The organism is Corallococcus sp. bb12-1 (genome assembly GCF_026626765.1).
In the GTDB taxonomy this organism is placed as follows: domain Bacteria; phylum Myxococcota; class Myxococcia; order Myxococcales; family Myxococcaceae; genus Corallococcus; species Corallococcus terminator.
Genome location: NZ_JAPNJZ010000006.1, coordinates 1 through 46963 on the forward strand (window position 1 = coordinate 1; position 46963 = coordinate 46963).

General features: G+C 71.0%; 4 protein-coding genes and 3 pseudogenes. All 7 read left to right on the forward strand.

Annotated features, from left to right (window positions below; all coding sequences use genetic code 11):
• Positions 1-37755: non-ribosomal peptide synthase/polyketide synthase (locus OV208_RS10660; protein WP_267573729.1), on the forward strand; the 37755-nt coding region annotated here is incomplete at its 5' end.
• Between the two features lie 428 nt (positions 37756-38183).
• Positions 38184-41966: pseudogene (locus OV208_RS10665) on the forward strand (AMP-binding protein); the annotation flags it as partial.
• 19 nt (positions 41967-41985) lie between these two features.
• A pseudogene (locus OV208_RS41340) lies at positions 41986-42204 on the forward strand (AMP-binding protein); the annotation flags it as partial.
• 112 nt (positions 42205-42316) lie between these two features.
• Positions 42317-42940: an AMP-binding protein gene (locus OV208_RS41345; RefSeq protein ID WP_420715006.1), complete on the forward strand. Its 624-nt coding sequence runs from the start codon at positions 42317-42319 to the stop codon at positions 42938-42940.
• Positions 42941-43023: 83 nt separating this feature from the next.
• A pseudogene (locus OV208_RS41350) lies at positions 43024-44529 on the forward strand (condensation domain-containing protein); the annotation flags it as partial.
• Between the two features lie 145 nt (positions 44530-44674).
• Complete coding sequence (locus OV208_RS10675) at positions 44675-45445, forward strand: AMP-binding protein (protein WP_267573731.1); 771 nt, start codon at positions 44675-44677, stop codon at positions 45443-45445.
• A gap of 23 nt (positions 45446-45468) precedes the next feature.
• Positions 45469-46872: a non-ribosomal peptide synthetase gene (locus OV208_RS10680; protein WP_267573732.1), complete on the forward strand. Its 1404-nt coding sequence runs from the start codon at positions 45469-45471 to the stop codon at positions 46870-46872.
• Positions 46873-46963 lie beyond the last annotated feature (91 nt).

Consider the following 46963-nt stretch of genomic DNA (forward strand, 5'->3'; position numbering starts at 1 on the left):
GGCACCCTGCCTCCCGAGGACCACGAGGCGGCGGTGCACCGGCTGGCGCTGGAGGAGACGCGCCGGCCCTTCGATCTGGGCAACGGCCCCCTGCTGCGCTCCCGCTTGTTGCGGCTGGCCCCGGAGCACCACGTGCTGGTGCTGGGCATGCACCACATCGTGTCCGACGGCTGGTCCGTGGGCGTGATGGTGCGCGAGGTGGCGGAGGCCTATGCGGCGTTCGCCTCCGGGACGACGCCCCAGCTCCCGGCCCTGCCCGTGCAGTACGCCGACTTCGCCTCCTGGCAGCGCGGTTGGCTCCAGGGCGACGTGCTGGCGCAGCAGGTCGCGTGGTGGAAGGAACAGCTCGCCGGGGCGCCGCAGGTCCTGGATCTGCCCATCGACAAGCCGCGTCCCTCGCCGCGCTCCCCTCATGGCGCGCTGCTCCCCCTGCACCTGCCCCGCGTCCTCAGCGATCGCCTGGGGGCGCTCGCGCGACAGGAGGGCGCCACGTCGTTCATGGCGCTGCTGTCCGTGTGGCAGCTGCTGCTGTCGCGCTACAGCCGGCAGGAGGATCTGCTGGTGGGCTCGCCCATCGCGGGTCGCAACCACGGTGAGCTGGAGGGACTGGTCGGCTTCTTCGTCAACACGCTGGTGCTGCGCGCCCGCGTGCGTCCGGAGGACTCGTTCCGCGCGCTGCTGACGCAGGTGCGCGACACGACGCTCGCGGCCTACGAGCATCAGGACCTCCCGTTCGAGAAGCTGGTGGAAGAGCTTCAGGTCCAGCGCGACCTGGGCCGCACGCCGCTGGTACAGGCCCTCTTCGCGCTGCAGAACACGCCCGGTGGAACGCTCGAGGTGCCGGGCCTCACGCTGCGGATGCTGGACGTGGACACGGCCGCGGCGCGCTTCGATCTGGGCCTCGTGCTCGCGGAAGCCCCGGACGGTCTTCGCGGCTTCATCGAATACGGCACCGCCCTCTTCGACCGCGACACCATGGTCCGGCTCGCCGGCCACCTGCGTGTGTTGATGGAGGCCGCGGTCGCGAGCCCGGACGTGCCGCTGTCCTCGCTGCCCTGGCTCACGCCGGCCGAGCGCCAGCAGGTGCTCGTCGACTGGAACGACACCGCCCACCCCTACCCCTCCGACAGCAACGTCTCGGCGATGTTCGCGGCGCAGGTCGCGCGGTATCCGGACGCCATCGCGGTGGAGTCCGAGGACGAACGGCTGACGTTCGCGCAGCTCGACGCTCGGGCCAACCAGCTTGCCCATGAGCTGCGGGGCCGGGGCGTGGGGCCGGACGTGCTGGTGGCGCTGTGCCTGGAGCGCTCGGTGGTCTTCGTCGTCGCCGCGCTCGGCGTCATCAAGGCCGGCGGCTGCTACGCGCCGATGGACGCTTCGTATCCCGCGCAGCGGTTGACCTTCATGTTGGAGGATTCGCGGCCGAAGCTCGTCCTCTCCACGCGAGCCCTGCGGGGGCGGCTGCCCCTTGCCGACGATGCCTCCCTGACGTGCCTCTTCGTGGAGGAGCTGCCCCTGGCCTCCCATCCGGTCACCGCGCCGGAGGTGGACGTGGGCCCGCGCAACCTGGCCTACGTCATCTTCACGTCCGGCAGCAGCGGGCGGCCCAAGGGCGTGGCCAACGAACATCGGGGCCTGCTGCGCCTGATGCACGCGATGCCCTACGCGCGCTTCGGCCCCGCCGACACGACGCTGCTCTTCGCGCCCATCTCCTTCGACGGCTCCGTGCTGGAGCTGTGGCTCCCGCTGCTGCATGGCAGCCGGCTGATCATCTTCCCGGCCCAGGCCGTCGCGGGCGACATGGACGCGCTCGCCCGGGTGGTGGAGCGCCACGGCGTCACCTTCGGCCACCTGCCGTCCGGACTCTTCGCGCAGCTCGCCGAACACCGGATGGACATCCTGCGGCGCATGCGCGAGCTGAACGTGGCTGGGGAGATCGTCTCCGCGCCCCACGTGCGCAAGGCCCTGGAGTCGCTGAACATCCAGATCACCAACGGCTATGGGCCCTCCGAGTGCTCCGTCGTCGCGTCCACCTACACGGTGGAGCGGCCGGATCAGTTGGTGCCGGGGCTGTCGGTGCCCATCGGTGCGCCGCTCTACAACACGCATGCCTACGTGCTGGATGCGCGGCTGCGCCCGGTACCGGTCGGCGTGCCGGGGGAGCTGTTCCTCGGCGGTGAGGGTCTGGCGCGGGGCTATGTGTCACGCCCCGACCTGACAGCAGAGCGATTCATCCCGGATGCGCAGGGCACCACGCCCGGCGCCCGGCTGTACCGCACGGGCGACATGGTCCGCTGGCTTCCCACCGGGGTGCTGGAGTTCCTGGGCCGCGCCGACCACCAGGTGAAGGTGCGCGGCTTCCGCATCGAGTTGATGGAGGTGGAGGCCGCCCTGCGCCACCTGCCCGCCGTGCAGGAGGCGGTCGTGGTGGTGCGCGAGGACGTGCCCGGCGACAAGCGGCTCGTGGCCTACCTGCTGCCCCGGGAAGGCCACCCGCTGGACTCCGCGTCGCTGCGCGCGGGCCTGCGGCAGCGGCTGCCGGAGTTCATGGTGCCGTCGGTGTTCGTGATGCTCGCCACCCTGCCCCTGAATCCCAGCGGCAAGGTGGACCGCAAGGCCCTGCCCGCGCCGGACGCCGCGACCACTGGCCGTCAGGGACGCTTCGTCGAACCCACCGATCCGCTGGAGCAGCGGATGGCCGCCGTCTTCGCCCGGGAGCTGGGTGCCGACCGCGTGGGCGTGCACGATCAGCTCTTCGAGGATCTGGGCGGCACGTCGCTGTCCGTGGTGCGCATCGCCGCGCGCCTGCGCGAGGAACTCCAGCGCGAGGTGCCCGTGGTGTGGCTCTTCGAGCACCCCACCGTGCATGACCTGGCCCGACGCCTGGAGCGCGAGTCGGCAGGCCTCTCGGCCTCCTCCGAACCCGTGACGCCGGCGCCCGCGCACCGTCCGAGCGAGGCGCGGAAGTCCGCCACCTCCGGCTCCATCGCGATCATCGGGCTCGCGGGTCGCTTCCCGGGCGCCATGTCGGTGCAGGAGTTCTGGAGCAACCTGCGCGGCGGCGTGGAGTCCATCCGCCGCTTCACGCCGGAGGAACTGGAGCACCTGCCCGGGCTGCCGGAGGGGCTGGAGCTGTGGCACCACCCGGCCTTCGTCGCGGCGGGCGGTGTCATCGAAGGCGTGGAGAAGTTCGACCACGCCTTCTTCGACATGCCCCTGCGCGAGGCCCAGTTCACCGACCCGCAGCAGCGGCTGTTCCTCCAGACGGCCTGGGCGGCGCTGGAGGACGCGGGCGTGGATCCGGACCGCTTCCCGGGTGCCATCTCGCTGTACGCGGGCGCCACGAGCTCCGGCTACGCGGACGCCGTGCGCCAGTCGATGCCGCTGGACGCCGCCTCCTACATGGAGCTGCACGGCACCGCCACGCACGAAAGCCTGGCGACGAAGACGTCCTTCAAGCTGGGGCTCACGGGTGAGAGCACGCTGCTCTACACCGCATGCTCCACCGGCCTCGTCGCGGTGCACCTGGCCTGCCAGAGCCTCCAGGTGGGCCAGTCCGACGTGGCGCTCGCGGGCGCGACGCGCCTGTCGGTGCCGCAGCGCACGGGCTACGTGTACCAGGATGGACTCATCTTCTCGCCGGATGGCCATTGCCGCGCCTTCGACGAGAAGGCGCAGGGCACGCTGGCGGGCAACGGCGTGGGCGCGGTGGTGCTCAAGCGCCTGGAGGACGCGGTGCGGGATGGCGACGCCATCTACGCCGTCATCCGGGGGTCGGCCATCAACAACGACGGCCGGCATAAGTCCGGCTTCACCGCGCCCAGCGTGCTGGGGCAGGCGGCGGTCGTCACGCAAGCACTGACGAAGGCCGGCGTGTCACCGGAAGCCATCGGCTACGTGGAGGCCCATGGCACCGCGACGCCGCTGGGCGACCCGATTGAAGTGGCGGCCCTGACGCGCGCGTACGGCCTGGGAGCGGAGCACCAGGGCACCATCGCGCTGGCGTCGTTGAAGACGAACATCGGCCACCTGGACACGGTGGCGGGCCTCGCGGGCCTCATCAAGGTCGCGCTGTCGCTGCACCACGGCGAGATCCCGCCCAGCCTCCACTTCGAACGGCCCAACCCGCAGATCGACTTCGCGGCGAGCCCGTTCTTCGTCAACACCCAGCTGCGCTCGTGGCCCCGGGGGGAGACGCCCCGCCTCGCCGCGGTCAGCTCGTTCGGCATTGGTGGCACCAACGCCCACGCCATTCTTGAGGAAGCACCCATGCGGCAGAGTGGCTCCACCACGCGTTCCCACCAGCTCGTCGTGCTGTCCGCGCGCACGCCCGAGGCGTTGGAGGCGGCGTCCCGTCAGCTCGACGCGCACGCGCAGGCAAGTGGGGCCGAGCTGTCCCTGGCGGACCTGGCCTTCACGCACGCGGTGGGCCGCAAGGTCTTCGAATTCCGCCGCGCGCTGGTGGTGAAGGACGCGGAGGACCTGGCGAAGCAGCTGCAGAAGCCGGCGACGGCCGCGAAGGGCACGAACCGCGCGCCGCGCGTGGCGTTCGTGTTCTCCGGCCAGGGTGCGCAGCAGGTGGGCATGGGACGCGAGCTGGCGGAAGCCTCGCCGCTGTTCCGCGCGCACCTGGACGCGTGCCTCGCGCTGATGGATGCGCCACTGCGGGAGCGCGTGTCGGCGCTGCTGCGTCCGGCGGAGGGCGCGGACGTCACGGCGAGCCTCGCGGACACGCGCGTGGCGCTGCCTGCGTTGTTCAGCGTGCAGGTGTCGCTGGCGCGGCTGTGGAAGGACCTGGGCGTGGCGCCGCACGCGGTGCTGGGGCACAGCTTCGGGGAGTACGCGGCGGCGTGCGTGGCGGGCGTGCTGTCCCTGGAGGACGGGATGCGCCTCGCGGTGGCGCGCGGGGAGTTGATGCACCGCATGCCGCCGGGGGCGATGCTCGCGGTGGCGCTGCCGGAGACGCAGGTGGTGCCACTGCTGACGGGCCGGCTGACGCTCGCGGCGGTGAACGCGCCGGACCGGTGCGTGGTGTCCGGGCCTGTCGACGAGGTGGAGCGGCTGAAGCAGGAGTTGGAGCGCCGCAAGGCAGGCGCGGTGCGCATGCCCGCGCCGCATGCGTTCCACTCGGCGGACGTGGAGCCGCTGATGCCGGAGCTGGCGCGGGTGGTGGGTTCGCTCCACCGCTCGGAGCCGACGGTGCGCTACGCGTCCAGCCTCACGGGGACGTTCGTACGGCCGGGGCAGCTGACGGAGCCGGGGTACTGGACGGAGCAGATGCGCCAGCCGGTGCGCTTCACCGATGCGGTGGGCGCGCTGCTGGAAGAGGGCTGCGGGGTGTTGCTGGAGGTGGGGCCCGGTCAGGACCTTACGCCGCTGGTGCGCGCGAGCCTGGGGCAGGACCGCGACCGCGTCCGCGCGCTGGCCACGCTGCGGCGGGGTGGGACGACGACGGAGCCGCAGGGCTGGCTCCAGGGCGTGGGCGAGCTGTGGACCGCGGGTGTCGCCGTGGACTGGAGCGCTTTCTACGCGCACGAGCAGCGCCTGCGGTTGCACCTGCCGACGTACGCGTTCCAGGAGAAGGACGTCTGGGTCCAGGCGCGAGCCCGCGCCCTGCCCTCTTCGTTCATGCCGCCGGGCGCGCCCTTGCGTGCGCCGCAGCCCGTGTCCGGGGCGACCGTCACGGCTCCGGCCCAGGGCTTCGCGGCTCCGCCTGCCGCCACGTCCGGGACGCATGGCACTTCGTCGCCGTCCACGGAGGTCGCATCCACGGGTGAAACCTCGTCCTTCGCGTCGGCGCCCTTCGCCGGCCGCGCGCCCACCACCGGATCGGGCCCCGCCGCGCTGGCGCCCACGGGTCGCGTGGCCACGGTGACACTGTCACCCACCGAAGCCCCGGAGCACGCGGGCCCGCCGTCTGCGCACCTCCATGCCCCGACGGCCAGCGCCATGCCGCCGCCAGTGTCCGTGCCCGGCATCGCGCAGTCGCTCCACGAGGGGGCGTTCCAGCCCACGGGCTCGGGTTCCCCTGCGGCGCATGACATCGCGCGTCCCCTGCTGCCGGGACTCTCCGCTCACACCGCCTCCGAACCCCTGGCCGTCGTTGCCGTCCCCGCGGGCCGCGAGGGCGCACCGCGCGGTGACGTGGAGGAACGCGTGGCCGCGCTGTGGCGCGATCGCCTGGGCCTGGACTTCGTCGGCCGGGAGGAGAACTTCCTCGAAATCGGCGGCAACTCACTGACGGCCGCCCAGCTGCTCAACCAGGTGCGTGACACCTTCGGCGTGCAGCTTCCGCTCGCCGCGCTCTTCGAAGCCCCCACCGTCGCGGGCATCGCCCAGCGCCTGGAGCCGCTGCTGCTCCAGGCCCCCCAGGCCCAGGTGTCCGTGGAGCTGCCCCTGGTGCCACTGGAGCGCACCGGGGAGCTGGCCCTGTCCTATGTGCAGGAGCGCGTCTGGCGACTGGAGCAGCACCTGCCCGGCCTGTCCGCGTACAACATCCCGTTCGTGCTGCGGCTCGAAGGCGTCGTGAACGCCGACGTGTTGGAGCGTGGCATCCAGGAGATCGTCCACCGGCACGAAGCCCTGCGCACCACCTACGACACGGTGGACGGCCGGCCCGTACAGCGCTTCCACGACCACGTTCACATCCCGCTCACGCGCGTGGAGCTGCGGGGACCGCTGGAGACGCGCGAAGCCGAAGCCCTGCGCATCGCCCGCGAGGACGCCGCGGCGCCGTTCGACCTCGTCCAGGGTCCCGTGATGCGCTCGACGCTCGTGCGCCTGGAAACGCACGTGCACATGCTGGTGGTCGGCATCCACCACATCGTCTGCGACACGCTGTCCGTGACGCTCTTCGTCCACGAACTGGGCCAGTTCTACGACGCCTTCATCGAAGGCCGTCCGTCCCCCCTGCCCCCGCTGCCCCTCCAGTACGCGGACTTCGGCCAGTGGCAGCGCCAGAGCATCGCCGAAGCGCGCCTGCCGGAGCAGGAGCAGTGGTGGCGTCAGCGGCTGGCCGGCATGCCCCGGCAGATCGACCTGCCCACGGACCGGCCCCGCACCGCGCACAGCACGCTGAACTCCGCGCGCATGACCATGGAGATGCCGTCCGCGCTCGCCCGGGAGCTGTCGGCCTTCTCCCGGCGCGAGGGCTTCACCCCGTACATGACCGTGCTCACGGCATGGCAGACGCTGCTGCACCGCTACAGCGGCCAGACGGACCTCATCGTCGGCACGCCCATCGCCAATCGCACCCGGCCAGAGCTCTTCCCGCTCATCGGCTACGTGGCGCATTCGGCCGCGTTCCGCACCCGCTTCGTGGGCGACCCGACCTTCCGTGACCTGCTGGCCCAGGTGCGCGAGGAGGTGGCGGACGCCCAGGCGCGGCCGGACGTGCCCTACGAATACCTGGTGGAAGCGCTCGTGCCCGGCAAGGACATCGGTAAGGGCCGCATGGCCGACTCCGTGTTCGTCTTCCACTCTGGCGCCAGCGCGGGCGGGATGACGCTGGAACTCAACGGGATGCGCGGCTCGCTGGTGGAGGTGCCCGGCACGCCCGTGCAATGGGGCGGCACGCTGGCCGACCTCACGCTGGTGCTCTCCGAGTCCCCCGGCCGCCTCCACGGCGTGCTGGAGTACGCGACGGAGCTGTTCGACGCCGCGTTCGCCGAGCGCTTCATGGCGCACTTCCAGGTGCTGCTGTCCGCCGCGCTCACCAGGCCCGACACGCAGGTCTCCCACCTGCCGCTGTCCACCGAGTCCGAACGCCGCGCGTGGCCGAATCTCCGCACCGTGTCCGGCTTCACCTCCGTGCCCGCCCTCCTGGCGGACCGGCGCGCCCGTCAGTCGGACGCCGTCGCCGTGTCACGCGGTGACGTGCACTGGACCTGGAGCCAACTGGGCACCCAGGTGCGGACGCTGGCGGAGCGGCTGCGGTCGCTCGGGGTGCAGGACGGCGCGCCCGTGGTCGTGAGCCTGCTGCCCTCTCCGGAGAAGCTCATCGCGCTGTGGGCGGTGCTGGAGGCCGGCGGCGCGGTGGTCGCGCTGAGCCCCACGGACCTGGGCGGCGTGTCCCTCTACGCCCCCGACGGCGCGCGCGTGCCGGCGCTCGTCACCACTCGCGAGCTTGTCGCCTCCATGCGCGTGGAGGCCTCACGCACGCTGTACGTGGAAGACGTCGCCGCGCCCACCGATGCCGGAACCCCGGCGGTGTCGGGTCGAGGGAGTGCTGACACCCTGGCGTGGCTGCTGCCCATGGGCGCGGGTCAGCCCGCATGGGCGCTGGGCCACCTGGAGCTGGCGGAGTTCTTCCTCGCGCTGGACGCGCGGCTGTCCCCCACCGACGGCGGCGCGTGGCTGGCCGCGGGCGAGGCCGCGGCGGACCGTCCGGACCTGGAAGCGCTCTGGGCCCTCTCGCGCGGGATGCGCGTGGTGTTCCCGTCGGAGCAGGTGACGGCGCGGCTGGTGAACGTGGGAGGCGCGGGGCGCCGGGCGAAGGCCATGGACCTGAGCCTCATCTACTTCGCCAACGACGAGGACACCCTCACCGGCCCGAAGTACGAGCTGCTCATCGAAGGCTCGAAGTTCGCGGACGTCAACGGCTTCTCCGCCGTGTGGACGCCGGAGCGGCACTTCGCCTCCTTCGGCGGCCTCTACCCGCAGCCGGCCGTGGTGGCCGCGGGCATCGCCACCGTCACGAAGAACCTGCGCCTGCGCTCCGGCAGCGTGGTGCTGCCGCTGCATGACCCGCTGCTCATCGCGGAGCAGTGGTCCGTGGTGGACAACCTGTCGCAGGGCCGCGTGGGCATGTCGGTGGCGACGGGCTGGCACGTGCACGACTTCACCTTCGCGCCGGGCAACTACGAGGACCGGCGCAACATCCTGCTCAAGAACCTGAAGACGCTGCGAGCGCTGTGGCGCGGCGAGAAGGTGACGCGGCCGGCGGGAGCGGGCACGACGGTGGAGCTGGCGCTGCGCCCGAAGCCCGTCCAGAAGGAACTGCCGGTGTGGCTCACCGCCACGGCGAACCCGGAGACGTTCCGGCTGGCGGGCGAGCTGGGCGCGGGCGTGCTGACGGGCCTGATGTCGCACTCGCTGGAAGAGCTGAAGCCGAAGGTCGCCCTCTACCGCGAGGCGTGGCGGCGCAACGGCCACCCGGGCCGGGGCCACATCACGGTGATGCTGCACACGTACCTGGGCGACGACGAGGCGGAGGTGTGGCGCGTCGTGCGCCAGCCGCTGCTCGGCTACTTCCGGGGCTCCACGGACATCGTCACGTCGCTGCTGGTGGCCCAGGGCTACCAGGGGGAAATCAACAAGCTGTCGCCCGACGACATCAACGCGCTCTTGGAGCACACCTTCGAGCACCACGCGCGGATGACGGGTCTGGTCGGCTCCATGGAGAGCGGCCTGAAGCGCCTGCGCGAGGTGCAGGGCGCGGACGTGGACGAGGTGGCGGCCCTCATCGACTTCGGCCTGAGCACCCCGGTGGTACTGGAGGGCCTGCGCCGGCTGGCCCGCGTGCGCGAGCTGCTGGAGAACGAAGGCGTCGCGCGGCAGGAGCAGGTGCTGGTGGAGAGCGGCCAGGGCGTGGAGAGCCTCCTTTCGCTGGCGAAGCTGTCCGGCGCGGTGCTGGTGCACACGTCGGCCCGCCTCGCGCGTTCACTGACGGAGCTGCCCGGAGCGCGTGACTCCCTGGGCTCCGTGGGTGCGCTGGTGCTGGAGGACGCGTCCGCGGAGCTGGCCTCCGCGCTGCAACGGAGCGCGGGCGTGGACGTGTGGCTGTCCGGTGGCGCCGTGGAGGGCGCGCTGTTGCCCCGTGCGCCGGGCGAGCGCATCCCGAAGAGCCTCCAGACGTGGGTGCTGGATCCCTCCGGACAGCCGGTGCCCGAAGGCGTGGTGGGAGAGCTGGCCCTGTCGGGCGCGGGTCTGCCCCGGGGCCTGTGGAAGGCCGAGGCAGAAGAACACCGTCGGCTGGTGCCCCACCCGACGGAGGTCTCCGCGCGGCTGTACCGCACCGGTCGCCATGCCCGCCTGCGCGAGGATGGCCGCGTGGAGCCGGTGACGCTGCCCTCGCGCCTGCCCGCGCCCACGGCGCGTCCCAAGGTGGAAGCGCCCCGCCCCGCCGTGGCCCCGGCCGTGCCTGGCGCGCCGCCGCCCATCCCCCGGGTGCCCCGGAACCAGCCGCTGCCGCTGTCCTTCGCGCAGCAGCGGCTCTGGTACATCCAGCAGCTCAACCCCCAGAGTGGCGCCTACAACAACGCGACCACGTTCCGCCTGACAGGCGACCTGGACGTCGCCGCGCTCCAGGCGGCGCTGGACGAACTGGTGGCCCGGCACGAAGTGCTGCGCACCACGTACTCGTTGGAGGGTGAGAGCGCGGCGCAGATCATCCACCCGGCGCGCGGCCTGCCCCTGGCGCGGCTGGACGTGGCCGGGGAGACGCCCGAGGCCCGCGAGGTGGAGCTGGCGCGCCTGTGCCTGGCCCACGCGGTGATCCCCTTCGATCTGGAGAAGCTCGTGATCCGCGCGCAGTTGCTGCGCCTGGAGCCGAGGATGCACGTGCTGGCGCTGGTGCTCCACCACGCGGTGTCCGACGCGTGGTGCACCATGGTGCTCGCGGGCGAACTGACGGTGCTCTACGCGTCGTTCACCGCGGGGAAGCCGTCGCCGCTTCCGCCGCTGCCGGTGCAGTACGCGGACTACGCGGTGTGGCAGCGCCAGTGGTTGGAAGCCGGCGTGATGGAGGAGCAGCTCTCCTGGTGGAAGCAGCGCCTGCTGGGAGCGCCCGTGCTGGAGCTGCCCACGGACCGGCCGCGTCCGGCGGCGCAGTCCTTCGCGGGCTCGCGCTACAGCTTCCAGTTCCCGGCCGACGTGGCGGAGCCCCTGCTGGCCCTGGGTCGCAAGCAGGGCGCCACGTCGTTCATGGTGATGATGGCCCTCTTCCAGACGCTGCTGTCGCGCCACTCGGGGCAGGACGACTTCGTCATGGGCACGCCCATCGCGGGTCGCACGCGCCCCGAGGTGGAAGGGTTGCTGGGCTGCTTCGTCAACACGCTGGCCTTCCGCACGCAGCTGGAGGGGACGCCGTCGTTCGGTGCGTTGCTGGGCCGCGTGCGCACCCAGGCGCTGGAGGCCTACGCGCGCCAGGACGCGCCGTTCGAGAAGGTCCTGGACACGCTCCAGTTGCCGCGCGACCTCAGCCGCACACCGCTGTTCCAGGCCGTCCTCAACGTGCTCAACACGCCGGAGGCCAAGGCCCAGCTGCCGTCGCTGGAGCTGACCCCGGTGGACGTCTCCACGGACACGGCCAAGTTCGACCTGGGTCTGGATGTCTGGGAAAGCCGTACGGGGCTCTCCTGCCGCTTCGAGTACCCCACCGCCCTCTTCGACGAGGCGACCGTGGCCCGGATGGCGAGGCACCTCGTGGCGCTCGCGCGGCAGGTCGCCGCCCACCCGGAGGCGCCGCTCGCGCACCTGCCGTTGATGGACGCGGTGGAGCGCGCGCAGGTGCTGGTGGAGTGGAACGCGACGGGCGGCGAATACCCGCGCGACGCGTGCATCCAGGATCTGTTCATGGAGCAGGCCGCGCTCCGGCCGGACGCGGTGGCGCTGGAGTTCGGGGATGCGCGGCTCACGTATGGGGAGCTGGATGCGCGCACGAACCAGTGGGCGCACCTGCTGCGCGAGAAGGGCGTGGGGCCGGATGTGCTGGTGGCCGTGTGCCTGGAGCGCTCGGTGGAGCTCATCGTCGCGCTGCTCGCCATCCTCAAGGCCGGTGGCGCGTACCTGCCGCTGGACGCGGCGTACCCGGCGCCCCGGCTGGCCGCGATGCTGGAGGACGCGCCGCCGAAGCTGCTGCTGACGACGCAGGAGGTGCGCGCGAAGCTGGACGTGGATGACTACCTGCCCTGCCTCTTCGTGGAGAAGCTGGGACTGGACGGGCGGCCCACGTCGCCTGTGAAGGCGGGGACGCACGCGCGCCACCTGGCCTACGTGGACTTCACGTCCGGCAGCACGGGCCGTCCGAAGGGCGTGGCGGTGGAGCACCGCAACGTGCTGCGCCTCCTGCACAACGCGTCCTACGTGGACCTGGGGCCGGACACGGTGTTCCTGCACATGGCGCCCATCTCGTTCGACGCCTCCACGCTGGAGATCTGGGCCCCGTTGCTCTTCGGCGGGCGTCTCGTCGTCTTCCCGCCCAGCTCCCCGTCGGACCTGGAGTTGCTGGAGAGCATCCTCCAGCGGCACGGCGTCACCACGATGTGGCTGACCGCGGGCCTCTTCGCGCAGGTGGTTGAGTTGAAGCCCGAAGCCCTGCGGGGGCTGCGGCAGATCCTCACCGGCGGCGACGTCGTCCCGCCGCACCACGTGCGCCGCGTGTTGGAGGGCCTGGGCATCCCCGTCAGCAACGGCTACGGCCCGACGGAGACGACGGTCTTCGCCTCCACGCACCGCATGACGGACGCGGCCCAGGTGGGCACGTCCATTCCCCTGGGCCGGCCCATCAACGCGACGCAGCTCTACGTGCTGGATGCGCACGGGCAGCCGGTGCCCCCGGGCGTTCCCGGTGAGCTCTTCATCGGCGGTGATGGCCTGGCGCGCGGCTACGCGTCGCGTCCGGATCTGACCGCCGAGCGCTTCGTCCCAAACCCCTTCTCCTCGACGCAGGGCGAGCGCCTGTACCGCACCGGCGACCTGGCGCGCTGGCGTCCGGACGGGGTGGTGGAGTTCCTGGGCCGCGTGGACCACCAGGTGAAGGTGCGCGGCTTCCGCATCGAGCTGGCGGAAGTGGAAGCCGCGCTGCGGACCCACGCGTACGTTCGGGAGGCCGTTGTGGTGGTGCGCGAGGACGTGCCCGGCGACAAGCGGCTGGTCGCCTACTTCGTCGCGAACCAGGACCTGGAGCTGGACCCGGCCGTGCTGCGCACGTTCCTTGAGCAGCGGCTGCCGGAGTACATGCTGCCGTCGGCGTTCGTGCCCCTCACGGCCCTGCCGCTGACGGCGAACGCGAAGCTGGACCGCAAGGCCCTGCCGGCCCCCGAGGGCCTGCGCGCCTCGCGGCGTGAGTACGTCGCGCCCCGTACGCAGATGGAGCAGCGGCTGGCGGGGATCTGGACCCAGGTGCTGCGCGTCGAACGCGTGAGCGTCGACGACAACTTCTTCGATCTGGGCGGCGACTCCATCATCAGCATCCAGGTCGTCGCGCGCGCGCGTCAGGCCGGCGTGCGGATCTCCGTGCGCGACCTCTTCCAGCACCCCACCCTGGGCGCGCTGGCGAACGTGGCGAAGGTCAGCGCGGGCAGCCTGGCGGAACAGGGCCCCGTGGTGGGCTCGGTGCCCCTCACGCCCATCCAGCTCGAACTGCTGGAGGGCGATCCTGAACACGCCCACCACTTCAACATGCCGCTGCTGCTGCGGGCCCGTCAGCCGCTCCAGGCGGCACTCCTGGAGCAGGCGCTCCAACTGCTCATCTCCCACCACGATGCCCTGCGCCTGCGCTTCAGCCGTGAGGGTGACTCCTGGCGTCAGCACAACGCCTCGCTCGAGGAGGCTCCGTTCCGGTTGCTCCAGGTGGATCTCTCCGAAATCCCGACGGAGGCCCGTCCTCGTGTCATGGAGGAGCAGGCGGACCGGCTCCAGGCGAGCTTCGATCTGGCCCAGCCTCCCCTGGTGCGCGCCGCCCTCTTCCACTTCGGCCCCGGGCGGGAGCAACGGCTGCTGCTCATCATCCACCACCTCGTGGTGGATGCCGTCTCCTGGCGCGTGCTCATCGAGGACCTGGAGGCCGCGTACCTGCAACTGAGTGAGCGGCGCCCCGCAGTGCTTCCTGGCAAGACGACGTCCTTCCTGTCCTGGACGCGCCGGCTGGAAACCCACGCCCTCTCCGATGCGCTGCACGCCCAGACGGCGCTGTGGCTGGACGAAGCGCGCCACGACGTCGTCCCGCTCCCCGTCGACGCTTCGGGTGCCAACACCCATGGGTCGCAGCGGGCAATCTCCGTCCAACTGGACGCGGAGGAGACCCGGCTGCTGCTTCAGGAGACCCCCGCGGGCTGGCGGGCCCGGATCAACGACGTGCTGTTGACGGCGCTCGCGCTCGCGCTGCGCGAATGGACCGGCCAGTCGAGCGCGCTCATCGACCTGGAGGGCCATGGCCGCCAGGAGCTGTTCGCGGACGCGGACGTGTCGCGCACGGTGGGCTGGTTCACGTCGCTGACGCCCGCGCTGCTGCGGCTGCCCCCCGGGGGCACCCCAGGCGACAGCCTGCGCGCGGTGCGCGATACGCTGAGCCAGTGGCCCGACCAGGGCATCGGCTTCGGATTGCTGCGCTTCATGGGGCCCGCGGAAGTCCGTCAGCGGATGGCGGCCTTCCCCCGGGCGCAGGTGGCGTTCAACTACCTGGGCCAGCTCGACGGCGCATCCGACGCCAGCACGCTCTTCACGCTGGGGGATGAGGCGGCCGGCACGACGGTGGCCCCCCAGGCCCTCCGGACGCACCTGCTGATCGTCAACGGCTCGGTGCGGGATGGCCAGTTGGGCATGTTCTTCGGTTACAGCCAGCACCTGCACCACGCCTCCACCGTCGAGGCCCTGGCGCAGCGCTTCGTTTCGTCGCTGCGCACGCTCATCGCGCAGCGGCACTCCGAGGACTCGCGCCGGATGACGCCGGGCGACTTCCCCCTGGCGCGCATCTCCCAGCCCGCGCTCGACACGCTGTTGGCCTCGCAGGGGCCCACCGTGGAGGACCTCTACCCGCTCTCCGCGCTCCAGCAGGGCATGTTGTTCCATGTCCTCGCGACGCCGGAATCCGCCTTCTATTTCGAGCAGCGCACCTGGTCGATCCACTCGGCGGTGGACATCGCGTTGTTCCAGAAGACGTGGCAGGCGGCGGTGGACCGCAACCCCATCCTGCGCACGGGCTTCGCGTGGCGGGACCTGGAGGCTCCCCTCCAGGTGGTGCACTCGCATGCCGTGCTGCCATTCGACGTTCACGACTTGCGGCACCTGTCCCCGGAAGCGCAGCAGGACGGGCTCGCGCGGTTGGTGGAGGTGGAGGCCGAACGCAATCGCGGCTTTGACGTGTCGCGGCCCCCACTGATGCGGTTGGTGGGCGTGCGCCTGGCGGATCAGCACTGGCACTTCATCTGGAACCACCACCACCTGCTGTTGGACGGCTGGAGCTCCGGCCTGTTCTTCCAGGAGGTCTTCGCGCTCTACGACACCTTCCGTTCAGGAGCGACGCCCACGCCCCCGGCGAGGCCTCCGTTCCGGGACTACATCGCGTGGTTGCAGCGGACCGACGCCGCCGAGGACGAGCGCTTCTGGCGCGCCCGGCTCTCCGGCCTGTCCGTCCCCACGCCCGTGCCCGCCGAGCAGCCCTCGACCGCGCGGCCCGGCGAGCCCTCGAAGCAGGACAGCATCCGGCTGTACCTGTCGACGGAGGACACCACGGCCCTCCAGGCGTTCGCGCGTCAGCACCAGTTGACGCTCAACACGCTGGCGCAGGCGGCGTGGGCCCTGGTGCTCGCGCGCTACGCAGGCACGCAGGACGTCCTCTTCGGCACTACGCTCGCGGGCCGTCCTCCGGAGCTTCCGGGCGCGGAGGCCATGCTGGGCATGCTCATCACCACGCTGCCGGTGCGCATCCAGCTTCCCGACGAGCACGCGCCCCTGCTGCCCTGGCTCCAGTTGCTCCAGGAGCAGCAGTTGGCCCTCGAGCAGCACCAGCACACGCCGCTGGTCACCGCGGCGGGCTGGAGCGACATGCCGCGAGGCATCGCGCTCTTCAACACCCTGATGGTCTTCGAGAACTTCCCCATCGATGAGTCGCTGCTGAAGCGCTCCACGGAGCTCGACATCCGCGACCTGCAGGCAGGGGAAAGCACCCACTATCCCCTCACGGCCTCGGTGCTGCCCGGCAGCGATCTCCAGCTCCACCTGGGCTACGACACGCACCGCCTCACGCGGGACGCGGTGGAGCGCGTGCTGGGTCACTGGCGCCTGGCGCTGTTGTCGCTGGCCCAGGCCGACGCGCGCCTGTCCGACGTGTCACTGCTCGCGCCCGACGAGCAGGTGCGGCTGCTGGGTGGGCTGTCCGGCGAAGCCCTGGACTTCGAGCGCGACGCCACGCTGCACGGGCTCATCGAAGAACAGGTGGCCCGCACGCCGGAGGCGGACGCGGTGGTGTTCGAGGACACGACGCTGTCCTTCCGCCAGCTCGACGCGCGCGCCAACCAACTGGCCCGGCACCTGCGTTCGTTGGGCGTGGGCCCCGAGGTGACGGTGGGCCTGTGCCTGGAGCGGTCGGCGGAGGCCATCGTCGCGTTGCTCGCCGTGCTCAAGGCCGGAGGCGCCTTCGTGCCCCTGGATCCGACGGCCCCCGCCGCGCGCAAGTCGTTCCTGCTGAGGGACTGCGGTGCGTCCGTGCTGCTCACTTCGCGCGCCCTGGCGGACGCGTGGAAGCCCGACGTGGCGCACGTGGTGCGCCTGGACTCCGAGCAGGCTCAGGCGTTGCTGGCATCGCTTTCCGGGGAGGCCCTGCCCGCGTCGGCCCGTCCGGAAGGCCTCGCGTACGTCATCTACACGTCTGGCTCCACCGGCACGCCCAAGGGCGTGATGGTGCAGCACCGCTCGGTGCTCAACCTGCATCGCTCGCTGACGCGGACCATCTACGCGGGTCTGCCGCGCGCTCAGCGCATCACGGTCAACGCGCCGCTGTACTTCGATGCCTCCATCGAACAGGTCATCCAACTGCTCGACGGCCATTGCCTGGTCGTCGTCCCCGAGGACGTGCGCCTGGATCCGGAGCGGATGCTCCCGTGGCTGGAGCAGCGGCGCATCGACGCGCTGGACTGCACGCCCTCGCAGCTCAAGCTCCTGCTGGCGGCGGGGCTGTTGGAGCGCGCGCATCTACCGGCCCTGTTGTCGGTGGGCGGTGAGGCGCTGGACGAGGTGATGTGGCGGCAGCTCGCCGCGACGACGCGCACGCGGGTCTTCAACGGCTACGGCCCCACCGAGTGCACCGTCAACGCCACGACGTTCCCCCTTCAGGATGCCCCCCAGACGGTCCCCGTCATCGGCAGGCCCGTCCATAACCTGCGCGCCTACGTCCTCGACGCGCGGCAGCAACTGGTGCCCTTCGGCCTGCCGGGCGAGCTGTGCTTCTCCGGCGAAGGCGTCGCGCGCGGCTACCTGGGCCGGCCGGAGCTCACGGCGGAGCGCTTCCTGTCCGATCCGTTCAGCACCGAGCCTGGAGCGCGCCTGTACCGCACGGGCGACAAGGCCCGTTGGCGGGAGGACGGGACGTTGGAGTTCATGGGCCGCCTGGACTTCCAGGTGAAGGTCCGTGGCTTCCGCATCGAGCTGGGGGAAATTGAAGCCACCCTGCGCTCGCACCCGGGTATCCGAGACGCGGTCGCGCTGGTGCGCGAGGACGTGCCGGGCGATGCGCGCCTCGTCGCGTACGTCGCGCCGGAGGTGGACACCGCTCCCCTTCGTGAACACCTGCGCAAGCACCTGCCCGAGTACATGGTGCCCGCCGCGCTGGTCACCCTGCCCGTCCTGCCGCTGACGCCCAATGGCAAGGTGGACCGCAAGGCGCTGCCCGCGCCGGAAGCCTCGCAGCTCGTGGCGCGGACCTACGTGGCGCCCCAGACGCCCACCGAGGTCGCCCTGGCCACGTTGTGGGGCGAGCTTTTGCGCGTGCCCGCGGTGGGCCGGCACGACAACTTCTTCGAGCTGGGGGGCCACTCCCTGCTGGCCACGCAGGTGGTGTCACGCATCCGCTCCACCCTGGGCGTGGAGCTCCCGTTGGGAGACCTCTTCCGCGCGCCCACCGTGGCGGAGCTGGCCGAGATGATGGCCCATGCCGCCCGCTCCAAGACGCCGCCGCTCACCCGGGCGGATCGGACGGTGGCGCCGCCGCTGTCGTTCGCGCAGCAGCGCCTGTGGTTCATCGACCAGTTGGAGCCGGGAAGCTCCCTCTACAACATGCCGCTGCCGCTTCGGTTCACCGGCGCGGTGGATGAAAGCGCGTTGCGCCAGAGCCTGGACGCGCTGATGGCCCGACACGAGGTCCTGCGCACCACGTTCCGCGTGGAAGCGGGCCAGCCCGTGCAGCACATCCATGCCGGGGCCACCGCGCCCTTCGAGTCCGTGGACCTGACTGGCATCGAGGACGCGTTGGAGCGCCAGGCCGAAGCGAAGCGGCTCGGCATCGCGGAGTCCCGCCGTCCATTCAACCTGGAGCAGGGCCCGGTGATGCGCGCCCTGCTGCTGAAGCTGGATGCGGAAGAGCACGTGCTGGTGCTCCACCTGCACCACATCGTGTCCGACGGCTGGTCGCTGGGCGTGCTCGTGCGCGAGATGACGGCCCTCTACGAAGCCTTCCGCCACGGTCAGACGCCGGCCCTGCCGGAGCTGCCGGTGCAATACGCGGACTACGCCGTGTGGCAGCGCGGCTGGCTCCAGGCCGACGTGCTGGAGGCGCAGCTCGGCTGGTGGAAGCAGCAGCTCGCGGGGGCTTCCCACGTGCTGGACCTGCCCACCGACAAGCCGCGTCCGGCCGTCGCCACCCGGCGCGGCGACGCGGTGCCCGTGCACCTGCCGCGCGTCCTCGCCGAGAAGGTGGAGGCCCTGGCGCAGAAGGAAGGCGCCACGCCGTTCATGGTGCTGCTGGCGGCGTTCCAGACCGTGCTGCACCGCTACTCCGGCCAGGACGACGTGCTGGTGGGCTCCCCCATCGCGAACCGCCGTCACGCGGAGACGGAGGGCCTGATTGGCTTCTTCGTCAACACGCTGGTGCTGCGTGGAAGCTTCGGCGCCCGGACGACGTTCCGGGAGCTGCTGGCGCAGGTGCGCACCACGACGCTGGGCGCGTACGAACACCAGGATCTCCCGTTCGAGCGGCTGGTGGAGTCACTGCAAACGACGCGCGACCTGTCCCGCACGCCGCTCTTCCAGGTGCTGTTCGCGCTCCAGAACGCGCCCCTCCCGGAGCTGGTGCTGCCCGGCTTGTCCGTGAAGGCCGCCGACATCGGGGGACGCGGCATGTCCCAGTTCGAGCTGAGCCTGGACCTCGACCGTGCGGCGGATGGCTTCGTCGGCATCCTCGGCTACGCGACGGACCTGTTCGAGCGCTCCACCGTCGAACGCCTCATGGCGCACCTGCGGTTGCTGCTGGAGGCCGCGCTGGAACGGCCCGACGCGCCGCTCGCAGCCCTGTCCTTCGTGGGCACCGAGGAGCGTCAGCGACTGCTGGGCGACCTGGGTGGCACCGTCGCGGACTTCGACCGCGAGTCCACGCTCCACGGGCGCATCGAAGCGCAGGTGGCCCGCACGCCGGACGCGGAGGCCGTGGCCTTCAAGGACACGACGCTGTCCTTCCGCCAGCTCGACGCGCGCGCCAACCAGCTCGCGTGGCACCTGCGCTCGTTGGGCGTGGGCCCCGAGGTGACGGTGGGCCTGTGCCTGGAGCGGTCGGCCGAATCCATCGTCGCGCTGCTCGCCGTGCTCAAGGCCGGCGGGGCCTTCGTGCCCCTGGATCCAACAGCGCCCGCCGCGCGTCGCTCCTTCATCCTGCGGGACAGCGGTGCCTCCGTGCTGCTGACTCGCCAGGCGCTGGCGGACGCGTGGCGGCCCGAGGTGCGCGAGGTCGTGTGCCTCGACACCGACCGGAAGGCATGGACGGAGTTGTCGTCGGAAGCGCCGTCGTCCAACGCGGGGCCGGAGAGCCTGGCCTACGTGCTCTACACGTCGGGCTCCACCGGCAAGCCCAAGGGCGTGGCGGTGCAGCACCGCTCCGTGATGCACCTGCACCAGGCCATGACCGACGCGGTCTACGCCCAGGCGCCGCGGGGCCTGCGCGCGAGCCTCAATGCACCGCTCTACTTCGACGTGTCCGTCGGACAGCTCGTGCAGCTGGTGGATGGACACTGCGTGTGCGTGGTCCCGGAGGACGTGCGTCTGGATCCGGACCGGATGCTCGCGTGGTTGGAGCAGCAGCGCATCGACGTGCTGGATTGCACGCCGTCGCAGCTCAAGCCGCTGCTGGAGGCGGGCTTGCTGGAGCGCCCCCACGTGCCGGCGTTCGTCGTCGTCGCCGGTGAGGCGGTGGACGAAGTCACCTGGCGCATCCTCGCCGGGTCGACGCGCACGCGCGCCTTCAACGCCTACGGCCCCACCGAGGGCACCGTGTACGCCACCTCGTGGTGCATCACGGGGGCGTCGCAGCCGGTGCCCGTCATTGGCCGGCCGCTCGTCAACATGGGCGCGTTCGTGCTCGACGCGAACCTGAACCCCGTGCCCATGGGCGTGCCCGGGGAGCTGTTCATCTCCGGCGAGGGACTCGCGCGCGGCTATCGCGGGCGGACGGACCTGACGGCGGAACGCTTCATCCCCCACCCCTTCAGCACGCAGCCCGGTGCCCGCATGTACCGCACGGGCGACAAGGCGCGCTGGCGGCAGGACGGGACGCTGGACTTCATGGGCCGCCTGGACTTCCAGGTGAAGCTGCGCGGCTACCGCATCGAGCTGGGTGAGATTGAAGCCACGTTGCGCGCGCACCCGGGCATCCGGGACGCGGTGGCGCTGGTCCGCGAGGACGTCCCGGGCGATGCACGCCTCGTGGCCTACGTCGTGCCGGAGGTGGAGACCGCCCCGTTGCGCGAACACCTGCGCAAGCACCTGCCTGAGTACATGGTGCCGTCCGCGTTCATCGCCCTGCCCTCCCTGCCCCTGAATCCCAACGGCAAGGTGGATCGCAAGGCCCTGCCCGAGCCGAAAGCCACGCGGCACGACACACGCACCTTCGAGGCGCCGGAGACGCCGACGGAGATCGCCCTGGCCGTGCTGTGGAGTGAGGTGCTGCGCATCCCCACCGTGGGACGGCACGACAACTTCTTCGAGCTGGGTGGCCACTCGCTGCTGGCCACGCAGCTGGTCGCCCGCGTGCGAGCCCACTTCGGGGTGGAGCTGCCCCTGCGCGCGTTCTTCGAGCGGCCCACCGTGGCCGCGCTGGCCGCGCTGATTGATTCGTTCCAGGGTCCCGATGGTACGGGCGCGTCCCTGCCTCCGCTGGTGCGTGGGGAGCGGCCGGACGTGCTCCCGCTGTCATTCGCCCAGCAGCGGCTGTGGTTCATCGAGCAGCTCGGCACGGCGGGCACCGCGTACAGCCTGACGAACGCGCTGAAGCTCGAAGGCACGCTGGACACCATCGTGCTCCTGGCGGCGTTCGACGAGTTGGTGCGCCGTCACGAATCCCTGCGCACCACCTTCCATTCGGATGAGGGCGCGCCGTCGCAGGTCATCCACCCGCCCTTCCCCATGCCTCTGCGGAACGTGGACCTCACGGTCCTGGCGTCGAAGGAGGAGCGTGAGGCCGAGGCCCAGCGGCTCGCCCTCGAGGAGTCGCGGACGCTGTTCGATCTGGAGCAGGGCCCGCTGTTCCGCGCGCTCCTGTTGAAGCTGGACCCCCACGAGCACGTGCTGGTGCTCAACACGCACCACATCATCTCCGACGGTTGGTCCGTGGGCGTCCTGGTGCGGGAGGTGGGCGCGCTCTACGCGGCCTACTCCACGGGCCAGCCCTCACCTCTGCCGGAGCTGGCGGTGCAGTACGCCGACCACTCGCTCTGGCAGCGCGGCTGGCTCCAGGGTGACGTGCTGGAGCAGCAGCTTGGCTACTGGCGCGGGCAGCTCGACGGCGCCGCGCCGTACCTGGACCTGCCCACGGACCTCCCGCGTCCGGCGCATCAGTCCTTCCTGGCGGCGGATGAGCGCGTGGAGCTGTCGCGCGAGCTGGCCGACGCGTTGGAGACCCTGGCGAAGCAGGTGTCCGCCACGCCGTACATGGTGCTGCTGGCGGCCTTCAAACTGCTGCTGCACCGGTACTCGGGCCAGGAGGACGTGCTCATCGGTTCGCCCATCGCGGGCCGCCGCCACGCCGAGTCCGAAGTCCTCATCGGCTTCTTCGCCAACACCGTCGTCATCCGCACGCAGGTGGAGGACACGCTGACCTTCCGCGAGCTGATCGCGCAGGTGCGCACCACGACGCTGGGCGCCTACGAACACCAGGATCTCCCGTTCGAGAAGCTGGTGGAGGTCCTGAAGCCCGCGCGGGATCTGCGCCGCACGCCGTTCTTCCAGGTGACGTTTACCCTGCAGAACGCACCGATGCCGGAGCTGGTGCTTCCGGAGCTGAAGCTCCGGGGATTGGACCATGATCCGGGCACCATCCTCTTCGACCTGCAGCTCGTGCTGACCCAAGTGCCTGACGGGTTCACGGGCTGGCTGCTCTACAACTCGAGTCTGTTCCTCCCCGAGACGGCGGCTGGCCTGGTTCAGCGCCTGCGGTTGCTGCTGGAGGCCGCCGTCCGCGCACCGGACACGCGGCTGTCCGATCTGCCCCTGCTCACCCATGAGGAGCGCCGACAGGTCCTCGTCGAATGGAACCGCACGTCCCGTGAGTACCCGCGTGACGCCTCCGTGGCCGGGCTCTTCACCGCGCAGGCCGCAAGGACGCCGAATGCGCCCGCGCTGAAGTCCGGGGAGAAGACGCTGACGTACGCGGCGCTGGACCGCGCTTCCAACCAGCTGGCGCACCACCTGCGCCGGTCGGGCGTGAGGCCCGGAGACCGGGTGGGCCTGTGCCTGGAGCGCTCGTTCGAGCTCATCGTGGGCATGCTCGGGATCCTCAAGGCCGGCGCGGCCTACGTGCCGGTGGAGGCGAAGTACCCGGCGGACCGCATCAGCTGGATGTTGCAGGAGGCGGGCGTCAGCGTGCTGGTGACGCAGGAGTCGCTGGCGGATGAGTTGCCGGCGGTGGCGGACCTCCAGGTGCTGCTGGACGCGGACGCGGCGGTGATTGCGAAGCAGCCGGAGACGGCGCTGGGGCTGGAAGTGCCGGCCGAAGCGCTGGCGTACGTGATGTTCACGTCGGGCAGCACGGGGCGTCCGAAGGGCGTCAGCGTGCCCCAGCGCGGCATCGTGCGGCTGGTGCGCGGCAACGACTTCATCCACTTCGGGCCGGAGGAAGTCTTCCTCCAGTTGGCGCCCGTGGCGTTTGACGCGTCCACGCTGGAAGTGTGGGGAGCGCTGCTCAACGGCGCGAAGCTGGTGCTGGCTCCGGCGAAGGCCTTGTCCTTGGAAGAGACGGGGGCGCTGCTCACCACCGAAGGCATCACCACGCTGTGGCTCACCGCCGCGCTCTTCGAGCAGATGGTCATCCATCAGGGCGAAGCGTTGGCGGGCGTGCGGCAGGTGCTGGCGGGTGGCGACGTGCTGCCGGTGGAGCGCGTGCGTGAGCACCTGACGCGGATGCCGTCGGGCTCCGTGCTCGTCAATGGCTACGGCCCCACGGAGAACACCACGTTCTCCGCCACGTATGCACTGGGTGCTGGTGACAGCGTGGGCCTGTCCGTGCCCATCGGCCGGCCGCTGGCGCAGTCCACCGCGTGGGTGCTGGATGCAGCCTTCCAGCCCGTGCCGGTAGGCGTGCCGGGTGCGCTCTACGTCGGAGGCGATGGCCTCGCGTGGGGCTACCTGAACCGTCCGGACCTGACAGCCGAACGCTTCATCCCCCACCCCTTCGCGACGGAGCCGGGAGTGCGTCTGTACAGCACGGGCGACCGGGTGCGCTGGCAGGCGGATGGGACGTTGGAGTTCCTGGGCCGCATGGACTTCCAGGTGAAGATCCGCGGCTTCCGCATCGAGACCGGCGAAGTCGAAGCGGTGCTGCGCCAGTCGCCGCAAGTGCGGGAGGCGGTGGTCCTGGCGCGCGAGGATGTGACTGGCGACAAGCGCCTCGTGGCCTACGTCGTGTCCACGGGAGAGGGTTTCGATCCCGGCGCACTGAAGGCGTTCGTCCAGAAGCAGTTGCCCGAATACATGATCCCCACGGCCTGGGTGGAGCTGTCCGCCCTGCCGCTGTCGGCCAATGGCAAGGTGGACCGCAAGGCCCTGCCCGCCCCGGAGGCGCCGCGCGTCTCCACTGAGGAGGTGGCCGCGCCGCGCAACGCGATGGAGACGGCGCTCGTCGCCATCTGGGCGGAAGTGCTGCACCTGGAAACCGTGGGCATCCACGACGACTTCTTCGAGCTGGGTGGCCACTCGCTGCTGGCCACGCAGGTGGTGTCGCGCATCCGCTCCACGCTGGGCGTGGAGCTGCCACTGGGAGACCTCTTCAGCGCCCCCACCGTGGCCACCCTGGCCGAGAAGCTGGGCCGCGCCAGTCGGACCCAGGCCCCCCCGCTGGTCCGCACGGAGCGGACGTCGGCGCCGCCGCTGTCATTCGCGCAGCAGCGGTTGTGGTTCATCGACCAGTTGGAGCCGGGCTCCAGCCTGTACAACATGCCGTTGCCGCTGCGGCTGCGTGGCGCGCTGGACGAAGGGGTGTTGCGCAAGAGCCTGAACGCGCTGATGGCGCGGCACGAATCGCTGCGCACCACATTCCGCGTGGAAGCGGGCCAGCCCGTGCAGCACATCCACTCGGAGGCCACTGTCCCCTTCGAGTCCGTGGACCTCACGGGCATCACGGACGCGACCGAGCGCCAGACCGAAGCAGAGCGGTGCGGCCTCGCGGAATCGCGCCGTCCGTTCAACCTGGAGCAGGGCCCTGTGATTCGCGCCCTGCTCATGAAGCTGGGGGCGGAGGATCAGGTGCTCGTGGTGCACGTGCACCACATCGTGTCCGACGGCTGGTCGCTGGGGGTCCTGGTGCGCGAAGTCACCGCCCTCTACGAGGCCTTCCGCCACGGCCAGACGCCGGCCCTGCCGGAGCTGCCGGTGCAGTACGCGGACTACGCCGTGTGGCAGCGCGACTGGCTCCAGGGTGACGTGCTGAAGGAACAGCTCGGCTGGTGGAAGCAGCAACTGGCGGGTGCGTCCCACGTGCTGGAGCTGCCCACCGACAAGCCGCGTCCGGCCGTCGTCTCGCAACGCGGCGACACGGTCTCCGTGCGCCTGCCGCGCGCCCTCTCCGAACAGGTGGAGGCGCTGGCGCAGAAGGAAGGCGCCACGCCCTTCATGGTGCTGCTGGCGGCGTTCCAGACCGTGCTGCACCGCTACTCCGGTCAGGACAACGTGCTGGTGGGCTCCCCCATCGCGAACCGTGGCCGCGCGGAGACGGAGGGCCTCATCGGCTTCTTCGTCAACACGCTGGTGCTGCGTGGAAGCTTCGGCGCCCGGACGACGTTCCGGGAGCTGCTGGCGCAGGTGCGTACCACGACGCTGGGCGCGTACGAACACCAGGACCTCCCGTTCGAGCGGCTGGTGGAGTCGTTGCAGACGACGCGCGACCTGTCCCGCACGCCGCTCTTCCAGGTGCTGTTCGCGCTCCAGAACGCGCCCCTCCCGGAAATGGCGCTGCCCGGCCTGTCCGTGACGGGAGCGCACTTCGGCAGCCGGGACCTGTCCCAGTTCGAACTGATCCTGGACCTGAATCGGGACGCGGATGGCTTCGTGGGCCAGCTCCAGTACGCGACGGACCTGTTCGAGTCCGCCACCATCGAGCGGCTCGCCACGCACCTGCGCGTGCTGCTGGAGACCGTGCTCGTGCGGCCCGAGGTGCCGTTGTCCGAGGTGCCCCTCCGCTCGCCTGAAGAAACCGCCCGGCTCCTGAGCATCGGGCGCGGGGACGTCGTGGACTTCGACGTGGAGTCCACGCTGCACGGGCGCATCGAAGCGCAGGTGGTTCGCACGCCGGACGCGGACGCCCTGGAGTTCGAGGGGACGACGCTGTCCTACCGTCAGTTCGACGTCCGGGCCAATCAGCTCGCCCGGCACCTGCGCTCGCTGGGCGTGGGCCCGGAAGTCACGGTGGCCCTGGCCCTGGAGCGCTCCGCGGACGCCCTCGTCGCGTTCCTCGCGGTGCTCAAGGCGGGCGGCGCGTTCGTGCCGCTCGATCCGGCGGCTCCCGCCGCGCGCAAGGACTTCCTCCTGCGCGACTGCGGTGCCTCCGTGCTGCTGACCACCCGGGCCCTGGCCGACGCGTGGCAGCCCGACGTGGACCATGTGGTGAAGCTCGACGTCGAGCAGACCTGGCTGGCGGCGCTCTCCGAGGAGCCTCTGCCTCCCTCGGCGGGCCCGGACAACCTGGCGTACGTCATCTACACGTCGGGCTCCACGGGCATGCCCAAGGGCGTGATGGTGCAGCACCGCACCGTCGTCCACCTGAACCACACGCTGGGCCGCAACCTCTACCCGCGGCAGCGTCCGTTGCGCGTCAGCCTGAACTCGGCGCTGTACTTCGACGCGGTCATCGAGGCGTTCATCAAGCTGCTCGACGGCCACTGCCTCTGCATCATCCCCGAGGGCACGCGCCGGGATCCGGAGCAGATGCTCACGTGGATGGAGGCACGGCGCATCGACGTGCAGACCAGCACCCCGTCGCAGCTCAAGCTCCTGCTGGAGGCGGGCTTGCTGGAGCGTGCCTGGGTGCCGTCGCAATTCCTGGTGGGCGGCGAGTCCATTGACGAAGCCCTCTGGCGCCTCTTCGCGGGAACGACCCGCACGCGCGCCATCAACGGCTACGGACCCACCGAGGCCACCGTCTGCGTCACGACGTTCAACATCCAGGGCACGTCCCTGCCCCGGCCCGTCATCGGCCGGCCACTGGACAACCTGCGCGCCTACGTCCTCGATGAGCACCAGCAGTTGGTGCCCTTCGGCCTGCCGGGTGAGCTGTGCTTCTCCGGTGCGGGCATCACGCGCGGCTACCTGGGCCGGCCGGACCTCACCGCGGAGCGCTTCGTTCCGGATCCGTTCAGTCAGGAGCCCGGAGCGCGGCTGTACCGCACGGGTGACAAGGCCCGCTGGCGTGAAGACGGCACGCTGGACTTCATGGGCCGCCTGGACTTCCAGGTGAAGGTCCGTGGCTACCGCATCGAACTGGGTGAAATCGAAGCCACGCTGCGCGCGCACCCGGACATCCGGGACGCGGTCGCACTGGTGCGCGAAGACGTGCCTGGCGATGCGCGCCTCGTCGCCTACGTGGTTCCGGAGGTGGACACCGCGCCGCTGCGTGAGCACCTGCGCAAGCACCTGCCCGAGTACATGGTGCCCGCCGCGCTGGTCACCCTGCCCGCCCTGCCGCTGACGCCCAACGGCAAGGTGGACCGCAAGGCCCTGCCCGTGCCGGAAGTGACGCAGGTCGGCTCGCGCACCTACGTGGCGCCGGAGACGCCGACGGAGATCGCCCTGGCCGCGCTGTGGAGTGAGGTGCTGCGCATCCCCACCGTGGGACGGCACGACAACTTCTTCGAGCTGGGTGGCCACTCGCTGCTGGCCACACAGCTGGTCTCCCGCGTGCGTGTCCACTTCAAGGTGGAGCTGCCCCTGCGCGCGTTCTTCGAGCGGCCCACCGTGGCCGCGCTGGCCGCGCTGATTGATTCGTTCCAGGGCCCCGACGGCACGGGCGCGTCCCTGCCTCCGCTGGTGCGTGGGGAGCGGCCGGATGTGCTCCCGCTGTCGTTCGCCCAGCAGCGGCTGTGGTTCATCGAGCAGCTCGGCACGGCGGGCACCGCGTACAGCATCCCGGTGTCGTTGAAGCTCGAAGGCACGCTGGACACGACCGTGCTCCAGCACGCGTTCGATGAGCTGGTGCGCCGTCACGAAGCACTGCGCACCACCTTTCGCCCGCACGAAGGGGCGCCGTCGCAGGTCATCCACCCGCCCTTCCCGATGCCGCTGCGCCGCGTGGACCTCACGTCCATCGAAGCGCCCGAGGCGCGTCAGGCCGAAGCCCTGCGGATCGCCAACGACGAGGTCCGCATCCCGTTCAACCTGGAAGAGGGCCCGCTGGTCCGGGTGCTCCTGTTGAAGCTGGCCCCCCACGAGCACGGGCTGGTGCTCACCCAGCACCACATCATCTCCGACGGCTGGTCCACGAGCGTCCTGGTGCGGGAGATGGGCGCGCTCTACGCCGCTTTCTCCAAGGGCCTGCCCTCCCCGCTTCCGGAACTGGCGGTGCAGTACGCCGACCATTCGCTCTGGCAGCGCGGCTGGCTCCAGGGCGACGTGCTGGAGCAGCAGCTTGGCTACTGGCGCGGGCAGCTCGACGGCGCCGCGCCGTACCTGGACCTGCCCACGGACCATCCGCGTCCGGCGCGGCAGTCCTTCCAGGGCGCCGACCAGACCGTGTCCCTGCCGCTCGCGCTGAGCGAAGCGGTGGAGGCCCTGGCGAAGCGCGAGTCCGCCACGCCGTACATGCTGCTGCTGGCGGCCTTCAAGCTGCTGCTGCACCGGTACTCGGGTCAGGAGGACGTGCTCATCGGTTCGCCCATCGCGGGCCGCCGTCACGCCGAGTCCGAAGACCTCATCGGCTACTTCGCCAACACCGTCGTCGTGCGCACGCAGGTGAAGGACACGCTCACCTTCCGTGAACTGCTCGCGCAGGTGCGCACCACCACGCTGGGCGCGTACGAGCACCAGGACCTCCCGTTCGAGAAGCTGGTGGAGGCCCTGAAGCCCGAGCGCGACCTGAGCCGCACGCCGTTCTTCCAGGTGACGTTCACCCTGCAGAACGCACCGATGTCGGAGCTGACGCTCCCGGAGTTGTCACTCCGGCCGATGGACAGCGAGCTGCGGTACAGCCTCTTCGACCTCCAGTTGTTGCTGGGCCGCACCCCGGCCGGCTTCGGCGGAGCGCTGCTCTACAACACCGCGTTGTTCTCGCCCGAGACGATGGCCAGCCTGGTCCACCGCTTCCAGGTCCTGCTGGATGTGGCCCTGGCCTCGCCCGATGTTCCCGTGGCCCGGCTCCCGCTGCTCACGCCCGAGGAACGCCAGAAGCTGCTCGTCGGGTGGAACCCCACGTCCCGCGACTACCCGCGTGACGCCTCCGTGGCCGGGCTCTTCACCGCGCAGGCCGCAAGGACGCCGAATGCGCCCGCGCTGAAGTCCGGGGAGAAGACGCTGACGTACGCGGCGCTGGACCGCGCCTCCAACCAGTTGGCGCACCACCTGCGCCGGTCGGGCGTGAGGCCCGGAGACCGGGTGGGCCTGTGCCTGGAGCGCTCGTTCGAGCTCATCGTCGGAATGCTGGGCATCCTCAAGGCGGGGGCTGCCTACGTGCCGGTGGAGGCGAAGTACCCGGCGGACCGCATCAGCTGGATGTTGCAGGAGGCGGGCGTCAGCGTGCTGGTGACGCAGGAGTCGCTGGCGGACGAGCTGCCGGCGGTGGCGGACCTCCAGGTGCTGCTGGACGCGGACGCGGCGGTGCTCGCGAAGCAGCCGGAGACGGCGGTGGGGCTGGAAGTGCCGGCCGAAGCGCTGGCGTACGTGATGTTCACGTCGGGCAGCACGGGGCGCCCGAAGGGCGTCAGCGTGCCCCAGCGCGGCATCGTGCGGCTGGTGCGCGGCAACGACTTCATCCACTTCGGGCCGGAGGAAGTCTTCCTCCAGTTGGCGCCCGTGGCGTTTGACGCGTCGACGCTGGAAGTCTGGGGAGCGCTGCTCAACGGCGCGAAGTTGGTGCTGGCCCCGGCGAAGACACTCTCGCTGGAAGAGACGGGCGCGCTGCTCGCCCGTGAGGGCATCACCACACTGTGGCTGACGGCCGCGCTCTTCGAGCAGGTGGTCATCCATCAGGGCGAAGCGCTGGCGGGCGTACGGCAGGTGCTGGCGGGCGGCGACGTGCTGCCGGTGGAGCGCGTGCGCGAGCACTTGGCGCGGATGCCTTCGGGCTCCGTGCTCGTCAATGGCTACGGCCCCACGGAGAACACCACGTTCTCCGCCACGCACACGTTGCGCGTGGGAGACAGCGTCGGCCGGTCGGTGCCCATCGGTCGTCCACTGGCGCAGTCCACCGCGTGGGTGCTGGATGCAGCCTTCCAGCCCGTGCCGGTAGGCGTGCCGGGTGCGCTCTACGTCGGAGGCGATGGCCTGGCGTGGGGCTACCTGAAGCGCCCGGACCTGACAGCCGAACGCTTCATCCCCCACCCCTTCACGACGGAGCCGGGAGCGCGTCTGTACAGCACGGGCGACCGGGTGCGCTGGCAGGCGGATGGGACGTTGGAGTTCCTGGGCCGCACGGACTTCCAGGTGAAGATCCGCGGCTTCCGCATCGAGACCGGCGAAGTCGAAGCGGTGCTGCGCCAGTCGTCGCAGGTGCGCGAGGCGGTGGTCCTGGCGCGCGAGGATGTGCCCGGAGACAAGCGACTCGTCGCGTACATCGTGGCCGCTGCTGACGCGGGCGATGTGGCGCAGCTCAAGTCGTTCGCTCAGAAGCTGCTGCCCGACTACATGGTGCCGTCCGCGTTCGTCACCCTGCCCGCCTTGCCGCTGTCGGCCAATGGCAAGGTGGACCGCAAGGCCCTGCCTGCCCCGGAGGCGCCGCGCGTCTCCACTGAGGAGGTGGCCGCGCCGCGCAACGCGATGGAGACGGCGCTCGCCGCCATCTGGGCAGAGGTGCTGCACCTGGAAGCCGTCGGCATCCACGACGACTTCTTTGAGCTGGGTGGTCACTCGCTGTTGGCCACGCAGGTGGTGTCGCGCATCCGCTCCACCCTGGGCATGGAGCTGCCGCTGGGAGACCTCTTCAGCGCCCCCACCGTGGCCACCCTGGCCGAGAAGTTGGCCAACGCCAGCCGCACGCAGGCCCCCCCGCTGGTTCGCACCGAGCGCACCACCGCGCCGCCGCTGTCGTTCGCGCAGCAGCGGCTGTGGTTCATCGACCAGTTGGAGCCGGGCACCAGCCTGTACAACATGCCGCTGCCGCTGCGCCTCACCGGCGCATTGGACGAAGGCGCGTTGCGCAAGAGCCTGGACGCGCTGATGGCGCGGCACGAATCGCTGCGCACCACGTTCCGCGTGGAAGCGGGCCAGCCCGTGCAGCACATCCACTCGGAAGCCACTGTCCCCTTCGAGTCCGTGGACCTCACGGGCTTCACGGACGCGACTGAGCGCCAGGCCGAAATGGAGCGTCGGGCTCATGCTGAATTCCGCCGCCCGTTCGACCTGGAGCACGGGCCGGTGATTCGCGCCCTGCTCCTGAAGCTGGACGCGGAAGAGCACGTGCTGGTGCTGCACCTGCACCACATCGTGTCCGACGGCTGGTCGTTGGGCGTCCTGGTGCGTGAAGTCACCGCCCTCTACGAGGCCTTCCGCCACGGCCAGACGCCGGCCCTGCCGGAGCTGCCGGTGCAGTACGCGGACTACGCCGTGTGGCAGCGCGACTGGCTCCAGGGTGACGTGCTGAAGGAACAGCTCGGCTGGTGGAAGCAGCAACTGGCGGGTGCGTCCCACGTGCTGGAGCTGCCCACCGACAAGCCGCGTCCGGCCGTCGCCACGCAGCGCGGCGACGCGGTGGACGTGCGCCTGCCGCGCGTCCTCTCCGAACAGGTGGAGGCGCTGGCGCAGAAGGAAGGCGCCACGCCGTTCATGGTGCTGCTGGCGGCCTTCCAGACCGTGCTGCACCGCTACTCCGGTCAGGACGACGTGCTGGTGGGCTCCCCCATCGCGAACCGTGGCCACGCGGAGACGGAAGGCCTGATCGGCTTCTTCGTCAACACGCTGGTGCTGCGCGGACGCTTCGGGACGCGTCCCTCGTTCCGGCAGCTCCTCTCGCAGGTGCGCACCACGACGCTGGGCGCGTATGAACACCAGTACCTCCCATTCGAGCGGCTGGTGGAGTCGCTGCAGACGACGCGCGACCTGTCCCGCACGCCGCTCTTCCAGGCGCTGTTCGCGCTCCAAAACGCGCCCGTGTCGGGGGCGACGATGCCCGGTCTCGCCGTGCACCCCGCGGAGTTCGGCAGCCGGGCAACCACCCTGTTCGAGCTGAGCCTGGACCTGCGCCGCGACGCGGACGGCTTCGCGGGCCGGCTCGAATACGCGACGGACCTGTTCGAGACCGCCACCATCGAGCGGCTCATCACTCACCTGCGGGTGCTGCTGGAGTCCGTGGTCGCGCGGCCCGATGCCCCGCTGGCCGACCTGTCCCTCGACGCACCCGAAGCGCAGGCGCGGCTCGTCGGGCTCGGACGCGGCGACGTCGTGGACTTCGATCTGGGGACCACGGTGCACGGCCTCATCGAACAGCAGGCGGCCCGCACGCCGGACGCGGACGCCGTGGTGTTCGAGGAGACGACGCTGTCCTTCCGTCAGTTCGACGCCCGGGCCAATCAGCTCGCACGGCACCTGCGATCGCTGGGCGTAGGGCCGGAAGTCACGGTGGCCCTGGCCCTGGAGCGCTCCGCGGACGCCCTCGTCGCGTTCCTCGCTGTGCTCAAGGCAGGCGGCGCGTTCGTGCCGCTCGACCCGGCGGCCCCCGACGCGCGCAAGGCCTTCATCCTGGAGAACAGCCGCGCCTCGGTGCTGCTGACCACCCAGGCCCTGGCCGAAACGTGGCGGCCCGACATCGCCCACGTGGTGAAGCTGGATGCCGAAGCGGCGCGCCTGGCGACACTCCCCGAGGCGCCCCTGCCTGCCTCGGCGGGCCCGGACAACCTGGCGTACGTCCTCTACACGTCGGGCTCCACGGGCACGCCCAAGGGCGTGATGGTGCAGCACCGCTCCCTCGTCCACCTGCACCACACGATGGTGCGCAATGTCTACACGGCGCCGCGCCGGCTGCGCGTCAGCTTGAACGCGCCGCTGTACTTCGACGCCGTCATGGAGTCGTTCATCAAGCTCCTCGACGGCCACTGCCTGTGCGTCATCCCCGAGCAGACGCGCCTGGAGCCGGAGCGGATGCTCGCGTGGCTGGAGCAGCACCGCATCGACGTGCTGGTGGGGACTCCCGCGCAGTTCAAGCTCCTGCTCGACGCGGGGATGCTGGAGCGGGCCTGGATGCCGTCGCAGCTCATGCTGGGCGGCGAAGCCCTGGACGAGGTGACGTGGCGACTGCTGGCCACGACGGACCGCACGCGCGCCTTCAACGGCTATGGCCCCACTGAGACCACCGTCTGCGTCACGACGTTCGACATCCAGGGGACTTCCCTGCCCCGGCCCGTCATCGGCCGGCCGTTGGACAACCTGCGCGCCTACGTCCTCGATGAGCACCAGCGCCTGGTGCCTTTTGGTCTGCCGGGCGAGCTGTGCTTCTCCGGCGAGGGCGTCACGCGCGGCTACCTGGGCCGACCGGACCTGACGGCGGAGCGCTTCGTTCCGGATCCGTTCAGCACGGAGCCCGGCGCGCGCCTGTACCGCACGGGCGACAAGGCCCGCTGGCGCGCGGACGGGACGCTCGACCTCCTGGGCCGCCTGGACTTCCAGGTGAAGCTGCGCGGCTACCGCATCGAGCTGGGCGAAGTCGAAGCCACGCTGCGCTCGCACCCGGGCATCCGGGATGCGGTCGCGGCGGTGCGCGAGGACGTGCCCGGCGATGCGCGCCTCGCGGCCTGGGTGGTGCCGGAGGTAGACACCGCGCCCTTGCGCGAACACCTGCGCAAGCACCTGCCTGAGTACATGGTCCCCGCCGCCATCATGGCCCTGCCCGCCCTGCCGCTGACGCCCAACGGCAAGGTGGACCGCAAGGCGCTGCCCGCGCCGGAAGCGTCGCGTCCGACCATTCAGGGTTTTGACGCTCCAGGGACCCCCACCGAAGTGGCCCTGGCCGCGCTGTGGAGTGAGTTGCTGCGCGTGCCCGCCGTGGGCCGTCACGACAACTTCTTCGAGCTGGGCGGCCACTCGCTGCTGGCCACGCAGGTGGTGGCCCGGGTGCGTGCCCGCTTCGGCGTGGAACTGCCCGTCCGCGCGCTGTTCGAGTCACCCACCGTGGCGACACTGGCCCTGCGCCTGCCGGACGCTCCGACCGCCACCGTGCTGCCGCCGCTTACCCCGGCCGCGACGCCCGGACCGCATCCGCTGTCCTTCGCGCAGCAGCGGTTGTGGTTCATCGATCAGCTGGACCCCGGCAGCCCGCTGTACAACATGCCCACCGCGCTGCACCTGTCGGGCACCGTGGAGGTGCCGGAGCTCCAGCGGGCCTTCGACGCGCTGGTCCAGCGGCATGAGTCGCTTCGCACCACGTTCGAGACCCACGACGGCGAGCCCCTTCAGCGCATCCACCCCGCCCCGGCGCAAAGCCTGTTCGTGGTGGATCTCACCACGCTGCCCCAGGACGTGCGCGAGGCCGAAGTGCTCCGGATCGCGACCGAGGACGCCCTGCGTCCCTTCGACCTGGCTGCGGGACCGCTGGTGCGGCTCACGCTGGTGAAGGTCGACGTGCGCGAGCACGTGCTGCTCCTGTGCCTCCATCACGCCATCAGCGATGGTTGGTCCATCGGCGTGTTGGTGCGTGAAGTCGTCGCCCTCTACGAGGCCTTCCGTCAGGGGTTGCCGTCTCCGCTGCCTCCGCTGCCGGTGCAGTACGCGGACTACGCCGTGTGGCAGCGCTCCTGGCTCCAGGGGGATGCGCTGGAGGCGCAGCTTGGCTGGTGGAAGCGGCAGCTCGCCGGTGCGCCGCAAGCGCTGGCCCTGCCCACCGACAAGCCCCGTCCCCCGCGCCGCTCCGCACGGGGTACCATGCTCCCGGTGAGCATCCCTCCGGTCCTGAGTGAGGCGGTGGAAGCCCTGGCGCAGAAGGAAGGCGCCACGCCCTTCATGGTGCTGCTGTCGGCCTTCCAGACGCTGCTGTACCGCTGCTCCGGTCAGGATGACCTCTTGGTGGGCACGTCCATCGCGGGCCGGCGCCACGCGGAGACGGAGGGCCTGATTGGCTTCTTCGTCAACACGCTGGTGCTGCGCGCCCGCTTCGACGCGCGGCCCTCGTTCCGTCAGGTGCTGGCGCAGGTGCGCGCCAACACGCTGGGCGCGTACGAGCACCAGGACATCCCGTTCGAGCGGCTGGTGGAAGCACTCCAGCCCGCGCGGGACTTGTCGCGCACGCCGCTCATCCAGGCCCAATTCGTGCTCCAGAACACGCCGGATTCGGACGCGCGTCTGCCGGAGCTCACGCTGCGGCCGGTGAAGGTGGAGGCGAACGCGACGAAGTTCGACCTGGACCTGAGCCTGGGCCGCACGGCCGGGGGCTTCGAAGGCGCCCTCTTCTACAGCACGGACCTCTTCGAGGCGGCCACGGCCCGGAGGCTGACGGAGCACCTGGTGCAGTTGCTGGAAGGCGCCGTCGCGCAGCCGGACGCTGGCGTGGAGACGCTGCCCCTGCTGTCGGCGGACGAGCGTCAGTGGGTGCTGGAGGAGTGGAGCGGCGAGACGGCCGACTTCCCGGCCGACGTGCCCTACCACACGCGCTTCGAGCAGCAGGTGACGCGCACGCCCAAGGCCCCTGCCCTGGTGATGGGGGAGGCTACGGTGTCCTTCCACCAGCTCAACGTGCGCGCCAACCAATTGGCGCACTACCTGCGCACGTTGGGGGTGGGCCCCGACGTGCCGGTGGCCTTCAGCCTGGAGCGCTCGCCAGAGGCCATCGTCGCGCTGCTGGGCATTCTCAAGGCGGGCGGGGCCTACGTGCCGCTGGACCCGTCGGCCCCCGAAGCGCGCAAGGACTTCATCCTGGAGAACAGCGGAGCCACGGTGCTCCTCACCACCCAGGCGCTGGCCGGAGTGTGGCAACCGGCGGTGCGCCACCTGGTGCGGCTCGACGCGGAGGCCCGGCGCATCGACGCGCTGTCTCCGGGCAACCCGCGCGTGGAGGTGCGGCCTGAAAACGTCGCGTACATCCTCTACACGTCGGGCTCCACGGGCATGCCCAAGGGCGTGATGGTGCAGCACCGCTCCATCGTCCACCTGCACCGCGCCATGGCCGACGTGCCGCTCTCCGCGGTGCCGCGCGTCCTGAGGGCCAGCCTCAACGCGCCGCTCAACTTCGACATCTCCGTGGGACAACTCCTCCTGCTGCTCGACGGCCACTGCCTGTGCCTTGTGCGCGAGGAAGTGCGCCAGGAGCCGGAGCGGATGCTGGCGTGGATGGAGCAGCACCGCGTGGACGTGCTGGACTGCACGCCGTCGCAGCTCAAGCCCCTGCTGGAGGCGGGCCTGCTGGAGCGCGCCCACGCGCCGGAGACACTCCTCATTTGCGGCGAGGCGGTGGATGAAGCCACCTGGCGAGTCCTCTCCGCGACGAAGCGCACGCGGGCCTACAACCTGTACGGCCCCACCGAGGGCACGGTGTACGCGACGTGGTGGTGCATCCAGGACGCGACGCAGCCGGTGCCCGTCATCGGCCGGCCGCTCGTCAACATGGGCGCCTTCGTGCTCGATGCGAGCCTGAACCCCGTGTCCGTGGGAGTGCCTGGAGAACTCTTCATCTCCGGCGAGGGACTCGCACGCGGCTACCGCGCCCGGGCGGACCTCACGGCGGAGCGCTTCATTCCGCATCCGTTCAGCACGCAGCCTGGAGCACGGCTGTACCGCACGGGAGACCGGGCCCGGTGGCGGCAGGACGGGACGCTGGACTTCATGGGCCGGCTGGACTTCCAGGTGAAGCTGCGCGGCTATCGCATCGAGCTGGGTGAAATCGAAGCCGCCCTGCGCTCGCACCCGGGCCTCCGGGACGCGGTGGTCCTCGTCCGCGAGGATGTGCCGGGCCTGCCGCGCCTCGTGGCCTACGTGGCCCCCGCCGTGGACACCGCTCCCTTGCGCGGCCACCTGCTGCGCACCCTGCCCGACTACATGGTGCCGTCCGCCTTCGTCGCGCTGTCGGCCCTACCGCTCAACGCCAACGGCAAGGTGGACCGCAAGGCCCTGCCCGTCCCGGTGGATACCTCGGCCAGCGCGGAGGCCCTGATGGAGCCGCGCGATGCGACCGAAGCACGGCTCGCGCTGCTCTGGGCCCAGGCCCTGGGCGTGTCCGCGGTGGACGTGCGCGCCAGCTTCTTCGAGCTGGGCGGCCATTCGCTCCTCGCGGTGCGCCTGCTGGCGGCGGTGAACCGCGAGACGGGCCGGCACCTCCCGCTGTCGGCGCTCTTCCAGGCCCCCAGCGTGGAGCGGTTCGCGCAGTGGATGAACGAGGCGCGGGACACCCGGCCCTTCTCGCCGCTGGTGCCCTTCGCGAAGCAAGGCCCGGGCACCGTCCCGCCGTTCTTCTGCGTCCACCCGGTGGGCGGCAACGTGCTCGCCTACGCGGAGCTCGCGCGACAGCTGGGACCGGATCAGCCCTTCTACGGTCTGGAGGCCCGAGGCCTGGATGGTACGAGCACCCCCGTGGGCAGCGTGGAGGAGATGGCCACCGACTACGTGCAGGCGCTGCGCACGGTGCAGCCTTCCGGGCCCTACCACCTGGGCGGCTGGTCGCTGGGCGGCGTCATCGCGTACGAGATGGCGCACCAGCTGCGCGCGGCGGGCGAGGAGGTGGCGCTGCTCGCGCTCATCGACTCGTACGTCCCGGAGGCGGTGGCAGCGTCCGAGCAGGCGATGGATCGCACGCTGGCCGTGGGCCTGTTCGCGCAAGACTTGATGGGCGTGTCCCTGGCGGACCTGGCGCTGGACACGGCGGAGTTGGCGACACTGGAACCCGAAGCGGTGCTCACCCGGGTGCTGGAATCCGCGGTGCGTGCCGGAGCACTCCCTCCTGGCATGGACAGCGCGAATCCGGTGGCCCTCTTCCGCGTCTTCGAGGCCAACCTCGAAGCGGCCCGGCGCTACCACCCGCCCGCGATGGAGCAGCGGGTGCTGCGCGTGCAGGCGGAGGAACTCGCGGACACGGGGCCGGGCGACGGCGGCTGGGCCGCGCTCGTGGGTGAGCGGTTGGAATCGCACCGCTTGCCGGGCAACCACTACACGCTGCTGCGCGAGCCCACGGTGCGGACCGTGGCGGACCTGCTGAAGAAGGCCCTGCTCCCGCCGGGCAGGAAGTGACGGTGTAGTGCTTCAAGGCCCCCGCGCTCTTGACCGGGGGCGCGGGGAAAACCCGCGCCCTCGCGTGGGTGCGGGTTCGCTGCCTGTTGCACCGGTGCAGACACCGGACGTGATGCTGTCGGAGCAGAAGGGCTTCATGGGCTGGCTGAACTGGACTCTTCGGCCGTGCCTGATCTTCCACTGCGCCAACCCACGCTCCCTGAGGGGGCTGGCGACAACAGGTACGTAGCAGTGCCGGCACCGTGGGTGCCTACGGGATCAAGCACCAGGGCTGATAAGAAGTGTCGGCGCTTTTTCGACACTTTGGACGGCTCCCCGTGCCTGACTTCTCGCGAACCCTTCCTGGCGCCCTGTTGAATCTCGCGGCGGGCCCCTCCGCCCACGCTCCGCTCTACACCTTCCTCGGTGAGGTGGACGGCGACGAGACCGTGCTCAGTGCCTTCGAACTGGATGCTCGCGCGCGTCGCATCGCCGCGGCGTTGCAGGCACGCGGCGCGGTGGGCGAGCGCGTGTTGCTCCTGTATCCGCCGGGGCTCGACTACGTCGCGGGCTTCTTCGGCTGCCTGTACGCGGGCGCGGTGGCGGTGCCGGCCTATCCGCCGGATCCGATGCGCCTGGAGCGCACCCTGCCCCGCTTGAGGGCCATCATCCAGGACGCGCAGGCGTCGGTGGTGCTCACCACGTCGGGCATCCTGGAGTTGTCGGACTTCGTCTTCGAGCAGGCCCCGGACTTCCGCGCGCTGCACTGGATGGCGACGGATGCGCTGCCGGAGGGCGGCGAGCGGGACTGGCGCACGCCGGATGTGGGCGCGCAGTCGCTGGCGTTCCTCCAGTACACGTCGGGAAGTACGGGCACGCCCAAGGGCGTGATGCTCACGAACGCGAACCTGCTGCACAACCTGGGGCTCATCTCCGGAGCGTTCCAGGTGCGCCGCGACAGCGTGGGCGTCATCTGGCTGCCGCCGTACCACGACATGGGCCTCATTGGCGGCATCCTCCAGCCGCTGTCCGCGGGCTTCCCCGTGGCGCTGATGTCACCGATGGCGTTCCTGCAAAAGCCGCTGCGCTGGTTGCAGGCGGTGTCGCGCTTCCGGGGCACCATCAGCGGTGGGCCCAACTTCGCCTTCGAGTTGTGCGCGCGTCGCGCGACGCCGGAGGACGTGGCGTCGTTGGATTTGTCGTCGTGGGAGGTGGCGTTCTGCGGCGCGGAGCCCATCCGCGCGGCCACGCTGGAGCGCTTCGCGGAGGTGTTCGGGCCCAGCGGCTTCCGGCGCGAGGCTTTCTATCCCTGCTACGGCCTGGCGGAAGGGACGCTCATCGTCACTGGCGAAGTGAAGGGCCGGGGCGTGCGCGTGCATCCGCTGGAGGATGCGGCGCTGGCGCGGGGGCTCGCGGTGGTGGGGGCGCAGGATGCAGCGGGCGTGCGCTCGCACATTGGCTGCGGGACGACGCTGGCGGAGCAGCGGGTGCTGGTGGTGGAGCCGGACTCGCTCGTTCCGCGTGCCCCCGGGCAGGTGGGGGAAATCTGGGTGTCGGGCGCGAGCGTGGCCCAGGGGTACTGGCGCAAGCCGGAGTTGAGCGAGTCCACCTTCCACGCCCGTCCGGCCGGTGTGGTGGAGGGGCCTGAGTACCTGCGCACGGGAGATTTGGGCGTGCTGACTGAGGACGGGCAGTTGCTCGTCACGGGGCGGCGCAAGGACCTCATCATCCTGCGCGGGCGCAACCTGTACCCGCAGGACGTGGAGGGAGTCATTGAGCGCGCGGACTCACGCGTGCGAGCGGGCAGCGTGGCGGCGTTCTCCGTGGAGACGACGTCTGGCGAGGCGCTGGCCGTGGTGGCGGAAGTGGGCCGGGACTTGGCCGACGCGGACGCGACGGTGCTGGCGGCGGTGGCCAACGGGCTGCGGCAGGCGCTGGCGCGCGAGCTGGAGGTCCAGACGCACACGGTGGCGCTGCTGCCTCCGGGCGCGGTGCCCAAGACGTCGAGTGGGAAGATCCAGCGCTTCGCGTGCCGTGCCGCGCTCGTGTCCGGGGAACTGTCCGTGCTGTGGCGCAGTGAGGCGGCGGGCGCGGAGCCGTTGGTGCGGGCTCCGGTGGACTCTGTGTCCGAGACTCCGACGATGGATGCGCCCGGTGCGAAGCCGGATGGCTCCGCGGCGCGGGACGGCGCGTCAGCGGTCTCGGCTGTTGCGACGGTGAGCCCGTCCGGTGGGACGGTCGCGCAGCCTTCTGCGACGACGGAGTCCGCTCAGGCGGCCCCGGTCTCGGCCTCCCCTGCCCGCTCCGTGGAGGAACTGGAGCGCATCCTCCGTGAGGAGCTGACCGCCGTGCTCGGGGCGGAGGCGGGCCTTCAGGCCTCGGACGTTCCGCTCACGCAGCTGGGCATGGACTCGCTCGCGGCCGCGGACCTCCAGGCCCGCATCGAGAAGCGGCTGGGGACGCGCGTCTCCGCGGCCACCCTGCTCCAGGACGTGACGCTCCAGGCGCTCGCGGCTTCGTTGTCCCAGGGCCGCACCGCGACGGGACTGGCGGCGCTTCCTCCCGTGCAGCGTCGTCCGGCTTCAGCCGCGATGACGCCGGCCTCGTTCTCCCAGCAGCGGCTGTGGTTCCTCCAGCAACTCGCACCGGAGTCCACCGCCTACCATGTCCCTGTCTCGCTCTCGCTCCGGGGCCCTCTGGTCCCGGAGGCGCTGTCGCGCTCGCTGACCGAGTGGGTCCGTCGTCACGAAGCGTTGCGCACGACCTTCGTCGCCCGGGACGGGGTGCTGTTCCAGCACGTCCATGCGCCGTCCCCCGTGTCGCTGACGGTGGAGGACGTCGCCAGCCCGGACTCCGTGTCACGGGAGGCGCTGCTGGATGCGTGGGCGGTGCGCGACGCCCAGCAGCCGATGGACATGTTCACCGGGCCGCTGCTGCGCTTCGTGCTGCTGCGCTTCGCTGCCGAAGACCATGTGCTGCTCGTCTTCGTGCACCACCTGATTGCCGACGGCTGGTCCGTGGCGGTGCTCTCGCGCGAGCTGGCCGCGCTCTACGGTGCCTTCACCACGCAGCGCCCCTCGCCCCTGCCCGAGCCGGCGCTCCAGTACGGCGACTTCGCGGCGTGGCAGCAGGCGCACCTGACGCCCCAGGCCCTGGCCCCGGAACTCGCGTGGTGGAAGCAGACGCTCTCCGGAGCGCCGTCTCTCTTGTCCCTGGCCACCGACAAGCTGAGGCCCCAGCGACTGTCCTCCCACGGTGCCCGCAGGCTGCGCGTGCTGCCCGCGCCCCTGATGGCGAAGCTCAACGCACTGGGCCGCCGTGAAGGCGCCACGCCCTTCATGATGCTGGTGGCCGCGCTGGGCACCGTGCTGCACCGGTGGAGTGGCCAGACGGACTTCATTCTGGGCTCAGCGACGTCCGGGCGCGATGTGCCGGGCACCCGCTCCCTCGTCGGCGACTGCACCAACTTCCTTCCGCTGCGCCTGCGCCTTCCTGGCGACACGACCGTGACGGGGCTCCTCTCCAGCGTGAAGCGGACGACGCTGGAGGCGCTGGCCCATGGGTACGTGCCCTATGACCATGTGCTCGCCGTCGCGCAGCCTGGCTCGCAGCGGCGCGAGCTGTACAACGTCGCCTTCGTCCTGGACGACTACGCCATTCCGCGCGCCCAGCCCGTGGGCGGTGGACTGACGCTGGACGTGGGGCTGCTGGACAACCGCACCACCGAGCTCGACATGACCTTCGAGGCCGCCCCCGGCCCCGAGGGTCTGCTCGTCGGCTGCAAGTACGCCACGGACCTCTTCGAGCCGGAGACCATCGACCGACTCCTCTCCCACCTGGAGGTGGTCGTCGTCGGCATGGTGGCCGCCCCGGAGACGAAGCTCTCCGAGCTGCCCGTGATGACGGAGGCCGAGCGTCACCAGGTCCTCCACGGCTGGAACCCGCCCGTCGAGCCGTTCCCCACCGGCACGCTGGTGGAGCGCTTCGAGGGGCAGGTGGAGCGCACTCCGGACGCCATCGCCGTCACCTTCGAGCTGCGCCAGCTCACCTACCGCGAGCTGGACGCCCGCGCGAACCGGCTGGCCCATGTCCTCCAGGCGCGCGGCGTGGGGCCGGAAGTGCTCGTGGGCGTGTGCCTGGAGCGCGGCGTGGAGCTGGTGGTGACGCTGCTCGGCATCCTCAAGGCCGGAGGCGCGTACCTGCCCCTGGACTCCGCGCATCCGCGCGAGCACCTGGCGTTCCTGCTGGAGGATGCGCGCTCGCCGCTCGTCCTTACCCAGGCGTCGCTGGAGGACCGCGTCCCGTCGGTGGACGGCACGTCCGTGCTCACGTTCGAGGCGGCGATGGCCTCCGGGGCATCGTCCTCGCGCCCCGCGCACCGGACTGCTACCGGGCGACCTCGCGTATGTCATCTACACCTCGGGCTCCACCGGACGTCCCAAGGGCGTGATGGTGCAGCACGACCACGTCACGCGGCTGTTCAGCGCGACGGACGCGAAGTTCCACTTCGGGCCTTCGGACGTGTGGACGCTGTTCCATTCCGTACGCGTTCGACTTCTCCGTCTGGGAGCTATGGGGCGCGCTGCTTTACGGGCGGCCGGCTGGTGGTGGTGCCGTACTTCGTCAGCCGCTCGCCGCAGGCCTTCCTGCTGCCTGCTGGCCGACGAGGGCGTCACCGTCCTCAACCAGACGCCCACCGCCTTCCGGCAGCTGCTCCACTCCGAGCAGCAGCAAGGCGAAGCCCCGGCCCTGGCAGCTGCGCTACGTCATCTTCGGCGGTGAGGCGCTGGACCTCGCCTCGCTGCGTCCCTGGTTCGAGCGTCACGGTGACGCGCGGCCGCAGCTCGTGAACATGTACGGCATCACCGAGACCACGGTGCATGTCACGTGGCGGCCAGGTGGGGCTCGTGGACCTGGAGCGTCCCGGGTCCAGCGTCATCGGCCAGCCCATTGCCGACCTCCAGCTGTACCTGCTGGACGCAGGCGGGACAGCCGGTGCCCCTCGGGGTGCCGGGCGAAATCCACTGTGGGCGGCGCTGGCGTGGCCCGAGGGCTACCTGCGCCGGCCCGGAGCTCACGGCAGCGCGCTTCGTGGACGACCGCTTCGGCCCCGTGCCAGGCCGCAAGCTGTACCGCGCGGGAGACCTGGCGCGGCGGTTGCCCTCTGGCGAACTGGAGTACCTGGGCCGCATCGACCACCAGGTGAAGCTGCGGGGCTTCCGCATCGAGCTGGGTGAAATCGAGTCCTCGCTCAGCACGCACCCCGAGGTGCGCGAGACGGTTGTCATCGTGCGCGAGGACGTGCCCGGTGAGCAGCGGCTCGTGGCCTACGTCGTCCCCGCCACCGTGGAGGCCAGCGCCCTGCGCGAGCACCTGCGCGCGCGGCTGCCCGAGTACATGGTGCCCGCAGCCTTCGTCAGCATGGACGCCCTGCCCCTCACCACCAACGGCAAGGTGGACCGTCGCGAGCTGCCCGCCCCCACCGTCACCGCGTCTTCCCGCGAGGACGACGCGCCCCTGACGCCACTCCAGGAGCAACTGGCGTCTCTGTTCCGCGAAGTGCTGCGCGTGGAGCGCGTGGGCGCTCACGACGACTTCTTCGATTTGGGTGGGCACTCGCTGCTGGCCACGCAGCTTGTCACCCGGGTGGCCGCGCGGTTCGGCGTGGAACTGCCCCTGCGCACGCTGTTCGAAGCGCCCACGCTGGTGCAACTCTCGGAGCGCATTCAGGCATTGCCGTCGCGCGCCGTCACCTCGCCAATTCCCGTCGTTCCCCGGCAGGGCGACCTGCCGCTGTCGTTCGCGCAGCAGCGCATGTGGCTGCTGGAGCAGTTGGAGCCAGGGCAGGCGCTCTACAACATCCCCCTGGCCCTGCGGCTCACCGGCGCCCTGGATGTGGACGTGCTGCGCCGCACCTTCGCGGAAATCGTCCGGCGGCATGAACCGCTGCGCACCACGTTCGTGGAGCACGAGGGCCAACCGCTCCAGCGCATCCACGCCGCGCCCGCCGAGTGGCCGCTGCCGGTGGAGGTGATTCCCGAAGGCGCCGCGCGCGAGGACACCCTTCGCCGCCGCATGCGCGACGAAGCCGCCCTGCCGTTCGACCTGGGCACCGGTCCGCTGTTGCGCACGCGCCTGCTGAAGCTCGCTGACGGGGAGCACGTGCTGCTCCTGAGCATGCATCATCATCGTCTCCGACGGTTGGTCCATGGGCGTGCTGGTGCACGAGGTGGGCAGCCTCTACGCGGCGTTCTCGGAAGGCCGTCCCTCGCCGCTGCCGGCGCTGGCGGTGCAAGGCCGCCGACTTCGCCGTGTGGCAGCGCCAGGAGGGGAAACTCCGAAGGCGTGCAGGGCACATTCGGATGCCCTGCGCGAGTCACTGAAGGACCTGCCCGCGCTGACGCTGCCGTCCGAGCATGGCCTGCCCGCGACGCGGACCCTGCGGGGTGCAAGCCACGTCTTCACGCTGCCGGCGTCGCTGGTGCGGGCGCTGGAGCAGGTGGCCCGGGAACTGCAACGCCACGCTGTTCATGGTGCTGCTGGCCGGGTACGAGACGCTGCTTGGCGCGCTACTCGGGGCAGGACGACTTCGCCGTGGGCAGTCCCGTGGCCACCGTACCCGGCCGGAGCTGGAGCCGCTCATCGGCGTCTTCCTCAACACGCTGGTGCTGGCGTGCCCGACTGGACGGAGACCCCCGCTTCACGGAGTTGGTGGAGCGCGTGCGTGAGTCCGTCGCTGGCCGCGTATGCCACCAGGACGTGCCTTTCGAGCGGCTGGTGGAATCGCTGGGCTCCACTCGCGGAGCGGACCGCGCTTCTCTGTTCCAGGTGATGTTCGCGCTGCACAACGCGCCCGTGCCTCCGCCCGCGCTGCCGGGCGTGCGCGTGGAGCTGCTGCCCACCGCGCCGGACACCTCCCGCTTCGACTGTGAGCCTGTCGATGATGGCGCGCGACGGCGGGCTGGAGGGGACGCTCGAATACAGCCTGGACCTCTTCACCCCGACCACCGCCGCGCGGCTGGCATCGCAGTTCCGAGTCCTGCTGGAGGCGGTGGCCCAGGACGCGACGGTGCCCGTCAGCCGCCTGCCTCTCATGGACGCCGAAGAGCGCTCCTGGGTGCTGGTGGACTGGAACGCCGCGGCCACCGTGCCCTTCGCGGAGGACACCCTCCCCGGCCTCTTCGAGTCCCACGCCCGCCGCGCCCCGGACGCCGTGGCCGTGGAGCACGAGGGCAGGACGCTCACGTATGGAGCGCTGGACGCGCGGGCCAACCAACTCGCGCGCCACCTGCTGTCGCTGGGCCTGCGCCCTGAGGGCCGCGTGGGCCTGTGCCTGGAGCGCGGCCTGGACCTCGTGGTGGGCATGCTGGGCGTGCTCAAGGCTGGCGGCTGCTACGTGCCGTTGGACCCGTCCTACCCGCAGCAGCGCCTGACGTTCATGTTCCAGGACGCGGGCCTGTCCGCGGTGGTGACGGAGCGCTCCCTGCTGCCGTCGCTGCTGGAGCAGTCCTGGCCCACGGTGTGCCTGGACGCGCAACCGGATGCGTTGGAGCGCCATGCCACCACCGCGCCTGACGGCGTGCCAGTGCTGCCGGGCCAGCTCGCGTACGTCCTCTACACGTCGGGCTCCACCGGGACGCCGAAGGGCGCGGGCGTGGAGCACCGCTCCATCGTCCATCCTGGTGCGGGACACGAACTTCGTGCGTCCTGACGCCGCAAGACTGCATCGCGCAGGTGTCCACGCCATCCTTCGACGCGGCCACCTTCGAAGTCTGGGGCGCCCTGCTCAACGGCACGCGGCTCGTCATCATCCCCCGTGACGTGACGTTGTCTCCGCCGCACCTCGCGCGGAAGCTGCGCGACGTGGGCGCCACCACGGTGCTGCTCACCACCGCCCTCTTCCACGAGATGGCGCGCGAGGAGCCCGGCGCGCTGGCAGCCCTGCGCAATACCTTCTTCGGTGGGGACCGCGCGGACCCTCGCGCCGTGCGCAATGTGCTCGCGGCGGGCCCGAAGGGCCAGCTCACCAACCTCTACGGCCCTACCGAGGCCACCGTCTGCGCCACCTTCCACTCCGTGGAATCGCTGGCGCCGGACGCCACCGCCGTGCCCATTGGCCGGCCCGTGGCCCGTGCCCGGCTGTATGTGCTGGATGCGCACGGGGAGCCCGTAGCGCCCGGGGTGCCGGGAGAAGTCTTCATCGGCGGCGCGGGCGTGGGGCGCGGCTACCCTGGCCACCCCGCGACGACGGCGCAGCGCTTCGTGCCGGACGCCTTCAGTGGCGTGCCCGGCGCGCGGCTGTACCGCACGGGGGACCGGGCGCGGTGGCGGCAGGACGGGACGCTGGACTTCGTCGGCCGCGTGGATGCGCAGGTGAAGGTGCGGGGCTTCCGCATCGAGCCGGGTGAGGTGGAGTCCGTGCTGCACTCGCACCCGTCCGTGCGTGAGGCGGTGGTGGTGGTCCGCGAGGACGTGCCCGGGGACAAGCGGCTGGTGGCCTACGTCGTGGGCCACCCCACGCTGGATGCCTCCGTGCTGCGCGCCTTCCTCACCGAGCGGCTGCCCGCGCACCTGGTGCCGTCCGCGCTCGTGCCCATGGCGGCGCTGCCGCTGACGCCCGGTGGCAAGCTGGACCGCAAGGCCCTGCCCGTCCCGGAGCAGTCCCCCGCGGCCTCGCTCCCCGCCGTCCCGGAACACCTGACGCCCTTCCAGCAGCGCGTGGCTGGCCTCTTCCGCGACGTGCTGCGCGTGGAGCGCGTGGGCCTGCACGATGACTTCTTCGCGCTGGGCGGCCACTCACTGCTGGCCACGCAGCTCATCTCCCGACTGCGCACCACCTTCCAGGTGGAGCTGCCCCTGCGCGGCCTCTTCACCGCGGCCACCGTGGCCCGCGTCACGGAGCTGGTGGAAGAGCAGTTGCTGGTGCGCTCGGAGGGGCCGCGCGTGCCGGTGCTCCGTCGCGTGTCGCGCGAGGGCGCGCTGCCGCTGTCCTTCTCCCAGCAGCGGTTGTGGGTGCTGGAGCAGCTCCAGTCAGCGGAGCCACGCCGTACGTCCTGCTCGGGGCCGTGCGCTTGGAGGGTACGCTGGACGTGGAGGCCCTGCGTCGCGCGCTGGAAGCTGCTGGTTCGAACGCCATGAGGCCCTGCGCACCACGTTCGCGCTGAAGGGCGGCGAGCCCGTTCAGGTCATCCATCCTCCGTCCGCGTGGACGCTGCCGGTGACGGACCTG

What these genes read in the sequence shown, in the direction of transcription:
- OV208_RS10675 (WP_267573731.1), top strand. Translation starts at nt 44,675, where the DNA reads ATGATGGCGCGCGACGGCGGGCTGGAGGGGACGCTCGAATACAGCCTG.